Below are 55,580 nucleotides of genomic sequence, written 5' to 3'. Positions count from 1 at the left end.
CTACCTACTCCGTCACCGGCATCGAGATCTACGAGCAGGGCCCCGACCAGTCACGCGTCGTCGTCTCCTACACCGGCGGAGAGGGCCAGGCCGGCCTGGACCTCTCGGTCGCCGGCGTCACCGACTTCCCGCCGGAGGTGACCCTCCCGGGCGGGGTGGACACGGGCCTCGCGTTCCTCACCGGCGCGCAGGCGCCCCTGGGCGGCGGCCTCGAGCCCGGGCAGCTGGTCCGGCCGGAGGGCGACTCGCGGGTCCATGGCGTGAGCGTGGGCCCGCCCGACGCCGCCCTGGGCACCGGCATCTACGTCGGGATGGGCGCCGGAGCCGTCCTGTGGGCGGTGCTGGACCACCCCGGCACGCTCGTCCTCATCGTCACCGACCCGGGCACCGGCCCGACCGCGTAGCGACCGCTCCGGCACGTTTGCCCGGCCGTGCGAGGGCGGCACGCGCGGCGCGGCGCGGCGTGGCGGTCGTGAGGACCGCCATCTGCGCCGAGGACCGCAGACCAGGTAGCGGCCCTCAGCGCAGATGCAGGTCCTCACGGCCGCGAGGCTCGGTGCCCGGGCCGGCGACGGCCGCCGAGCTGGCCAGTAGCGGACCGCCGGGTCACGGATCCGCATCGACGGCCCGGCGGTGCGCGGCGCACCGGCCGCCGACCGCTAGCGTGGAGCGCGTCGGCGCCCGCCCGGGGGCCACGGAGCCGAGGAGGAGCGATGCGCAGATCGGCACGGGTGGTCATGGCTGCCCTCGCAGGCGGGGCGCTGCTGGCCGCGTGCAGCAACGGCGGCGAGGAGCCGGCACCCGCCGAACCGGCGACGTCGTCCCCCACCTCCGGGGAGAGCGCATCTCCCACCCCTTCCGCCACCGGCACGGACGACGACGGCAGCCAGGGCGACGACGGGGCCACGGCAGCGCCGGCGGAGGAGACCGACGAGCCGGCGGACGCCGCCGACTTCGGCACCGAGCCGCAGAACGACCCCGACTGGCCCTCCGGCGGCAGCGGCGACCTGCTCCCCACGGGGGTCCGGGTCGGCAGCCACGAGGGCTACGAGCGCGTCGTCCTCGACTTCGAGGGCACCGGCACCCCCGGCTGGCGCGTCGAGTACGTCGACGAGGCCGTCGAGGACCCCAAGGGGGACGTGGTCGACGTCCAGGGTGACGTCACCCTCCAGGTCATCGCCACGGGGGTGCGCTACCCCGAGGGTGACGACGAGACCGGTCGCGTCGCGCAGGGCTCCTACGACGCGGAGGACGCGGACCTCGTCGAGGAGGTCCGCGTCACCGGCATGTTCGAGGGCCAGAACCAGGCGTTCATCGGCCTGGACGAGAAGGCCCCGTTCCGGGTCTTCACGCTCACCGAGCCGGCCCGGCTCGTGGTGGACGTGCGCACCACGGACGGCTGAGTCACCGAAGGGCCCCGCGGTCGGTGAGTGCCGTGCGGCCTTGGTCAGTCGAGCTTGAAGCCGACCTTCATGCCGACCTGGTAGTGGGCGACCTTGCCCTCCTCGAGGTGGCCACGGACCTCGGTGACCTCGAACCAGTCCAGCCCGTGCAGGGTCTGGCTGGCGCGCGCAAGGCCGTTGCGGATGGCCTCGTCGACGCCGGTCGGCGACGTCCCGACGATCTCCGCGATCTTGTACGTGTTGTCCTCAGCCATGGTCCGCTCCTTCGTGTGGGGTCGTGAGCCGCCAGTCTGGCCCGGACCTGGGCACCGGACAACAGGAACGACGTCGACCCCGCCAGCCCCGCGTGATGGTGCGTGCGTCGACCCCGCCAGCCCCGCGTGATGGTGCGTGCGTCGACCCCGCCAGCCCCGCGCGACAGGTGCGTGCGTCGACCCGCCGGCCCGGCTCGCTCAGGCGCGCTCGTGCTTGAGCGGCCGGGCGAGCAGCGCGGCGGTCATCTCCGCCACCGGCCAGCCCTCGTGCAGCACGGCGACGACCGCCTGCGTGATGGGCATGTCGACACCGTGGGCGTTGGCGAGATCGAGCACCGAGCGGCAGGACTTCACGCCCTCCGCCGTGCCACCGGTCGCGACCAGCGCCTCCTCCAGGCCCATGCCGGCGCCGATGTGGGCGCCGAGCGTGTGGTTGCGCGACAGCGGCGAGGCGCACGTGGCCACGAGGTCACCCATGCCGGCCAGGCCCGCGAACGTGCCCGGCTCGGCGCCGAGCGCGGCCCCCAGGCGCGCCGTCTCCGCCAGGCCGCGGGTGATGATCAGCGCCTTGGTGTTGTCGCCGTACCCGCGGCCCTGCGCCATGCCGACGGCGAGCGCGATGACGTTCTTCAGGGCACCGCCGAGCTCGACGCCGACGACGTCGGTGTGGGTGTACGGCCGGAAGTACGGCGCGGCGCACGCGCGGGCGACGAGCTCGGCGACGTCGTGCCGCGTGGCGGCCACCACCGCGCCGGCCGGCTGGTGCGCCGCGATCTCCTTGGCCAGGTTCGGGCCGGAGACAACCGCAACGCGGCCGGGGTCCACCGCCAGCGCCTGGGCGAGGACCTCGCTCATGCGCTGGTGGGTGCCCAGCTCCACGCCCTTCATGAGGGAGACGACGACCGCGCGCTCGGCCAGCGTTCCCGACAGGGGCGCGAGCACCGCACGCACGGACTGCGAGGGCAGGGCGACGACGACGACGTCCGCGCCGTCGACCGCGGCGGCCAGGTCGGTGGTGGCGGTGATGCCCTGCGGAAGGTTCACCCCGGCCAGGTTGCGCGAGTTGCGGCGGTGGTCGGCGATCTCGCCGACCACCTCGGGGCTGCGGCCCCACATGCGGACCGAGCAGCCGGCGTCGGCCATGATGGCCGCGAAGGTGGTGCCCCACGCCCCGGTGCCGAGGACCGCGGCGCGTACCGCCGGCTCCGCCGTCGTCCATCCGGTGCTCTCACCGGGGGTCCCCTCCCCCGCCGGTCCGTCCTCGGGGCGCCCCGCCGCCATCACGGGCGGCCCCCGGCCCGGCGCGCGGATCTCCGGGCCCGCAGCGGGGCGAGGCGCTCGCGGAGGGCGGCGAGCCGCCGGTCCCGGGCCGCGCGGCGTTCCCGTCGCGCGGCCCGCCTCTCCGCGCGGGCCGCGTCGTGCGCGGCGCGCGGGTCGCCGTCGCGGCGCACGTCGTACGGGCGCGCGGGCGGTCTCTCGCCACGGATCTCGGCGAGCTGGGCCGTGAGCGCGGCCATGATCCGCGTGGTCGCCTCGCGGAGCACCTCCTGGTCGACGGGCCGGCCGTACAGGTCCTCCAGGCCGACGGGAGGCCCCGCGACCACGGTGACCGGCGTGCGCGGGAAGGGGCGGAAGCGTGCGGTGTAGCGGGGCATGATGCGGTGCGCGCCCCACTGGGTCACCGGGATGACGGGCACCCGCGTGCTCAGGGCCAGGCGTGCGGCGCCGGTGCGAGCGGTCATCGGCCACAGGTCGGGGTCCCGGGTGAACGTGCCCTCGGGGAAGATCACGACGCACTCGCCCCGGCGCACCGCCTTCTCCGCCGCGACGAGCGAGTCGCCCGCACGGGCGGTGCCGCGGTAGACCGGGATCTGGTCGGCCGCGGCCAGCAGCCTGCCGAGGACGGGGACCTCGAAGAGCGAGGACTTCGCGAGGAACTTCGGCGCGGCGCCGTGGTCGTAGAGGAAGTGCGCCACGGTCAACGGGTCCATGTTGCTGGCGTGGTTCGCCACGGCGACGAAGCCGCCGACGGCCGGCAGGTGCTCGCCACCGCGCCAGGTCCGCCGGGTCATCAGGGTCATCGCCGGGCGGAGCAGGGAGACGAGGAACCGGTAGACGCCGGACTGCTTTCGTGGCTGCACGTTCGCGATGGTAGTCGCCACGCCCTCGACGGCCCCTCCGACGAGCTCCGTCGCCGAGACGTCGCCGACTCACCCCCGGCTCTTCCCGTGCCTCCCCGTAGGGTGAAGGGACGCGGCCACGACGACGGGAGCCAGCCGTGGAGACGCACGAGCGACGGCTGCCCGGCCTGGTGCTGGTGCCGGTGGTGGTCATGTGTGCGCTGGTCGGGCTGGCGCTCGGAGTCCTGGGCTGGAGCGGCTGGCTGCTCGGGCCGGCCGTGCTGGTGCTGGGTCTCGTCGGCCGCTCGACGGGGCCACGGTGGGCGGACTGGGCGGTCCCGGTCGGCGCCGGACTCATGGTCGGGACCGTGATCTACGTGCTTCTCGGGGCGACGGCGAGCTGACGATCGGGGCAGCACGGCCTGCGATGCAGGACCGAGGCCAGGCAGCTCACCCGGCAGGCACATCTCACCGACAGGTGCAGCTCAGGACCGCTCGACCAGACCGCGCACGTAGGCGGCCTGCCCGAGGTGCTGGAGGTCGTCGCCCACGATGCTGACCAGCCGCACGCCCAGGGTCACGGGCGGGTCCCACGCCTCGTCGACCACCCGCTCGAGATCCTCCTCCGCCAGCGTCGCGAGGAACTCCACGGTGCGCCGGTGGACGTCGCCGAGGTAGCCGAGCAGGTCCTCGGCACCGACGCGCACCTGGGCGACCTCGTCGCTGGACTGGCCGTAACCCGTGGCGGCAGGGTCGAACGGCAGCCCCATGCGCGCGGCCCAGCCGTCCGCAGTCCAGGCCTGCTCCTCCCCGGAGCAGGAGGCCACCTGGGCGTCCTGGCCGCGGGCCAGGTGCCAGATCAGCCAGGCGATGGAGTTCGCCTCGGCGTCGGGCCGGTAGGTCAGGGCCGTCTCGTCCAGCCCGGCGAGGATGCGGGCTGCCTCGTCGGGCACGCGGGAGTAGGACTCGATGAGCAGCTCGGCGACGTTCATGGCGCCAGTGTGCCGTGCGAGTGCCCGACGAGGCGCGGGACCACCCGGGTCAGCTGGCGGCGGTGGAGAGCTCCGCCAGGGTGACCTTGGCGGAGAGCGCCTCAAGCTTGCCCATGAAGTTCTCGTAGCCGCGGTTGATGATGCTGATGCCGCGGACCTGCGAGGTGCCCTCCGCCGCCAGGGCGGCGATGAGGTGGGAGAACCCGCCGCGCAGGTCGGGGACCTCGATGTTCGCCGCGCGCAGCGGCGTCGGGCCGGAGACGACGGCGGAGTGGTAGAAGTTGCGCTGCCCGAACCGGCAGGGCAGCCCGCCGAGGCACTCGCGGTAGATCTGGATGGTGGCGCCCATGCCGCGCAGGGCGTCGGTGAACCCGAACCGGTTCTCGTACACGGTCTCGTGGACGATCGACAGGCCCTTGGCCTGGGTCAGCGCCACGACCAGCGGCTGCTGCCAGTCGGTCATGAAGCCGGGGTGGACGTCGGTCTCGAGGACGATCGAGTTCAGGTCGCTGCCCGGGTGCCAGAACCGGATGCCGTCGTCGCGCACGTCGAACGCGCCGCCGACCTTCCGGTAGGTGTTGAGGAAGGTCATCATCTCCGGCTGGGAGGCACCGCGGACGAAGACGTCGCCGTGGGTGGCCAGAGCGGCCGACGCCCAGGAGCCGGCCTCGATTCGGTCGGCCAGCGCGGTGTGCCGGTAGCCGAGGAGGCGGTCCACGCCCTCGATGCGGATGGTGCGGTCGGTGTCGACCGAGATGATGGCGCCCATCTTCTGCAGGACGGCGATGAGGTCGGTGATCTCGGGCTCGATCGCGGCGTTGCGCAGCTCGGTCAGGCCCTGGGCCCGCACGGCCGTCAGCAGCGTCTGCTCGGTCGCCCCCACCGAGGGGTAGGGCAGCTCGATCTTGGTTCCCCGCAGGCCGCGGGGCGCGGAGATGTGGATGCCCTGCACGCGCTTGTCGACGACGGCGCCGAAGCTGCGCAGGATGTCCAGGTGGTAGTCGATCGGCCGGTCGCCGATGCGGCAGCCGCCCAGGTCGGGGATGAACGCCTCGCCCAGCCGGTGCAGCAGCGGGCCGCAGAAGAGGATCGGGATCCGCGAGGAGCCGGCGTAGGCGTCGATGTCGGCCACGTGCGCGGACTCGACGTCGGTCGGGTCCAGGTGCAGCACGCCGGCCTCACGGTCGTGGTCGACCGTCACGCCGTGCAGGCGCAGCAGGTCGGCGACGACGTCCACGTCCCGGATGACCGGCACGTTCGCGAGCACCGACGGTCCCTCGCCCAGGAGGGAGGCCACCATCGCCTTCGAGACGAAGTTCTTCGCGCCGCGCACGGTGATCTCACCGGTCAGCGGCGTGCCACCCTCGACAGTCAGGAGCCCGCTCATAAACACCTCACCAGCCCCGGGAACTGACGGAGCCCGTTTCGAAGCGGACCCGGGTGGTCCGCCGTCGAAACAGGATACGTGCCGCCCCACGGGCCCGTGGAGGGGGGCCAGGTGTCGGTTCGGACACAGCTGCGCCCCGGGGACCGGAACGGTCCGCGGGGCGCAGTGCCTGGCGTCCTCGAGCCTCAGGCCAGCGGGGCGTCCGCGTGGGCGGGCAGGCCGCCGCCGTCGCCGCCGACGGGGCGCGCAGCCATCACGTGGACGGGCGGCAGGTGCTTGGCGGGCAGCGTGCGCGGGCGCCACGGCTCCCGGGTGGCCTCGAACGCGGTGATGTCCGCCTCGTTCTGCAGCGTCAGCCCGATGTCGTCGAGCCCCTCGAGGAGGCGCCAGCGGGTGTAGTCGTCGATCTCGAAGGTGGCGTGGACGTCGCCGGCGACGACGGTCTTGCCGACCAGGTCGACCGTCACCTCGGTGCCGGGCTCGTTCTCGAGCACCTTCCACAGCATCTCGGCGTCCTCCTGGCTGATGACGCCGGCCACGAGGCCCTGCTTGCCCGCGTTGCCGCGGAAGATGTCGGCGAACTTCGGGGCGAGCACCACGCGGAAGCCGTAGTCCTTCAGCGCCCACACGGCGTGCTCGCGGGAGGAGCCCGTGCCGAAGTCCGGGCCCGCCACGAGGACGGAGCCGGAGGCGTAGGCGGGCCGGTTGAGGACGAAGTCCGGGTCCCCGCGCCAGGCGGCGAACAGCGCGTCCTCGAAGCCGGTGCGGGTCACCCGCTTGAGGTAGACGGCCGGGATGATCTGGTCGGTGTCGACGTTGCTGCGCCGCAGCGGGACGCCGACGCCGGTGTGCTGGGTGAACTTCTCCATGGTTCTTGGCTCCTCAGGCGTTGGCGGGCTCGGCGACGGGCGCGAGGTCGGCCGGGGCGGACAGGGTGCCGCGGATCGCGGTGGCGGCGGCGACCAGCGGGGAGACGAGGTGGGTGCGGCCACCCTTGCCCTGCCGGCCCTCGAAGTTGCGGTTCGACGTCGACGCCGCCCGCTCCCCCGGCTTGAGCTGGTCGGGGTTCATGCCCAGGCACATCGAGCACCCGGCGTTGCGCCACTCGGCCCCGAAGTCGAGGAAGACCTGGTCCAGCCCCTCGGCCTCGGCCTGCAGACGGACCCGGGCGGAGCCGGGGACGACGAGCACGCGGACGTCGTCGTTCTTCTTCCGGCCCTTGATGACCTCCGCGACCGCACGCAGGTCCTCGATACGCCCGTTGGTGCACGAGCCGATGAAGACGGTGTCGACGGCGATGTCGCGCAGCGGCGTGCCGGGCGTCAGCGCCATGTACTCCAGCGCCCGCTCCGCGGCCTTGCGGGCGGACTCGTCGGCGATGTCGACCGGGTCCGGCACGCTGGCCGAGAGCGGCAGGCCCTGGCCCGGGTTGGTGCCCCAGGTGACGAACGGCTCGAGGGAGTCGGCGTCGAGGGTGACCTCGGCGTCGAAGACGGCGTCGTCGTCGCTGCGCAGCGTCCGCCAGTACTCCACGGCGGCGTCCCAGTCGGCACCCTCGGGGGCGTGCGGGCGCCCCTTGATGTACTCGAAGGTCGTCTCGTCCGGGGCGATCATGCCGGCGCGGGCGCCGGCCTCGATCGACATGTTGCAGATGGTCATCCGCGCCTCCATCGAGAGGTTGCGGATCGCCTCGCCGCGGTACTCCAGGACGTAGCCCTGGCCGCCGCCGGTGCCGATCTTGGCGATGATCGCGAGGATGATGTCCTTCGCGGTGGTGCCCTCGCGGAGCTTGCCCTCGACGTTGATGGCCATCGTCCTGAACGGCGCCAGCGGGAGCGTCTGGGTGGCCAGCACGTGCTCGACCTCGGAGGTGCCGATGCCGAACGCGAGCGCGCCGAAGGCGCCGTGCGTCGAGGTGTGGGAGTCGCCGCAGACCACGGTCAGGCCCGGCATCGTCAGGCCCAGCTGCGGCCCCACGACGTGCACGATCCCCTGGTCGGCGTCGCCCAGGGAGTGCAGGCGGACGCCGAACTCCTCGGCGTTGTTGCGCAGCGTCTGGATCTGCGTGCGGCTCGTGGTGTCCGCGATCGGCCGGTCGATGTCCAGCGTCGGGGTGTTGTGGTCCTCCGTCGCGATCGTCAGGTCCGGGCGGCGGACCTGACGGCCGGCGAGGCGGAGCCCCTCGAACGCCTGCGGGCTGGTGACCTCGTGCACCAGGTGCAGGTCGATGTAGAGAAGGTCGGGGGCGCCGTCGGTGCCCTTGCGCACCACGTGCGCGTCCCAGACCTTCTCGGCCAGCGTTCCGCTCATCGCTCTCTCCCTAGGATCGTTTCGGGGCCCTGCGCAGTGTCGCCTGCTTGCATCTCACTCACTGAGATGTCAATATCGACCCATGGACAACTCTAGCGGAGTCGGCGTCCTTGACAAGGCCGCCACGGTTCTCGGTGCGCTAGAGGCCGGGCCAGCCACCCTCGCCCAGCTCGTGAGCGCCACCCATCTCGCACGCCCGACGGCGCACCGCCTCGCCGTCGCGCTCGAGCACCACCGCCTCGTCGCGCGGGACATGCAGGGACGGTTCATCCTCGGCCCGCGCCTCGCGGAGCTCGCCTCCGCGGCCGGCGAGGACCGGCTGCTGGCCGCGGCCGGACCGGTCCTGACGGCGCTGCGCGACCACACGAACGAGAGCGCCCAGCTCTTCCGCCGCCAGGGCGACCAGCGCATCTGCGTGGCCGCCGCGGAGCGGCCCATGGGCCTGCGCGACTCCATCCCGGTGGGTGCGACCCTGAGCATGCTGGCTGGCTCCGCCGCCCAGGTGCTGCTCGCGTGGGAGGAGCCGGACCGCCTCCACCGCGGGCTGCACGGTGCGAACTTCACCGCCACGATGCTCTCGGCGGTGCGCCGCCGCGGGTGGGCGCAGTCCGTGGCCGAGCGCGAGCCCGGCGTGGCCTCCATCTCCGCCCCGGTGCGCGGGCCGTCGGGCCGCGTCCTCGCCGCCGTCTCCGTCTCGGGCCCGATCGAGCGCATGGGCCGCCAGCCCGGGCGGCTGCACGCGGCCGCCGTCGTGGCCGCCGCGAACCGGCTCACCGAGGTGCTCAAGCGCACCGAGGAGGACTGACCCGACGGCGACCGAACGTCCCGGCTCGCACACAGCCCGGCTCCCCGACCACGGGAGCCGGGCTTCGTCGTCACGGCCAGAACTTCCAGGGCGAAGACCGCCACACCGCCGACCGTCGGGGCCGAACGTCCACGTCTGAGCCACCCCGCGCGCCTGAGCCACCCCGCTACTCCGCAACCGGCCCGCGTTTCGGTGCACCCTCGTGCTTTCCGCGCCCGTTGCAGCACGCACCGGACGACTGAGCGCGCACCAAAAAGGATCCGCAGCGCGTTCACGTCGGGCACAGACGCGAAAGGCTCCCACCCGTGCCGGGTGGGAGCCTCCCTGTGGTACCCCCAGCCGGATTCGAACCGGCGCCGCCGCCGTGAGAGGGCGGTGTCCTAGGCCACTAAACGATGGGGGCTTGTTCTGTTGTCGGCCTCCTCGCGGCGACCTCGGAAGACACTACCAGAGGGTTCCCCCGCCGATCGAGTCGAGCGCACCTCGAGCTGCTGTGACCTCCACCACGGGTCGGCGGCCGCCACGGGCGTCGACGTGCCACCCGCCCGGGATAGGTAGGACTACCGATGCGCCCGCCGGCCGCTCACGCGCACGATCGCCTCGTCGACCATCCACGGAGGTGCGTCGACCGTCGACGAGGGAGGAACGATGGCACGCATCGCGTTCGAGGTGGACTCTCCGCTTCCGCCGGAGACCGTCCTCGCCCACCTGACGAACTTCGGGGACCGGCGGCCGCACCTGTGGCCCGCGATCGATCCCCGCACCTACCAGGTTCATGCGCTCGGGGAGGGATGGGCCGACGTCACCGAGGGCAGCGACGTCCTCGGTGGCATCTGGGCGCGCGAGAGATACGACTGGTCCGAGCCCGGCGTCGTCACGGCCACGCTGCAGGACTCGAACTTTTGGCACCCGGGCGGCACGTGGGAACTGCGGGCGACGTCGGGCCCTGGCGGCGGCAGCCGGCTGAGAGTGGTCCGCGACCGCCGTGCCAGACGCCCACGAGCCGCACTTCTCGAGGTGGTCCTGACCGTCGCGGGCCGACGGCTGCTCGCTCGCGAGCTGCGCCGGGCACCGGCACTGGGCCTGGTCGAGGCACCGGACCAACCACAACCTGGCCGACGGCGGCCCTGACCGAGGACGTAGGGGAGAGACCGCCACGGACAGGGAGAAGGCCCCGCACCGAGGTGCGGGGCCTTCAGGATGTACCCCCAGCCGGATTCGAACCGGCGCCGCCGCCGTGAGAGGGCGGTGTCCTAGGCCACTAAACGATGGGGGCTCGACACCCGAAGGTGCCACGGTCTCGCACTGACGCGATGCCGCTCGCTGGGGTACCAGGACTCGAACCTAGACTAACTGAACCAGAATCAGTCGTGCTGCCAATTACACCATACCCCAAGGGGGTATAACCTCCGGTCCGCCGCGGGGCGGGGCGGGGGTCGTACCGTCGAAAAACATTACCCGAGCGCAGGGCACGCTCCAAACCCGCAGGCGCCTTCGTGACGGTTCTCACGGTGGCACGCCGCCCTGGTGGACCGCCGCCTCGGCCCCACGGTGGGTCCGATATGTTCGTGCGGCACACCGACTCTCCTGGGGAACCTCTGATGCCTCGCACCGTCACCCTCCGCCCCGCCCGCGCCCTCGCGATCGCGGCGTCCGGCGCGCTCGCCGTCGCCACGCTCGCGAGCTGCGCCGGCGACAGCGACGACGACGCGACGGCCTCCCCCACGACGGGCCCGGCCACCGCGACGGCCACGGCAGCCGCCGAGCCGGCCACGGTCACCTGGGACCACCCGTCGGTCGAGGGCTACGTCCTCTCGGAGGAGCCGCCCACCGAGACGGTCGTGCAGCTGGAGAACACCGACCTGGCGTGCATCTACCAGCTCACCCACGAGGTCATCCCGGACGCGGGGATCGACGACTCGACCTACACCGACACCGCGATCGACAACGCCACCTCGGCGCTCGGCGAGGTGACCGAGACCGAACGGGAGGACTCCGCGATCCCCTCCGACGCCGGTGCGCTCGCGGCTCGCGAGGTCACCCTGAGCGCGAGGTCAGGATCGCAGGAGCTGGACGTGAAGATGCTTCTGCGGGCCTCCTCCGCCGACCAGGTGCTGGTGGGGATCGTCCACATCTGCCCCACGGGCACGCTCGACGAGGCGGGCTGGGACGCCTTCGTCGCGGGCACCACTCTCCACGGGACCACGGCCACCACCTTCTAACCCGCGGCGCGGGCAGTCTGTCGGCCGGCACGCCGCCCCGGTCAGCTGCCGGACGGCGTGCCGACCCGGCGTCAGCTGCTGGACGGCGCGCCGCCCCGACCGGTATCGGACGGCACGCCGCACGGGCCGGTGTGGCGACCGGCATTCGGTGGTTGGATTCACGGCATGGACCCCGACGACGTCCGGCACGCCGCCCAGTGGTTCGCCACCGAGCTCCGCGCCCGCCCCGACGACGAGTTCGACTACGACCAGAACGCCCGCGGCCTCGACTGGTCCTGCTGGACCACGGCGGAGCACGTCCTGGACGACCTGCTGGCGTACGCCCTGCAGGTGGCCGGGCGGGTCGAGGAGGACTACCTGCCGGTCGTCGGCAACGACGGCCGGTCGGACATCGTCCTGCGGGTGGACCGAGCGTCCGGCGTCACCGGGCTGGCCGCCAGCCTGGAGGCGATGGCGGAGCTGCTCGCCGCCCAGGTGCAGGTGCGCCCGCGCACCGCCCGGGCGTGGCACCCGGACGGAGTCTCGGACCCTGGCGGGTTCGCCGCCATGGGGGTGTGCGAGATCGTCGTCCACGCCTGGGACGTGCTCAGCGCCCTCGACGACGAGGTCGCCGACCTGCCCGAGGACCTGTGCGAGGGCGTGCTCGTCCGCCTCTTCCCGGGCACGCCCGAGGTCGGGACCTTCCAGGACCGCCTGCTCTGGCAGACCGGCCGCGAGGAGCTCGCCGGCTACGGGCGTCTCTCGACGTGGCGCTGGGACCCGACGGTCCGGTGAGCCGGGCGGAGGGCACGCCCTCGGGCATGCCCTCCGGCGTCGTCAGCCCGCGGTGTCTGCCAGCCGCGAGCGCAGGGTCCGCAGCCGGGCCAGGCTGGACTCGCGGCCCAGGAGCTCCATCGACTCGAACAACGGCGGGGAGACCCGGCGGCCGGTGACAGCCGTGCGCAGCGGGCCGAAGGCGAACTTGGGCTTGATGCCCATCCCGTCGACGATCGCGGCGCGCAGCGCGGCCTCCACCGGCTCGGTCGCGAAGTCGGTCAGGGGCTCGAGCGCGGCGACGGCGGCGTCCAGGACGTCGGCCGCCTCGGGCCGCAGCGCCTTGAGCGCGTCCTCCTCGATCACGAGCTCGCCGTCGGAGCGGAACAGGAACCCGAGCATGCCGACGGCCTCGCCGAGCAGGGTCATGCGCTCCTGCACGAGCGGCGCGGCGCGCACCAGCAGCTCCTGCTCGCGCTCGCCCAGCTCGTCGTAGGAGGCGGCGGGCACGAGGCCGGCGGCGTGCAGGTAGGGCACCAGGCGCGCACGGAAGTCCTCCGGTGCGAGCATGCGCACGTGGGTCGCGTTGATCGCCTCGGCCTTCTTGAGGTCGAACCGCGCGGGGTTGGGGTTGACGTCGGCGACGTCGAACGCGGCGACCATCTCCTCCTTGGAGAAGATGTCGTTGTCCGCCGAGATGCCCCACCCCAGCAGCGCGAGGTAGTTGAGCAGGCCCTCCGGGGTGAAGCCGCGCTCGCGGTGGAGGAAGAGGTTGGACTCGGGGTCGCGCTTGGAGAGCTTGCGGTTGCCCTCGCCCATCACGTACGGCAGGTGCCCGAAGACGGGCATGACGTCCGCGACGCCGAGGTCCAGGAGCGCCTGGTAGAGCACCACCTGGCGCGGCGTCGAGGAGAGCAGGTCCTCCCCGCGCAGCACGTGCGTGATCTTCATCAGCGCGTCGTCCACCGGGTTGGTCAGGGTATAGAGCGGGAAGCCGTTGGCGCGGACGATGACGAAGTCCGGGATGGAGCCGGCCTTGAACGTCACGTCGCCGCGCACGACGTCGGAGAAGGTGACGTCCGTGTCGGGCATGCGCACCCGCAGGACGGGCGCGCGCCCCTCAGCACGGAAGGCGGCCTTCTGCTCGTCGGTGAGGTCGCGGTCGAAGCCGTCGTAGCCCAGCTTGGGGTCACGCCCCGCGGCCCGGTGCCGCGCCTCGATCTCCTCCGGCGTGGAGAAGGACTCGTAGGCGTAGCCCGCGTCGAGCAGGTTCTGCGCCACGTCGCGGTAGACGTCCATCCGCTCGGACTGGCGGTACGGGCCGTACGGGCCGCCCACCTCCACGCCCTCGTCCCACTCCAGGCCGAGCCAGCGCAGCGCCTCGAGGATCTGCTGGTAGCTCTCCTCGGAGTCGCGCTCGGGGTCGGTGTCCTCGATGCGGAACACGAAGGTCCCGCCCACGTGACGGGCCTGCGCCCAGTTGAACAAGGCGGTGCGGATCAGCCCCACGTGCGGGGTACCGGTGGGCGAGGGGCAGAAGCGCACCCGGACGGCGGAGCCCGTCGGGGCGGTGGCGAGATTCTCGGTCATGATGGCCCCCAGCGTAGCCGCGCGCCCCGCCGCGGCCCGGCGCCCGCCCACCGGCCCGCCTCGGCGGACGTCGGCGGTGCCGGGTAGCGTCCTCGGGCAGAACCCGACGAGAGGCGACAGCGGTGCAGAACTTCGACGAGATCACCATCGACCAGCTGCGGGCTGCCGGCGGGACCAAGTGGACCCGCTTCCCGGACTGCATCGGCGCGTTCGTCGCCGAGATGGACTTCGGCGTCCCGCCCGTCGTCCGCGACGTCGTGCGGGCCGCGGCGGACGCCGGCGCGCTGGGCTACCTCCCCGTGGCCGAGCGCCGCGCCGCCCGCCAGGCCACCGCCGACTGGCTGCTGCGCACCACCGGCTGGCGGGTGCCGGCCGAGCGCGTGCACCTCCTGCCCGACGTCCTCTCCGTCATGCGCGAGACCATCCGTCACTTCACCGTGCCCGGCTCGGCGGTCATCGTGCCCACGCCGGCCTACATGCCGTTCCTCACCGTGGCGCCGGCTGCGGACCGCGAGGTGATCGAGGTCCCGAGCCTGGTCGACGACGACGGCCGCTACTCACTCGACCTCGCCGGCATCGACGCCGCCTTCGCCGCCGGCGGCGGGCTGCTCGTGCTGTGCAACCCCTGGAACCCGGTGGGGCGCGTGCTCACGCGGGAGGAGCTCCTCGCCGTCGCCGAGGTGGTCGAGCGCCACGGCGGGCGGGTGTTCGCCGACGAGATCCACGCCCCGATCCTGCTCGACGACGTCGAGCACGTCCCGTACGCCTCCCTCGACGAGCGCACCGCCGGACACACCGTCACCGCCGTCGCCGCGTCGAAGGGCTGGAACGTCCCGGGCCTGAAGTGCGGGCAGATGATCCTCTCGAACGACGCCGACGCGGCCGCGTTCGCGCCCTACGCGGACGACGTCTCCGACGCCGTCGGCCTGCTCGGCGCGCGGGCCGCCACCGCCGTCTACACGGACGACGGCGGCTGGCTGGGCGAGGTCGTCGACTATCTGCGGGGCAACCGGGACCTGCTGGCCCAGCTCGTCGCCGAGCACCTGCCCGGCGCCGTGCTCACCCGCACGGAGGGGACGTACATCGCCTGGCTCGACTGCCGGGGCCTGGAGATCGAGGGCTCGGCGGCGGCGTTCTTCCGGCGCGAGGCCCAGGTCGCCCTGACGGATGGGGTCGCGTGCGGGCAGGCGGGCGAGGGGTTCGTGCGCATCATCATGGCGACGCCGCGCCCGATCCTGCGCCGCGCCGTCGAGCAGATGGGCGAGGCGCTGGCGCGGGTCAGGGTCTGACGGTCCCGCGCTCCGCGCGCTCACGGATGCCGCGGAGCATCCGCTCGGTCATCACGAAGCTGACCAGGGAGACCGCCTCGAGCAGCGGACGCACCCAGTGGTGCGCCGTCCGGTAGCGCTCCCGCACGACCAGGCGGGTCCCGCCGTCGCCGTCGGGGCGCAGCACGAACGCCCAGGTGAAGTCGTACGGCGGGGACGCCGTCCCGGGCGCCACGCCGCCGTGCAGCACCAGGTGCTCCCCCGCGCGGACGTCGGCGACGTCGAGGCCGAGCTCCGGCGCCAGCCGCACCTGGTCCCCGACGGCGACGTCCTGCCACGCCGCTACGACGGTCTCCGCGGAGTGGATGTCGCAGCCGGCGAGGTTCTCGAGCGCGTCGTAGGTGTAGAAGCCGCCGCGGCCCTGCCCGAGCTGGGCCAGCCACGGCCAGACCTCCTCCGGCGGGGCGGCGACGTCGCTCGCCCGGGTGGCGACCACGCCGGCGTCGGGCAGGATCTCGTCCCCGGGCAGCGACGCGGCGACCTCCTCAGGGCTGGCTCCCCAGCGCAGCAGGGTCCGGCGCAGGGCGACGGCCGCTGCGGCGGCGACGGTCAGCGCCACCAGCGGCGCGGGCGTGGTGCGGGCTCCCATGACGATCACCTCGCCACCAGCCCAGCAGGCTGACGCCCGCGGCGGAAGTGACCGAGGTCCCGCGGGCGCGGTCCCCGACACGGCGCAGGCGCGGAGCGCGGTGGCCGGGAAGCCGCCGCGGACGCGGGGCCGGGAAGCCGCCGCGGACGCGGGGCCGGCAAGCCGCGGGCGCGGGGCTCAGTCCCGGCGCACCACAGGGTTGGAGAAGGCCCCGATGCCCTCGACCTCGACCTCCACGCGCTGACCGACGTCGATCGGTCCCACCCCGGCGGGGGTGCCGGTGAGGATGACGTCGCCGGGCAGGAGGGTGAAGATCGACGAGACGTAGGCGATCAGCTCGGGGACCTTGTGGACCAGCTGGGAGGTGCGTCCGTCCTGGCGCACCTCGCCGTCGACGCGGGCGCGGACGGCCAGGTCGGTGACGTCGAGGTCCAGGGCGATGTACGGGCCCATCGGGCAGGAGGTGTCGAACCCCTTCGCGCGGGTCCACTGCCCGTCGGTGGCCTGGACGTCGCGGGCGGTGACGTCGTTGGCGGCCGTGTACCCGAAGATCACGTCATTCGCCTTCTCCGGCGGCACGAACTTGCACAGGCGCGAGATGACGACGGCGAGCTCGGCCTCGTGGTGGACGTTCTGGCTGTAGGCCGGCAGCACGATCGGGTCGTCCGGCCCGATGACCGACGTGTTCGGCTTGAGGAACACCAGCGGCTCCGAAGGGACCTCGTTGCCCATCTCGGCGGCGTGGTCGGCGTAGTTGCGGCCGATGCCGATCACCTTCGACCGCGGGATCACCGGGGAGAGCAGCCGGACGTCGTCGAGCGGGACGCGCCTGCCGGTGGTGTCGAGGTCCCCGTAGATGGGGTCGCCCCGCAGGACCACGAGCTCGTCCGTCTCCTCGTCGAGGATGCCGTAATGAGGGTTCTCTCCCGTGGTGAAACGTGCGATGCGCATGGGCCCCACCCTAGTGCCGCCGGACCTCCTACCCTGGTGGGCATGCCCACGCTGACCGCTCCCCCGCGCGCGCTCGCGCCGGCCGAGTGGACCGCGCGGGCGTCGGCGCACGCCGCTCGTGCGGACGCGCTGACCGCCGCCCGGCGCGCGCGGCGCTCCCGGCACGAGAAGCACGCCATCGAGGACTTCCTCTTCGAGTACTACCCCGTCCGGCCGGCCCAGCTGGCCCGCTGGCACCCGGGGGTCGGCGTCGCCCTCCTGCCCGACGACGGCCCGGACGTCCGCGCGGCCCTCGCCGAGCGGGCCGGCTGGCGCTGGCACACCACGCTCGCCGACGACGGTGCGGCCCGGCTCGGGGGTGACGACGGCGCGGCCCGGCTGGGGGCCGACGACGGCACGGCCGTTCCCGGGCAGGACGACGACGACGCCGCCCGCCCCGGGCTGGGCGGCTCCGGACGGGTCGTCCTCGACGCCGCCGCCTTCCTCGGGGACCGGGGCGAGGGGGTGCGGTGGCTGGACGAGCTGCTGCGCCGCACCGCGTCGCGGCCCGCGCACCTGGGGTGTCTGGGGCTGCACGAGTGGGCGATGGTCTACCGGCAGGGCGAGCACCGTCACCCGCTGCCCCTGCGCCTCGGCCAGGCGGGCACGGACGCGGTGCTCGAGGCCCATCCGGTGCGCTGCTCGCACTTCGACGCCTTCCGCTTCTTCACCGAGCCGGCGCGGCCGCTCAACCGCCTCCAGCCCGAGCGCAGCACCCAGCCCGACCTCGAGCAGCCCGGCTGCCTGCACGCGAACATGGACCTGCTCAAGGCGGCGTTGAAGCTCGGGCCGGCCTGCCCCGGCGAGCTGCTGCTCGACTGCTTCGAGCTGGCCCGGGACATCCGGGTGCTCGACATGCGCGCCTCCCCCTACGACGTCACGAGCCTCGGCCACGCCCCGGTGGCCATCGAGACGCCAGCCGGGCGGGCCGAGTACGTCGCCCGGCAGCGGGACTTCGCCGAGCGCGCCGCGCCGCTGCGCGCCAGCCTGCTCGAGGTCACCGGCGCCCTGCTCGCCACCGCCTGACCCTCGCTCGCTCCCTCCCTGGCGCGGTGGGATGTCACGAGCTCGCCGAGGGGCCGGCCCGGCCGTGGACCGGCGCGATTGCGTCAGGCTGAGCCTGATGCTTCGACGCCGGTGAGGTGCCGTGGGGCCCGCGACGGGGTTCTCAGCACGGTCGTGACAGCACGTGCACCCCGGACGGGGACGTGACAGCACGTGCACCCCCGACGGGGACGTGACAGCACGTGCACCCCCGACGGGGACGTGCCATCTCGCGCATGACAGGACCGCCGCATCGTGACCGATTCGCCGCCGACAAGGTCTGGGCGGCGCCGCCTCCCCGGCGTAGCCTCCTGTGCTACCCGGGGGGATCCCCTGATCGGAGAGTGCGATGAAGCGTCTCTTGCGTGTGGTGCTGGTACTTGTCCTCGGTCTCGTGCTCCTCGGCCCGGTGTCCTCCGCGCAGGCCGCCGGCCCGTACTGCGGGATCCGCTGGGGCTCGCTCGCCAAGAGCGTGCCGACGATGTCCATGGACGCCTCGCTGACGAACGTGCGCACCGGCCGGCACGCCTGCTTCGACCGGATGGTGCTGGACGTGCGCGGTGACGTGCGCGGGTACGACGTCCGTTACGTCAGCCAGGTCTACCAGGAGGGCTCGGGCTTCGTGGTGCCGCTGCGCGGCGGGGCCAAGCTCAACGTGGTCGCGCGGGTGCCGGCCTACGACGACGCAGGCCGCGCCACCTACCGCCCGGCGAACCCGCGTGAGCTGCGCAACGTCACGGGCTACCGCACGTTCCGCCAGCTGGCGTGGGCCGGGACGTTCGAGGGGCAGACCACCATCGGGCTGGGCGTGCGCGCCCGGCTGCCGTTCCGGGTGTTCATCCTCGACGGCCCGGGGCACGGCTCGCGCCTCGTGATCGACGTCGCCCACCGCTGGTAGGCCTCGCCCACCGCTGGTAGAAATTCGCCACCGCTCGGTCAACCGTCACCACCGCCGGCAGACCGAGGCAGACACCAGCCGCGGGCGGTGGCCCGGACACCTTCCGGTCACCACCCGCGGCTACCCTGCACGCCGTGACCTCAGCACCCCTCGCCCGCCGCCTGGACCTGCGCGACGCGGTCGTCATCGGCGCCTCGTCGATGATCGGCGCCGGCGTCTTCGCGGTCTTCGCGCCCGCGTCCCAGGCAGCCGGCCCGTGGCTGCTGGCCGGTCTCGCCCTCGCCGTCGTCGTCGCGCTGTGCAACGCCACGTCGACGGCGCAGCTGGCGGCCGCCTACCCGACCTCGGGCGGCACCTACGTCTACGGCCGGGAGCGGCTGGGGCCGTGGTGGGGCTTCTCCGCCGGGTGGTGCTTCGTCATCGGCAAGACCGCCTCGTGCGCCGCCATGGCGACCACGTTCGCCGCCTACACCGTGCCGGGGCCGTGGCAGCGCCCCGTCGCGGCCGCCGCCGTGGTGGCCCTGACCGCGGTGAGCTGGCGCGGGGTCACACGCACGGCCGGCCTGGCCCGGGTGATCCTCGCGGTGGTGCTGGTGGCGATCGGGATCGCGCTGGCCGGGGCGTGGCTCGGCGGCGCCGCGGGCCCGCTGCTCGAGGGCGGCGCCGGCGCCGGCCCGGACGGCGGGGACGGGACGACGACGCCCGGCGCACCCTCCGGCGTCGGCGCCCTCGACGTCCTGCAGTCCGCGGGGCTGATCTTCTTCGCCCTCGCCGGCTACGCCCGCATCGCCACCCTCGGGGAGGAGGTCCGCGAGCCGCGCGCCACCATCCCGCGGGCGATCGTCACCACCCTCCTAGGCGTCGCGGTCCTCTACGCCGTCGTGGCCGTGACCGTGCTGAGCACCCTCGGTCCCGAGGGCCTCGCCCGTTCCGCGGCACCGCTGGCCGACGCCGTCGCGGCCGGCTCCTGGGACTGGGCCGTGCCCGTGGTCCGGGTCGGCGCGGCCGCCGCGTCTCTGGGCGCCCTGCTCGCGCTGCTCGCCGGGGTCGGGCGCACCACCCTGGCGATGGCCCGGAACCACGACCTGCCCGGCACCCTGGCCGCGGTGCACCCGCGGTTCCGGGTCCCGCACCGCGCCGAGGCGGCGGTCGCCGCCGTCGTGGTGGTCGCCGTGCTGGTGGCGGACCTGCGCGAGATGATCGGGTTCAGCTCCGTCGGCGTGCTGCTCTACTACGCCGTCGCGAACGTCTCGGCGTTCACGCAGGGCCCCGACCGCCGGCTCTACCCGCGGTGGATGCAGGTGCTCGGCGTGGTCGGCTGCCTGACGCTGGTCCTCACCCTGCCGGTCGGCTCGCTGGTCGCCGCGCTGGGGGTCCTGGCGGTGGGCCTCGGGTACCGGCTGGTGCGCCGCCCGGGCAGGGCCGCGTCCGGTGGTCCTACGCTCGACGGGTGACCGCACCGCAACCGCACGGCCTCCCCGTGGCGGGCGCCGCCCCCGCCGTCGCCGCCGCACGCCCGCGCGGCCCCCGGCTCGTCGGGATCGACGTCGCCCGCGGGCTGGCCGTCCTGGGCATGTTCGTCGCGCACCTGGGCGACGACGGGCCGGACGGCCGCCACGACCCGGCCTGGTTCGTCGTCGCCGACGGGCGCTCCGCCGCCTTGTTCGCGCTGCTCGCCGGCGTCTCGCTCGCGCTCGCGAACGGACGCCAGGTGCCGCCCGCGGGCCTGACGCTGATCCGTGCACGGCTCGCCACGCTGGTGCGCGCGGGTGTGCTCCTGGTAATCGGCGTCGTGCTGGTTCTCCTCGGCACCCCGGTGCTGGTCATCCTGCCGGCCTACGCGGCGATGTTCGTGCTCGCGCTCCCGTTCCTGGGCGCCGACCGGCGGGTGCTGCTGCTCGGCGCCGTGGCCGCCGCGGTCGTCTCCCCCACGGTGATCTTCCTCCTCACCACACCGCTGCAGGCGGGCGGGCTCAGCGTCGCGGCACGGCTCACCGGCCTGGACGACCCGGTGGAGCTGCCCATGGACGTGTTCGCCACGGGCGCCTACCCGGCGCTGGTGTTCCTCACGTACATCCTGCTGGGCATGATCGTGGGCCGGTCGCACCTCTCGTCCACGCGCGTCCAGCTCGCGCTCCTGGGGTCGGGAACCGTCCTGGCCGCGGCGGCGTGGGGGACCTCCCGGGTGGTGCTGGACGCGCTGGGCGATGACGCCCCGCCGCTCGCCCTGCGCCTGGCCAGCGCGGGCGCGCACGAGTACTCCACGCTCGAGGTGGTCGGGAACTGCGGGACCTCGCTCGCCGTCATCGGGCTGTGCCTCCTGCTCACCGGCCCGGCCTCGGCGGCCGGGCGTGCGGGCGCCGGGGTGCTCTCCCCCGTCGCGGCCACCGGGGCGACCAGCCTGAGCGTGTACTCCTTCCACATCGTGGCGATCTTCCTGCTCGGCAACGACGTCGTCTGGTACCCGGAGTCGAACGCCGTGCTGCTGTGGTTCGTGGCGATCGCCCTCGCCGCGGCCTGGCTGTGGCGGCGGTTCCTCGGCCGCGGGCCCCTCGAGCGGCTGGTGCGCTCCGCCGTCGCCGCGGTGCTCGGGCCGCCCCCGCCGCGCTGAGCCGGAGCCGCCCGACGTCGTCAGCCGCCGAGGGCGCGGCACATCTCGAGCAGCTTGGTCACGGTGGCCCAGTTGCGTGCGGTCCCGCTCCTCGTCACCCCGCGCGAGAGCAGCTCCGCCAGCACCGAGCGACCGAGACCGTCGGGCGTGTGCAGGTAGAGCACGCGGGCGACCATCTCGGCCTCGTCGCGGCTGCCCCGGTCGGCGGCCCGGGCGAGCGCCGTCTCCACGGCCCGCCGGGCGCCGTCGTCGGGCGGCGAGGGGAGGAAGACGGCGTGGACCTTCTTGGGGTCCGGCTCGGCCCGGTAGGGGTTGGCCGCCGCCACCTGCTCCAGCTCGGCGGCGGGGCGGACGAGCACCGCCGGCGCGACGCCGAGCCGCTCCCGCACCGCGTCGGCGAGCTCGCTGCCCAGCTCCTCCTCGTCCGCGCGGTCCGAGGTGAGGACGATGTTGCCGCTGTTGACGTACGTGGCCACGTCGCCGTGCCCGAGGCCGGTTGCGACCTCGCGCAGGTCCGCCATCGCGATCCTGTTGTGCCCGCCGACGTTGATGCCCCGCAGCAGCGCGACGTAGGCGGTCACGGCTGGAGCCGCTCGTGGACCGGGCGCCGCTCCCCCTCGAGCCAGACCTCCGTGGGCAGGTCGCCGGGCAGGTCGGGGTTGCCGACGCCGACGAACGTCGGCTCCACGCCGGCGGCCGCCTGCCGCTCGTAGTCCCGCAGCGCACCCAGGGCCCACCGACCGAGGAGGAACAGGCCCACCAGGTTCACGGTGGCCATGAGCCCCATGGCCACGTCCGCGAGCGCCCAGACGGTGCTCAGCTCCAGCAGCGCGCCGACGGCGACCGCGGCGACCACGAGCAGCCGGATCCCGAGGTTGGTGACCCGCCCGGGCCTGATGAAGTCGGTGTTGACCTCGGCGTAGGTGAAGTTGCCGAGCACGGAGGAGAAGGCGAAGACGAAGATCAGCGCGGTCATCGGGACGGTCGTCCACGTCCCGAGCGACTCGGCGACGGCCGTCTGGGTCAGCACGGCGCCGCGGTCGTCGCCCGTGACGCCGGGGGTGTACACCGCCGGCCCGGCGAGCAGGATCATGAACGCGGTGGCGGAGCAGACGACGATCGTGTCGACGAAGACGCCGAGGGACTGGATGAAGCCCTGCTGCGCGGGGTGCGCGACGGTGGCGGTGGCCGCGGCGTTCGGGGCGGACCCCATGCCGGCCTCGTTGGAGAACAGGCCACGCTTGACGCCGTTGAGCAGCGACGCGAGCATCCCGCCGGCGGTGCCGGCCAGCGCCTCGTCGAGCCCGAACGCGCCCCGCACGATGTCCGCCACGACGCCCGGGATCTCGGGAAGGTTCAGCGCGACGACGACAAGGGCGAGCAGGACGTAGAACAACGCCATGACCGGGGCCATCCACTCCGTCACCCTGGCCACGGACCGGATGCCACCGAGGATCACCGGGGCCGCGAGGGCGACGAGGAACAGGGCGGTCGCCCACGTCGGCCAGCCGTGCGCGCCCTCCAGCGTCCCGGCGATCGTGTTGGCCTGCACCATGTTGAAGGCCAGCCCGAACGCGAAGATCAGGCAGACCGCGAACACGATGCCCCACCGGCGCGAGCCCAGGCCGCGCTGGATGTAGAAGGCCGGGCCGCCGCGGAACGTGCCGTCGTGCCACCGGACCTTGTACATCTGGGCGAGCGTCGCCTCCATGAACGCCGTGGCCATGCCGAGGAGGGCGACCACCCACATCCAGAAGATGGCGCCGGGACCCCCGAGGGTCAGGGCGATCGCGACGCCGGCGATGTTGCCGGTCCCCACCCGCGAGGCCAGCCCGATCGCGAACGCCTGGAAGGAGGAGATGCCGCCCTCGGCGCCCTGCCGCGAGCCGAGCACCGACCGCACCATCCGGCCGAAGTGACGCACCTGCAGGGCACGCGAGCGCACCGTGAAGTAGATGCCCGCCCCGACCAGCAGGAAGATCAGCACATAGGTGTACAGGACGTCGTTGACGGCGCCGACCACAGCATCCATCGGGTTCTCCTCGGCTCGGCGGCGCCCTGCCCGCCCTCGGGCCGGACGCGCACGGTCTGGACCGGGGAAAGGTACCCGCCGCCGCCGACGGGCGCAGGTCGGGCGGCCGACGGCCCACCGCGGTCGGGCGGTACGCGCCGCGGGCGCCCGAGCCGCTCGGCTGCGCCGGACCCGCTCAGGCGTGCGGGAGGGTCACCGGCGCATCGCGCCGGACGGACGCGCCCACACGTCGCCGGGCAGCTCGCCCGGCGCGTCGGCGAGGTCCGCGGCGACGAAGACCGGCTCCCACGCGCCGGCCCCGCCCGGTGCCGCGGAGACCTGGCGTGCCCCGGCCACCTGACGTGCCGCGGTCACCTGGCGTTCGTAGTCGCGCAGAGCAGCCACCACCCACCCGGTGAGCCGCACGAGCGCGACGAGGTTGACCACGGTGATCAGGGCCATCGCCGTGTCCATCAGCGCCCACACCGTCTGCAGGGCGAGGAGCGAGCCGATGCCGGTGGTGGCCACGACCGTCCCGCGCAGCACGCGGTAGGCGCCCGCCCCGGCGCGGAGGAACTGCAGGTTGACCTCGGCGTAGGCGAAGGCCCCCAGGATGGAGGAGAAGCCGAAGAAGAAGATCATCACGGTCATCGGCCAGGCCATCCAGTCCCCGAGCTGGGACGTGACCGCCGTCGTCGTCAGGCTGCCCGCCGCGTCGACGCCGGTGGCTCCCGGGACGTACACGGAGGCGCCGCCGGCCAGGATGATGAAGGCCGTCGAGGTGCAGATGAACATCGTGTCGACGAACACGCCGAGCGACTGGATCAGCCCCTGCTGCACCGGGTGCGCGACGGTGGCGGTCGCCGCGGCGTTGGGCCCGGTGCCCATGCCCGCCTCGTTGGAGAACAGACCGCGTCGCACCCCGTTGAGGATCGCGGCCACGACGCCGCCGCCCACGCCGGCGAGCCCCGCGCGCAGCCCGAACGCCCCGGCGAAGATGTCGGCGAAGAACTGCGGGACCGCCTCGAGGTTGAGGGCGACCACCGCGACCGCCGTCGCGACGTAGGCCAGCGCCATCAGCGGGGTCATCACCTCGGCCACCCGCGCCACGAGCTTGACGCCGCCGAAGACGACCAGGGCGGTGATCACCACGAGGACGAGCGCGCTCAGCCACGTCCCGACGCCGTGGGAGGACTCGACGGTCACGGCGATGGTGTTGGCCTGCACCATCGGCATGGCCACGACCATGGACAGGACGAGCAGCCACGCGAAGACGGTGCCCCAGCGCCGCGAGCCGAGCCCCCGGCTGATGTAGTACGCCGGGCCGCCGCGGAAGGTGCCGTCGAGGGCGCGGACCTTGAACAGCTGGGCGAGGGTCGCCTCGGCGAAGGAGGTCGCCATCCCGACGAGGGAGACCATCCACATCCAGAAGATCGCGCCCGGCCCGCCCAGGATCAGGGCGAGGGCGACACCGGTGATGTTCCCGATGCCGATCCGCGTGGCCATGCCGATCGCGAACGCCTGGAAGGAGGAGATCCCGCCGTGGGCGCCGCGCCGCGAGCGCACGACGTAGCCGAGCATCTGCCCGAACAGCCGCACCTGCACCGCCCTTGTGCGCCAGGTCATCCACACCCCGACGGCGACGAGGAGTCCGACGAGGACGTAGAGGTACATCGCGTCGTTGACGACGGTGATCAGCTCGGTCATCTCAGGTTCCGTTCGCGGTGGCGCGACGGGCACAGGTGCGTGACCGCCGCGCAGCATCCTCACACGCGCAGCCTCCCCGGTGAACCGGCGGGCCGAACGTCGGGCGGGCGCTGGCGGCCGCCGCCGGGCCGCACTGCCGTCCGCGGCAGTGAGAGGATCGGGGGATGCTGCCCGCCGCGACCCTCAACCTCGCCCTCGACGACCTCGAGGACGCCGGCGCCACCAGCGACCCCGACGCCATCTACGCGGCCTACGAGCAGTGGGCAGCCGCCACCGGCATCACGCTCTACCCCCACCAGGAGGAGGCGGTGATGGAGCTGGTCTCCGGCTCCCACGTCATCCTCGCCACCCCCACCGGGTCGGGGAAGTCGCTCGTCGCCGTCGGCGCCCTGTTCACCGCGCTGGCGACCGGCCGGACCGGCTACTACACCGCCCCGCTCAAGGCGCTGGTGTCCGAGAAGTTCTTCGACCTCGTCGACCTGTTCGGCTCGGCGAACGTCGGCATGGTCACCGGCGACTCCGCGATCAACCCCGACGCCCCCATCATCTGCTGCACCGCCGAGATCCTCGCCAACCAGGCGCTGCGCAACGGTGGCGCGGGCGCCGACGCCGACGCCGTCGTGTGCATGGACGAGTTCCACTTCTACGCCGACCCCCAGCGCGGCTGGGCCTGGCAGGTCCCCCTCCTGGAGCTGCCCCGCGCCCAGTTCCTGCTGATGAGCGCCACCCTCGGGGACGTCTCGTTCTTCGTCGAGGACCTGAACCGCCGCACCGGCCGCGACGTCGCGGTGATCGACGACGCCGAGCGGCCCGTCCCGCTGACCTTCACCTACTCCGTCGAGCCGATCCAGGATCTCCTCCTCGAGCTGGTCTCCACCCACCGCTCCCCCGTGTACGTGGTGCACTTCGCGCAGAAGGACGCGGTGGAACGGGCGCAGTCGCTCACGTCGGTGCAGGTGGCCACGCGCGAGCAGCGCGACCGCATCGCCGACGCGCTCGGCGACTTCCGGTTCGGGCCGGGTTTCGGCCAGGTCCTCTCCCGCCTGCTGCGGCACGGGATCGGCGTGCACCACGCCGGGATGCTGCCGCGCTACCGGCGCCTGGTCGAGCGCCTGACCCAGGGCGGGCTGCTCGGGGTGATCTGCGGCACCGACACCCTGGGCGTGGGCATCAACGTCCCCATCCGCACCGTCGTCATCACGTCGCTGACGAAGTTCGACGGCGAGCGGATGCGCCACCTCAGCGCCCGCGAGTTCCACCAGATCGCCGGGCGCGCCGGCCGCGCGGGGTTCGACACCACTGGCGAGGTGATCGTGCAGGCTCCCGAGCACGTCATCGAGAACGCCAAGGCGCTGGCGAAGGCGGGCGACGACGAGCGCAAGCGCCGCAAGATCGTGCGGAAGAAGGCCCCGGCCGGCGCGGTGAACTGGACCGACAAGACCTTCGAGCGGCTGCGCGACGCGGACCCGGAGCCGCTGACCAGCCAGTTCCACGTCTCGCACACGATGGTGCTCTCCGTGCTCGCGCGCGAGGGCGACCCCGTCGCGGCGATGTACCGCCTGGTCACCGACAACCATGAGCCGGAGCGGGACCGCAACCCGCACCTGCGCCGGGCTATCGAGATCTACCGCTCGCTGCGCGCCGGCGGCGTGGTCGAGCACGCGGACGCCGCGTGGCGCCGTGCCCACCCGGGCGAGCCGTACGTGCGGCTGACGGTCGACCTGCCGCGCGACTTCGCCCTCAACGCCCCGCTCTCCCCCTTCGCCCTGGCGGCCATCGACCTGCTCGACGCCGAGCACCCGGACTTCGCCCTCGACGTCGTCTCCGTCATCGAGGCCACGCAGGAGGACCCGCGGCCGGTGCTCTACGCCCAGCAGCGCGCCCTGCGCGGGGAGGCCGTGGGGGCGATGAAGGCCGAGGGGATCGAGTACGAGGAGCGCATGGCGCTGCTGGAGGACGTCACCTGGCCCCGCCCGCTGGCCGACATGCTGCAGGCGGCGCTGGCGACCTACCGGCAGACGAACCCGTGGGTCTCCGACTACGAGCTCCAGCCGAAGTCGGTGGTGCGCGAGATGGTCGAGCAGTCCATGACCTTCTCCGAGCTGGTCTCGCGCTACCAGCTGGCCCGCTCCGAGGGGGTCGTGCTGCGCTACCTCACGGACACGTACCGGGCGATGCGGCAGGTGGTCCCCGCCTCCGCCCGGACGGAGGAGGTCGTGGCGATCATCGACTGGCTGGGTGACCTGGTTCGCTCGGTGGACTCCTCGCTCCTGGACGAGTGGGAGGCGCTGGCCGCGGGGGCGGCGGCGTCGGTGGGGGCCATGGTCGTCCCCGAGGAGGAGCCGGCGGGCGAGCGCCGCTTCGGCGAGGGGCCCGAGGGCGAGCTGCCGGTCACCCGCAACCGGCACGCCTTCCGCGTGGCGGTGCGCAACGTTCTCTTCCGCCGGGTGGACCTCCTCGCTCGCGAGGCGTACGAGGCCCTGGGGCAGCTGGACGGCGACGCCGGCTGGGACGCCGGCCGCTGGGAGGCGGCCATGGCGCCGTACTGGGCCGAGTACGACTGGCTCGGCACGGGGCCCGAGGCCCGCGCCGCCGGTCTCGTCCACGTGGTCGAGAACCCCACCGACGCGGACCTGCCCGACCCCGACGGCCTGCCCGACGGCGCCGAGGTCGTCCTGCCGGTGCGGGCCTGGCTGGTGCGCCAGACGTTCGAGGACCCGGCCGGCGACCACGACTGGGGCCTGACCGCGCTCGTCGACCTCGACGCCTCCGACGCCGCGGACGGCGCGGTGGTGAGGGTGCTGACGGTCGGCCCGAGGTGACGGCGCGGCGGAGGACCCCGGCGGGCACCCCGGCACTGCGGGTGCTGGCCGAGGCGGGCGTGGCCCACGAGGTGCTGGCCTACGAGCACGACCCGCGCGCCGGGGAGTACGGCAAGGAGGCCGCCGAGGCCCTCGGGGTGGACCCCGCCCGGGTGCTCAAGACGCTCGTGGCCGCCGTGGACGGGACCCTCACGGTCGCCGTCGTCCCGGTGGCGGGCCGGCTGGACCTCAAGGCCCTGGCGACGGCGGTCGGCGGGAAGCGCGCCGACCTCGCCGAGCCGGGGGCGGCCGAGCGGGCCACGGGGTACGTCGTCGGCGGCATCTCCCCGCTCGGGCAGCGCACGCGGCTGCGGACCGTGGTGGACTCCTCCGCCCTCGACCACCCGAGCGTCCTGGTCAGCGCCGGGCGCCGCGGGCTCGACGTCGCGCTGGCCCCGACCGACCTCGTCGCCCTCACCGGCGCCGTGGTCGCCCCGGTGGGCCGGGCGTGAGCGGGGACAGTGCTGCCGGGACCGGCCCGGCCGCCGCGTCGGACGCCCGTGGCGCCGGCGGGCCGCGGGTGCCGGACCCCGACGTCGCCCTGCGCCTCGAGCCGTTCGCCGGGCCGACCGCCGGCGGGCTCGTCGACATCTCGCTCACCGGCGTCGACCTGACCGGCGCGGACCTGACCGGCACCGTGCTCGACGAGGTGCAGGTCGAGGCTTCCTCCCTCGACCGGCTGCGCGGGGCGGGCGGGAGATGGCGGCACACGGTGCTCGTGGACTGCCGCCTCGACGGCGCAGACCTGGCCAACCTCCGTGCCGAGGACGTCTCGCTGGTGCGCTGTGCGCTGCGCGAGGCGCGCCTGACCGGTGCGCAGCTGCCGGGGGCACGGCTGCGGGCGGTGCGGCTCGAGGGCGTCCGCGCCTCGCTGACCAGCTGGCGCGGGGCCACGTTCCAGCACGTGGTGCTGCGGGGCTGCGACCTCACCGAGGCGGACCTGACCGGGGCCGCCCTGACGGACGTGCTGCTCGAGGACTGCGACCTCACCGGCGCGCAGCTGTCGAAGCTGCGCTGCGAGCGGGTGCACCTGAGGGGCTGCCGGCTCCGTGGGGTCGGGGGCGTGGACGGGCTGCGCGGCGCCAGCGTGAGCGAGGCCGACGCGTACGAGCTCCTGCCGGCCCTGGCCCGGGCAGCCGGGGTGCGGATCTCCGAGAGCGGGCCCTGGGGGCGGTAGGCGCGCGACCGGTGGGGAGGCGCGCGACCGCGGGGCGGTCCGGACCGACCGACCGCGGGGCGGTCCGGACCGACCGACCGGCGGCCGGGACCGGCAGCCGGATCTGGGTGGCCGGGAGCCTCCGCCGTCGGCCCTGCGTGTCAGCCGGCGCCCAGGGCGACACCGAGCAGCGCCGCGGCGAGGCCGAGCACGAGCATCCCCCCGGTGTGCGCCGCCGCCTGGGCGAGGCGCCGCTGGCACAGGAGGCGCACGCCCTCGACGCTCGCCGTGCTGAACGTCGAGTAGCCGCCGAGGAAGCCGACGCCGAGCACCGTCCCGGCGTCACCGAGCCCGGGACGGCTCAGGACGAGGCCGGTGAGCAGCCCCAGCAGGAAGCAGGATGTGACGTTGACCAGCGCCGTGCCGAGGGGGACCGAGAGCCGGTTGTGGCGGGCGACGAGGGTGTCGAGCACGAACCGGGCGGCGGCACCGAGCCCGCCGGCGAGGGCGGTCAGCAGGGCGATCATGCACCCGCCCGACGCGGCTCACGGGACCGGGACCGCGCCGCCGCGACCGCGACGCCGACCCCCGCGGCGACGAGCCCGGCGACCACGCTGACCACCGCGTACAGCACCCCGACGGCCGCATGACCTCCCTGCAGGAGCCGCTCGACCTCGAGGACGAACGTGCTGTAGGTGGTGAAGCCGCCCAGGAGCCCCGTGCCGCACCCCACGCGGACGGCGCGGCGCCAGCCGATGTCGTCCCCGCCGCGCAGCAGCGACTCGAGCAGCACCCCGAGGAGCAGCGACCCCACGACGTTGATGAGGAACGTGGTCCACGGCCACCCACCGGCCTGCGCCGGCAGCGCGGCCTCCAGCTGTGCGCGGGCGGCGGTGCCGAGCGTCCCGCCGAGGGCCACCAGCGCGGCGAGCCGGGGCAACGACGAGCGGCCGGCCGGCGGACGGCTCACCGCCACGGTGCCCCGATGTCCTTCCAGTCCACCACGCTGAGCGGGACGGTCAGCACGGGCCGGTGCTGGTGGTGGGCCAGGTGCACCGCGACGGACCCCTCCAGGAACTCGCGCATCCGGGCTGCCCCGCCCGGCGCGCGCGTCCCGACGACGATCACCGCCGCGTCCACCGCCCGGGCGAGATGGGTCAGCGCCCGGTCCGGGCGGCCGGCGAGGTACCTCAGATGCCACGGCACCCCCGCGTCGGCGAGCGCCGCGGTGAGCTGCTCACGCAGCTCGGCGTCGATGTCCCGCCACCGGTCGTCCGCCGTGTCGGGGTCGATCGGCGCATGCCGCACACTGCCGTCGTCGAGCTCCTCGACCACGTAGCGCGAGGTGTCCGCGTAGGCGAGGTAGAGCGCCGGGGCACCGACCGCCCGGGCCCACGACGCGGCCGTCAGGACGACCAGGTCGGGCTGCCCGGGGACGACCCCGACGACGCCCGGGTGCCCCGCCATGTCCACCATGCGCGACACGGCCGGCTGCGGCACCTGCCTCACCGTCGGTCCTCCTCTCGGGCTCTCCCGCCGGACCACCAGGGGTGCACGTGCGGCTACTGCTTCGCGGCCTTGGCGGCGGCCTTCGCGGCCTTCTTGTTCTCGCGCACCCGGGTGAGGGAGTCGGCGTCGACGATGTCGGCGACGGACCGGAACGACCCCTCCTCGCCGTAGGCGCCGGCGGCCTCCCGCCAGCCCGGCGCGGTCAGCCCGTACTGCTTGCCGAGCAGCGCGAGGAAGATCTTGGCCTTCTGCTCGCCGAACCCGGGCAGGGCCCGGAGCCGGCGGAGCACCTCCTTGCCGTCCGGGTCGCCGCGGGTCCACAGGGCGGCGGCGTCGCCGTCGTACTCCTCGACGAGGGCAGCGCTGAGCGCCTGGATGCGCCCGGCCATCGATCCGGGGTAGCGGTGCACGGCCGGGGGCTGCCGGCACACCTCGGTCAGCTCGTCCGGGTTCATCGTCGCCAGACGGCGCACGTCGAGCCCGCCGAGCCGGTCGGCCAGCTTGCTGGGGCCCGCGAACGCGGTCTCCATCGCCACCTGCTGGTCGAGCAGCATCCCGACCAGGAGGGCGAACGGGTCCGTCGAGAGGAGCGCGTCCGCGGCGTCGTCACCGGTGATGTGCAGGTCGTGGCTCATGCCCGAAGTCTGCCAGGCCGCTCCGCCGTGCGGCGGCACGGCGTACGGGACCAAGGTCCCCTGCCCGCGCCGCGGCCGCGGGCGAGGGTCTGACCGTGAGCACCCCGCCCCTCCGCGCCCGACCGGCCCCGACCGTGCGGACGCAGCGGCACGACCCCGCCCAGCGTCCGCTGATCGTCATCTGGGAGGCCACCCGGGCGTGCGCCCTGGCGTGCCGGCACTGCCGTGCCGAGGCCGCTCCCGGTCGCCACCCCAGCGAGCTGAGCACCGACGAGGCCACCGCACTGATGGAGCAGGTGGTCGCCTTCGGCCGGCCGTACCCGATCTTCGTCATCACCGGGGGCGACTGCTTCGAGCGGGATGACCTCGCGGAGATCGTGCGGCGAGGACGCGCGCTGGGCCTCGCCGTCGCCGTCTCGCCGTCCGGGACCGCGAAGCTCACCAGAGACTCCCTCGCCGACCTCCACGACGCGGGGGTCAACGCGCTATCGCTGTCGCTGGACGGTGCCGACGCCGCGACGCACGACGGTTTCCGCCGGGTGCCGCACACGTTCGACCGGACGATCGCAGGCTGGCGCGCCGCCCGGGAGCTCGGGATGAAGGTCCAGATCAACACGACCGTCGCCCGCCACGACGTCCACCAGCTCGCCGACATCGCCGCCCTCGTGCGGCAGGAGGGGGCGCTGACGTGGAGCGGCTTCCTCCTCGTGCCCACCGGGCGCGGCGCCGACCTCGGATCGCTCACCGCGCGGGAGGTCGAGGACGTCCTGAACTTCTTCTACGACATCGGCCACGCCGTGCCCGTGAAGACCACCGAGGGGCACCACTTCCGCCGGGTGGCGCTCCAGCGCGCGGCTCTCGCGCGGCGCGGCGTCGGCCACGAGGAGGCCATGGACCTCGGGCCGCTCTACCGGTCGCTGCGGGTGCGCGGTGCCCGTCTCGGCCTGCTCGACGCCACCGACCGGGAGCGCCGCGCGCCGATCAACGTCTCCTCCGCGAACGGCTTCGTCTTCGTCTCCCACCTCGGCACGGTCCACCCGAGCGGGTTCCTGCCGGTGGCGGCGGGCAACGTGCGCGTCGCGCCGCTCACCGAGATCTACCGCTCGTCCCCGCTCTTCACCGCCCTGCGAGACCCGGACCGGCTCACCGGGCGGTGCGGCGCCTGCGAGTACCGCCGCATCTGCGGCGGCTCCCGCTCCCGGGCGTACGGCGTCACCGGAGACATGTTCGCGGAGGAGCCGTGGTGCGCGTACGTGCCCGGCACCTTCCCCTACCCCGAGGAGGCCGGCGCCCTCCTGCCGCGGTGAGCCGACCGACGTCGCAGCCCTACCGGCCGTTCACGCGATGCGGGCCCGTGCGGGCTCCTCGCCGGAGCTGCCTCCGGCGTCGTCCGGGCGGATCTGCCGGCCGGTGCGCTCGCCCGGGGCCTGCCCCCCGGCGTGGCCGCCATGGGTCGGCCCGCCGACGGCGTTCCCCAGCTGGCCGACGGCGCCGCTGCGTGCCGGGTGCTCCACGACGCCGAGCTCGTCGAGCAGGAAGAGGAACGCCTCGGCGTACGGGTTGCCCTCGATCCGCGTGGCCACCTCGGCCCAGTCCACCTGCTCCCGGAGCGCGCGGGCCACGGGGAGCAGGTCGGAGAAATTGCAGCGCTGCTCGGTCAGCACGCGCATCTTCTCCGAGAGGATGTCGGTGGCCTGCATGACCGGCATGGGCACGCCGAAGACGTCGAAGGAGTCGGCCCGGTCGAAGATCTCGTCCGGGACGGGCTCGCCGTCAAGCCGGAAGATGATGTCGACCAGGGCCTCGCCCTTGTAGGCCTTGAAGAGCCAGTTCTCCACCGGGTCCACGACGCGCAGCTCCGTCTCCGACAGCGCCTCCCAGGCGGTCGAGCGGTCCTGCTCGCGGATGACGAAGTCGGCGTCGTGCTCGGACTGCGGTGCACCGTGCACCCACGCGGCGAACCCGCCGGCGAGCGCGAACGGGATGCCGGCACCGGAGAGGGCGGCCCCGACGATGCGCATGCCCTCGTGCAGATCTTGGCGGTCGCTGTCGTCCATGCGTTCGGGTTTACACGACGGCGCGCGCCCTCGCATCAGGACGGGCAGAATCGGCCCCGATGCGTATCGCGACCTTCAACATCCTCCACGGCCGGTCGCTCACGGACGACCGCGTCGACCTCGACCGCTTCGCCGACGCCGTGCGGACCCTCGACGCCGACGTGCTCGCCCTGCAGGAGGTCGACCGCGACCAGCCTCGCTCCCACGGCGCCGACCTCACCGCCGTCGCCGCCGAGGCCATGGGCGCCGTCGACCACCGGTTCGTCGCCACGATGCATGGCCTGCCGGACCTGTGGACCGCGGCCACCGGCGAGGAGCAGCCGGAGTCGTCCGCCTACGGCATCGCCCTGCTCAGCCGGTACCCGGTGGCGAGGTGGAAGGTCCTCGCGCTGCCGAGCCCCCACCAGCGGGTGCCGGTGACGTTCCCGGGCCGCACGCGCCCCGTGCTGGTCAAGGACGAGGCGCGCACGGCGCTCGCCGCGCTGGTGGTCACCCCGGAGGGGCCCGTCGCCGTGGTGGGCACGCACCTGACGTTCGTGCCCGACTGGAACGTCGCCCAGCTGCGCCACATCGTCAAGGCGACGCGAGACATGACGCGCCCCTTCGTCCTCATGGGCGACCTCAACCTCGCCGGCGGGGAGCCCTCGCGGCACAGCGGCCTGCGGCCCCTGGTGACCGCCGCGACGTTCCCGCTCACCGAGCCCGCCGAGCAGCTGGACCACATCCTGGTCGACGGCGACGTCCGCACCACCGAGCCCGGCCGCTCCCACAACCTGGGCATGTCCGACCACCGCGCCCTCTCCGTCGGCATCGAGATCGGGCGCACGGAGACCCCCTCGGACGCCAGACCGCGGGCCGGCACCCGCACGCCCGCCCGGGTGGAGGCCCGGGCGGCGAGCCGGTCCACCTGACGCGTCGGGCCGGTGAGCCGGTCCACCCGACGGCGTCGGGCCGGTGAGCCGGTCCACCCGACGGCCTCGGGCCGGTGAGGCACAGGTCTGCCGTCCGGCGGGATCCACCTCACGCCCGGGCGGCCCCCACGTCGGCACGGCGCGCGCCTGGGTAGGGTCGGACCCCGTGGAGCACCAGATCGCGGAGAACCTCGCCGTCGTGCGACGCCGGATCGCCGACGCCGCCCGGGTCGTCGGTCGCGACCCGTCCGAGGTCCGCCTGCTGCTCGCGGTGAAGACCCAGCCGGTGGCGGCGATCCGGGCGGCCCTGGACGCCGGCGCGGACCTGCTCGGCCACAACCGGGCCCAGGAGCTCGTGGCCACCGGGCCCGCGCTCGCCGAGGCCGGCGTCCCTCCGCACGAGATGCACTTCATCGGGCACCTGCAGTCCAACAAGGTGAACCAGGTGCTCCGGTGGGCCACGTGCGTCCAGACCGTCGACACCCTACGGCTGGCGGAGCGGCTCGACGCCGCGGCCGCACGCCGTGGCGCGGCGGAGGGCGACGGCGCGCCGCTCGACGTCATGGTGCAGGTGAACACCTCCGGGGAGGCCACCAAGGCCGGCGTCGAGCCCGACCGAGCCACGGAGCTCGCCATCGCCGTCGCCGCCCTGCCGCACCTGCGGCTGCGCGGCTTCATGACGATCGGCGCCAACTCCCCCGACGTCGACGTCGTGCGCGACTCCTACGAGACGTTGGCCGCGGTGCGCGCCCGGGTGCTGGCCGCCGGCGCGCCCGGCACCGGCGAGGCGACCGAGCTGAGCATGGGGATGAGCGGGGACCTGGAGCTCGCCGTCGCCGCCGGGGCGACGATGGTGCGCGTGGGCACGGCCGTGTTCGGGGCCCGCCCGCCGGCCTGATCCTCACGGCACCCGGTAGGTCCACTCCTCGGTGAGGAACTTCGTCTCCATGAGCTCCTCGGCGCGGGCGATCTCCTCGGGCCGGTAGTCCGACAGCCGCGTGTCGTACCGGCCGCGGAAGTACGCGATGAACGCGTCCACGATGTCCGCCCGGGTCATGCCCGTCTGCGAGCGCATGGGGTCCACCCGCTTGTTGGCGCTGCGGATGCCCTTGTCGGAGAGCTTCTCCCGGCCGATGCGCAGGACGTCGAGCATCTTGTCCGCGTCGATGTCGTAGCTCATCGTCACGTGGTGCAGCACCACCCCGGAGGCGAAGCGCTTCTGCGCCGCGCCGCCGATCTTGCCCTGCTCCGACGCGATGTCGTTCAGGGGCACGTACCGGGCCCTGACGCCCACCTCGGCCAGCGCACCGAGCACCCAGTCGTCGAGGAAGGCGTAGGACTGCTCGAAGCTCAGGCCCTCGACCAGGGACTCCGGGACGACCAGCGAGTACGTGATGCAGTTGCCGGGCTCCATGAACATGGCGCCGCCGCCGGAGATGCGGCGCACCACGGTCATGCCGTGGCGCTCGAGCGCCTCGGTGTCGACCTCGTTGCGCACGGACTGGAAGGAGCCGATGACGACGAGGGGGGCGTTCCACTCCCAGATGCGCATGGTCGGCCCGCGCCGGCCCGCGGCCACCTCCTCGGGGATCACCTGGTCGAGCGCGACGTTCAGCGCCGGGTGCACCGGCTCGCCGTGGATGACCTCGAAGGTGTGGTCCCGCCAGCTCGTCGCGTGACCCAGCGCCCGGCGCACCGCGATCCCGACGGACTCGGGGGTGAAACCGACGAGGCTCACGTTGTGGTCGACGGCCTCCTCGACGGCCCGCGCCAGCTGGGCCGCCGAGGCCGTCTCCGGCATGCCGTTCAGCGCGGCGTTGATGTCCTCCAGCGCGTCGTCCGGCTCGAGGAAGAAGTCCCCGGAGAGCCGGGCCCGGGCGAGGCGCCCGTCCTCGACGTCGACGTCGACCGCGACCAGCTTGCCGCCGGGAACCTTGTACTCACCGTGCATGGTTCCACCCTAGATCCCGCGCCGCGCCGGACCGGCGTGCGGTCCGTCACGCACGACCGCGGAGCCTCCCGCACCACGGCGGAGCCTCCCCGGCCGGAGCCGCGGGGCCCGGCCGGGCGGCACCCGCCCGCCGCCTACCGCGGCTCGACGCCGTGGTGGAGCAGGCCCCACACCACGGACTCGGTCAGCGCCTCCCAGCTGGCCTCGATGATGTTGGTGCCGACACCGACCGTGGACCAGCTCTGCACGCCGTCGGAGGTCTCGATGAGCACCCGGATGATGGCGTCGGTGCCCTGCTGGCTGTCGAGGATGCGCACCTTGTAGTCGATCAGCTCGAAGTCCTCGATCTCCGGGTAGGTCCCGACGAGCGCGGCGCGCAGCGCGTGGTCGAGGGCGTTGACGGGGCCGTTGCCCTCGCCGGTGCTGATCATCCGGCCGTGCCCGGTGCGCAGCTTGACCGTGGCCTCGGAGTCGATCTGCCCGTCGCCGGGGCGGTGCTCGACGAAGGTGCGCCAGCTCTCGACGTCGAAGAAGCGGGGCGCGCGTCCGCCGTCGATCTCGGCGCGCAGCAGCAGCTCGAAGGAGGCGTCCGCGGCGTCGTAGGTGTAGCCGGCCGCCTCGGCCTCCTTCACGCGGGTGGTCACGCGGGTCAGCAGCTCGGACTGGCCCGTCAGGTCGAAGCCGAGCTCGCGGCCCTTGAGCTCGATGGAGGCCCGCCCGGCCATCTCCGAGACGAGCATGCGCATGTCGTTACCCACGGCGACGGGGTCGATGTGCTGGTAGAGGTCCGGGTCCACCCGGATCGCGGAGGCGTGCAGGCCCGCCTTGTGCGCGAACGCCGACGCGCCGACGTACGGCTGGCGCCCGTAGGGGCTGATGTTGGTGATCTCGGAGATCGCGTGCGCGATGCGGCTGGCCTCGCTCAGCCCGTCACCCGCGAGCCCCTCGGTCCCCCGCTTGAGGGCGAGGTTGGCCACGCAGGTGAGCAGGTCGGCGTTGCCGGTGCGCTCCCCGTAGCCGTTCACGGTGCCCTGGAGGTGCCCCGCGCCGGCCGCGACGGCCGCGAGAGTGTTGGCGACGGCGCAGCCCGAGTCGTTGTGGGCGTGCATCCCGAGCCGCCCCGACGTGGCGGCGCGGACCTCGGAGACCACCTCGCTCACCTGCTCCGGCAGCATGCCGCCGTTGGTGTCGCACAGCACCACCGTCTCCGCGCCGGCCTCGAAGGCGGTGCGCACGCAGCTGAGGGCGTACTCCTTGTCGTAGCGGTAGCCGTCGAAGAAGTGCTCGGCGTCCAGGACCACCTCGCGGCCGAGACCCACCAGGTAGCGCACCGTCGCCGCGATCATCCGCAGGTTCTCCTGCCCGTCGGTGCGCAGCGCCCGCTCGACGTGGCGGATGTCCGACTTGGCCACGAGCGTGACCACCGGCGCCTCGGACTCGACCAGGGCCTGGACCTGCGCGTCCTCGTGCGGCTGGGCTCCGGGCTTGCAGGTGGACCCGAACGCGGCCAGGCGCGCGTGGCGCAGGTCGAGCTCCTTCGCCGCGCGGGCGAAGAACTCGGTGTCCTTCGGGATGGCCCCCGGCCAGCCGCCCTCGATGTAGCCCACACCCAGCTCGTCGAGCAGCGCCGCGATGGCGAGCTTGTCCGCCACGGAGAGGTTCATCCCCTCCTGCTGGGCGCCGTCGCGCAGCGTGGTGTCGTAGACCTGGACGCTGGCCGCCGGCGCGCCCGCCGGTCGCTGGACGCCAGGGGCGGTGACGGCGGTGGGCCCGGTGGTGCTGGTCATGCGGTGCTCCTCGCGAGGGGCCGTGCGGGCACGGCCGTGGTCCGACGTGCCCCTGCTCCCGGCGTGGGTGGTGCCGGTACCGGTGCCGCCCAGGACCTTCCTGACCGGCGGTGTCGCCGGAGGAGGTGGCCCCGGCAACAAAAAACCTCCCGGGGTACGGGAGGTTGCGCATCGGGCGGGTGGGCCGGATGCGCTAGCCGATAATGAGCTGGGACTGCGTCACGCCTCACAGTGTGCCACACCGGCCGGAGCGCGGACCACGCGCTCAGGATGCGGACCGCCGGCCCCGTGGGCGGGGCCGGCGGCGCTCGCGGGATGCGTCAGGCGAGCCGGTACATCCAGTCGTGCGTGTCCGGGCGGACGCCGTACTGGATGTCGGTCAGCTCCGCGTAGAGGCCGCTCGTGACGGCGCCGGGACGGCCGTCGGCCACGGTGACGTCGAAGCCGCTGCCCGCGAGCCGGCCGATCGGCGTGATCACCGCGGCGGTGCCGCAGGCGAACATCTCCGAGACCTCGCCCGAGCGGATCTGCTCGAGGAGCTCGGCGAGGTTGATCGTCTCCTCGCTGACCTTGCGCCCGGACTCGCGCAGCAGCTGCAGGATGGACCCGCGGGTGCCGCCCTCGAGGATGGTCCCCGTCAGCGACGGGGTGCGCACGGTGCCGTCGGCGCCGACGGCGAAGACGTTCATGCCGCCGAGCTCCTCGAGGTGCGTGCCCGTGGCGGCGTCGAGGAAGCAGACCTGCTCGAAGCCCTTCTCGTAGGCCTCCTGCTGCGGGAGCAGCGAGGCGGCGTAGTTGCCGCCGGTCTTGGCCGCGCCCATGCCGCCCGGCCCGACGCGGTGGTAGTCCTCGGCGACCCAGATGGCGACCGGCTCGAAGCCGTGGGCGAAGTACGGGCCCACGGGCGAGGCGATGAGGAGGTACTCGACCTGGTGGGCGGAGCGCACGCCGAGGAAGGGCTCGGTCGCGATCGCGAACGGGCGCAGGTACAGGCTCGAGCCGGGGACCGACGGGACCCAGCGGGCGTCGGCCGCGACGAGCGCGGCGAGGGAGGCGACGAAGTCCTCCTCGGGCAGCTCCGGCATGGCCAGGCGCCGCGCGGAGGCGTTGAAGCGGGCGGCGTTGAAGCCGGGCCGGAAGGTCCACACGGACCCGTCGGCGTGCCGGTACGCCTTGAGACCCTCGAAGATCTCCTGGCCGTAGTGCAGGACGGCGGCGGCGGGCGAGAGCGTGAGCGGGCCGAACGCCTCCACGCGGTGGCCGTGCCACCCCTCGCGCGGAGTCCAGGTGGCGCGGGCCATGTGGTCGGTGAAGGAGACCCCGAAGCTGAGGTTGTCCATCACGGCGCTGTAGGCGTCCTCGCCCGCCGGGGCGGCGTTGGCGGTGAGGGGGAAACGGGTGGCGAGGTCGGCCGCGGCCGGCAGTTCGGCCGCGGTGGGCCCGGTCAGCGTGGAGAGCTGGTCGGACGAGGTGCTCATGGGGGACAACCCTTCTCGGGTGCGGGTGCTGTGGACGACGGTATCGCCGACGGCCCGTCGGCGGGAGGGCCGACGGGCTCGTGACGGGGCCGCGCGGGGCGGCGGGACGCTGCTCTCGGTCAGCCCGATACTCGGGCGCCGGCGGCTACGCGCGCAGCGAGGGCGTCGCCCACCGCGCCCGTGGAGCGCGGCGTGCCGTCACGCTCGGCGATGTCGGCGGCGACGGCGTCGGACACCCGGCGCGCCTCCTCGGTCAGGCCGAGGTGCTCGAGCATGAGCGAGACCGAGAGCACCGTGGCGGTGGGGTCGGCCTTGGCCTGGCCGGCGATGTCCGGGGCGGAGCCGTGCACCGGCTCGAACATCGACGGGGTCGTGCGCTCGGGGTTGACGTTGCCCGAGGCGGCCAGCCCGATGCCGCCGGTGATGGCGGCCGCGAGGTCCGTGAGGATGTCGCCGAACAGGTTGTCGGTGACGATGACGTCGAACCGGGACGGGTCGGTCACCATGTAGATGGTCGCGGCGTCGACGTGCGCGTAGTCGACGCTGACCTCCGGGTACTCCGCCCCGACGGTCTCGACCGTACGCCGCCACAGGTGCCCGGCGTGCACGAGGACGTTGTGCTTGTGCACGAGCGTCAGCTTCTTGCGCGGCCGGGCCTGGGCGCGGGCGAACGCGTCCCGGACCACGCGCTCGACGCCGAACGCGGTGTTGACGGAGACCTCGTTCGCGACCTCGTGCGGGGTGCCGACGCGGATCGCGCCGCCGTTGCCGACGTAGGGACCCTCGGTGCCCTCGCGGACGACGACGAAGTCCACCTCTCCCGGGTCGGCCAGCGGGGTGGGCACGCCCGGGTACAGGCGCGAGGGGCGAAGGTTGACGTAGTGGTCCAGGGCGAACCGGAGCTTCAGGAGCAGGCCCCGCTCGAGAACGCCGGAGGGGACGGACGGGTCGCCGATCGCACCGAGCAGGATGGCGTCGTGCTCGCGGATCGCCGCGAGGTCCTCGTCGGTGAGGGTCTCCCCGGTGCGGTGCCAGCGCTGGGCGCCGAGGTCGAAGTCGGTACGCTCGACCGTCACGCCGGAGCCGGCGAGGACGGTGTCGAGGACCTTGAGCCCCTCGGCGACCACCTCGGGACCGATCCCGTCGCCCGCCACCACTGCCAGCCTGATCGTGCGCGTCATGGGGCCGAACCTACTCGGTCCGTCCACTGAACGGGACCCAGATCTCACGATGTGAGCACCGGGAACGTCCCCCTGGCCCCCCCGCTCAGGCGGCGGCGCGCTCTTGGGCCGCAAGGACGAGCGCCCAGATCCCGCCCAGCAGCGCCACCCCTGCAGCGACGCCGTACGCCGCTGCGATGCCGCTCGACCGCGCGACCAGGCCGAGCACGATCGGGCCGCCCCCGAGCCCCAGGTCGAGGAACGCGCTCGCCGTGCCGGAGGCGGCGCCGCGCTCGCCCGCGCCGGCCCTCGCGAAGATCGCCGCGAAGAGGGCGGGCGTGCTGAACGCGATGCCGAGCCCCATGACGCCCGCGCCGACCACCGCGCCGGCCGGGGCGGCCCACGCCGCCGAGACGGCGAGCCCCGCGGCCATCGTCAGGATCGCGCAGGCGCCGAGCGGCAGCGGCGGCACGCGGTCGGGCACCCGCGCGAAGCCGACCCGGACGGCCACGACCACGGCGCCGTACGTCAGCAGCGGCAGGCTCGTGGTGGCCAGGTGCACCTCGGCCGCACGGAGCGCGGCGAACGCGAAGAACCCGCCCATGGCCACGGTGGAGGCCAGGAAGGCAAGGCCCACCGGGAGCGACGCCCGGTGGATGAGGTGACCGCCGCCCTGCTCTGGCGGGCCGGGCGGGCGCGTCTCGCCGATCCCGAGCACCAGCGCCGCGGCACCGCCGGCCAGCACCGCCGCCGCCGACCAGGCGACGGCGAACCCCGCCGTCCGCACCAGGAGCTCGCCCAGCGGCGGCCCGGCGGTGAGCCCGAGGTAGAGGCCGAGAGAGTTGTAGCTCAGGGCCTCCCCCATCCGGCTCTGCGGCGCCAGGTCCACGAGCGCCGCGACGGCCGCGACGAAGAAGGCCGCCTCGGCCGCACCGAGCAGGAGGCGCAGCGCGACGACGCCGCCGAGGGAGGCCGCCTGGGCGGTCAGCGCCATGGCGACGGCGCAGAGGACCGCGCCGGCGACCATGACGGGCCGCCGCCCCCGGGTGTCGGCCAGGCGTCCCGCGACGGGCCGCAGGACGAGCGCGACGACGGCGAAGGCGCCGAAGGCCAGGCCGGCGCCGGCGGCGTCCGAGCCGACCGGGCCGGTGATGTAGACCGGGAGGGTGTAGACGGCGACGCCGGTGGCGCTGAAGTAGGCCAGCTCGGCGAGAGCGAGCACGACGAACGGCCGGGTGAACAGCCGGTCACGGGTGACGGGTGTCAGGCCGGTGGTGGTCATGCGGCCAGGATCGGCCGAGGCCGGGCGCCGCACATGGGTAGACCTACGCAGTATCAGCCGCGCTCGAGAAGCCCGTGCTCCATGGCGAACAGCGCGGCCGCCGCCCGCGTGCTCGCGCCGATGCGCACGTAGAGGTCCTGCACGTGGTGCTCGGCGGTCCGCGGGGAGATGACGAGCAGATCCGCGATCTCGCGGTTGGTCCGGCCCTGCGCCACCAGGCGCAGCACCTCGACCTGACGCCCGGTGAGGCCGGCGACCCCCGTCACGCGGGCGGCGCGGCGCCTCCCGGCGGCCTGCAGGACCGCCGCCACGGCGTCCGGGTCCAGCTTGCCCGACCGGGCCTGCGCCGCGAGGTGGTCGGCCGCGTCCCCCGGCTCGCCGCCGCCCTCGGCGCGCGAGCGGTACGCGTCCGCGGCGGCGAGGACCCGTGCCTCGACGGACAGGTCCGCGGCGCGCAGCCCGCGGTGGTAGCCGCTGCCGTCGCACCGTTCGTGGTGCGCGGCGGCGATCGAGGCGACGCCGGCGAGCGCCGGGGCGCGCGCCAGGATGCGCTCGGTGTAGTACGGGTGCAGACGCGCGAGGTCGCGCTCGGCCCGGGTGAGCGGGCCCTCCTTGTTCCAGATGCGGCTCGAGACGGCGATGCGGCCGAGGTCGTGGAGGTGCCCGGCGAGCCGCAGCCGGCCGGCGTCGGCCGGCCGCAGGTGACCCGCCGCGTCGGCGGCCAGGGCGGCCACCGCGGCGGAGTGGCCCTGCAGCCGCGGGCTCTTGAGGTCCACCAGGTCACCGAAGGTCCGCGCGACCTCCGCGAGCGCGCTGCCGTCGACCCGGCGGACCGGGTCCGGCTCCAGAGCGAGGACGAGGTCGAGGGGATCGGGCCCCTCGCCGTCGTCCGGCCCCGCTCCCCCGCGCGCCTCGCCCGGCCCCGCCCGCACCGCATTCGTGAGCAGCTCGGCCGTGCACGCCTCGACCAGGCGGGGGTCGAGCTGCGTCCCGGCGCGCCGCCGCAGCTCGGCGAGAGCCGTCTGCGGGTCCGCGAGCAGGGCCAGCAGGACGGCGGTCCCCGCGACGTGCACGACCCGGGTCGCGAGCGGGATCTCCTCCCCGCCGACGGCCGGGTACCCCTTCCCGTCCCACAGTGCGGTGACGTGGGCGAGGGCCCGCACGACGCCGTCGCCCAGGCCGAGGCGCCGGGCGGCGTCGCCGGCGACCTCGCACGTCGCCCTCGGCGGCTCGTCGTCGCGTGCGGCCCGCAGCGCCGAGAGCAGGGTCCGTGCCCGGCCCCTCCCGGAGCCGGCGGCCACGCCCGGGACGAAGGTGCGCACGACGTCGGCCGGGCGGGTCAGGTCCGCGACGAAGCTGTAGCGGACGACGGAGATGTCGTCGCCGAAGAGGCGCGCCCCCTCCACCGAGGCGGCGGTGCAGCCGAGGTGCTCGAGGAGCGAGGCGTACAGGACCGTCCGGACGTCCTCGTCCGGGCAGCCGACGGCGCGGGCGAGCCGGACCGCCACCACGCAGCGGACGAGGGACTCGTCCAGCGGTGCGCCGGTCCCCAGGTCCAGCGCGCCCGAGAGCCCGCCGAGGATCCCCAGGAGGCGGATCACGCCGTCACGATGACAGGCGACGGCGCCCGCCGCAACGGTCCGGCGGGCGCGCGGCTGCGCCTCAGACGCCGCGACGGTGAGGACCCGGTCCGGGTCCTCACCGTCGCAAGGGGCTCGTCAGCGGCCGACGTGGCCCTCGACGTAGTCGGTGTCGCGGGTGTCGGTCCACGCGAACAGCTTGCGCAGCTCGCGGCCGGTGGCCTCGATCGGGTGGTTCTCACCCTTGGCGCGCAGCTCCTTGAACTCCGGCGCGCCGGCGTCCTGGTCCTTGATGAAGCGCTCGGCGAAGGCGCCGGACTGGACGTCCGCGAGCACCTTCTTCATGTTCTCCTTCACCTCGGGCGTGATGACACGCGGGCCGGAGACGTAGTCGCCGTACTCGGCGGTGTCGGAGACGGACCAGCGCTGCTTGGAGATGCCGCCCTCCCAGATGAGGTCGACGATCAGCTTCATCTCGTGGAGCACCTCGAAGTAGGCGATCTCGGGCTGGTAGCCCGCCTCGGTGAGGACCTCGAAGCCGTTCTGGATCAGCGCCGAGACACCGCCGCACAGCACGGCCTGCTCGCCGAAGAGGTCGGTCTCGGTCTCCTCCGTGAACGTGGTCCTGATCCCGGCGGCGCGCAGGCCGCCGATCGCCTTGGCGTAGCTCAGCGCCACCTCCCACGCGTGGCCCGAGGCGTCCTGCTCGACGGCGACGATCACCGGCACGCCGCGGCCGGCCTCGTACTCGCGGCGGACGGTGTGGCCCGGGCCCTTGGGGGCGACCATGGCGACGTCGTGCCCGGCGGAGGGCTTGATGTAGCCGAAGCGGATGTTGAAGCCGTGCGCGAAGAAGATCGCGGCGTCGTCCTTGAGGTTGGGCTCGATGTCGTTGGCGTACAGGCCGCGCTGGGCCTGGTCCGGCGCGAGGATCATGACCACGTCCGCCTCCTTGACGGCGTCGGCCACGGTGGCGACCTTCAGGCCCTGCTCCTCGGCCTTGGCGCGGGAGGAGGAGCCCTCGCGCAGGCCGACCACGACGTCGACGCCGGAGTCGCGCAGGTTCAGCGCGTGCGCGTGCCCCTGGCTGCCGTAGCCGATGATGGCGACCTTCTTGGACTGGATGACGGACAGGTCGGCGTCGTCGTCGTAGAAAAGCTCGGCCACGGTGTTCTCCTTCGGTTGGGGTCTTGCGGTGTTCGTCAGGGCTGGGTGGTGCGGGTCCGGCGCCCGGCGGGCGGGCGCCGGGACGGCGCACCGCCGGCCCGTGCCGGGGTGCGCCGTCGTGATCAGGCGGGGCGGACGCTGCGCTCGACTGCCCGGTCCGTCATCGACCGCGAGCCGCGGGCGATGGCGACGGCGCCGGACTGGACGATCTCGCGCACGCCGTGCGGCTCGAGGGCCGTGAGGAGGGCACGGATCTTGTTCTCCGAGCCGGTGGCCTCGATGGTCACGGCGTCCGGGGCGACGTCGACGACGTGGGCGCGGAAGAGCTCCACGACCTGGAGGACGGCGGTCCGGGAGGCGTCGTCGGCCCGCACCTTGACCAGCAGGAGCTCGCGCTGGACGGAGGAGTCGGGCTCGAGCTCGACGATCTTCAGCACGTTGACCAGCTTGTTGAGCTGCTTGGTCACCTGCTCGAGCGGCAGGTCGGCGGCGTCCACGACCACGGTGATCCGGGAGATCTCCGGGTGCTCGGTCGGCCCCACGGCCAGGGAGTGGATGTTGAAAGCACGGCGGGCGAAGAGGGCGGACACGCGGGTGAGAACGCCCGGCTTGTTCTCCACCAGCACGGACAGGGTGTGCCTGGTGCTCATCTGCTGCTCCTCACTCGTCGCGGTCCCACGCCGGGGTGATCCCGTGCGCGTACTGGATGTCGTCGTTGCTCACGCCGGCCGCCACCATCGGCCAGACCATCGCGTCACGGCTGACCACGAAGTCGATGACGACGGGCTGGTCGTCGATCTCCATGGCGCGCTTGATCGTGGCGTCGACGTCCGCGGTCGAGGTGCACCGCAGCCCGACGCAGCCGTACGCCTCGGCGAGCTTGACGAAGTCCGGGATGTGCTTGGTCTCGTGACCGGTGTGCAGGTCCGTGTGGGAGTAGCGGCCCTCGTAGAAGAGGGTCTGCCACTGGCGCACCATGCCGAGGGAGGAGTTGTTGATCAGGGCGACCTTGATCGGGATCTCCTCCAGGGCGCAGGTGGCCAGCTCCTGGTTGGTCATCTGGAAGCACCCGTCGCCGTCGATGGCCCACACGGTGGCGTCCGGGCGGCCGACCTTGGCGCCCATGGCGGCCGGGATCGCGTAGCCCATGGTGCCCAGGCCGCCGGAGTTCAGCCACGTGCGGGGGTGCTCGTAGCTGATGAACTGCGCGGCCCACATCTGGTGCTGGCCGACGCCGGAGACGTAGACGCTCTCGGGGCCGGAGATCTCCCCCAGCCGCGAGATGACGTGCTGCGGTGCCATGAGGCCGTCCTCGGTGGGGGCCCACCCGAGCGGGTAGGTGTGGCGCAGCTCGTCTAGCTGCTTCCACCACTTCTCCAGGTCCGGCAGCCCGTGCTGGGCGTGGGCCGCCCGCAGCTCGACGGTCAGGTCCGCGACGACCTCCTTCAGGTCGCCGACGATCGGCACGTCGGCCGTGCGGTTCTTGGAGATCTCGGCAGGGTCGATGTCCGCGTGGACGATCGTCGCCCTCGGTGCGAAGCTGTCGAGCCGGCCGGTCACGCGGTCGTCGAAGCGGGCGCCCAGCGCGACGATGAGGTCGGCCTGCTGGAGCGCGGCCACCGCGGGCACCGTGCCGTGCATCCCGGGCATGCCCAGGTTCTGCGGGTGGGAGTCGGGGACCACGCCGCGGGCCATGAGCGTGGTGACGACGGCGGCGCCCGAGAGGTTCACCAGCTCGGCGAGCTCGCGGGCCGCGTTCGCGCGGATCGCGCCGCCCCCGACGTAGAGGACGGGCTTGCGGGCCGTGGCGAGCAGGCGGGCGGCCTCGCGCACCTGGCGGGCGTGGGGCCTGGTGACCGGGTGGTAGCCGGGCAGGTCCATCTCCGGCGGCCAGACGAACTGGGACACCGCCTGCTGGGCGGACTTCGCGATGTCGACGAGCACGGGACCGGGCCGCCCGGTGGAGGCGATGTGGAACGCCTCGGCGATCCGGGCCGGGATCTGGTCGGCGTCCGTCACGAGGAAGGAGTGCTTCGTGACGGGCATCGTGGCGCCCACGATGTCCGCCTCCTGGAAGGCGTCGGTGCCGATCATGGACGCGCCGACCTGCCCGGTGATCGCCACCAGCGGGACGGAGTCCATGTGCGCGTCGGCCAGCGGGGTGATGAGGTTCGTCGCGCCCGGGCCGGAGGTCGCCATGCACACGCCCACGCGGCCGGTGGCGGCGGCGTAGCCGGTCGCGGCGTGCCCGGCGCCCTGCTCGTGCCGCACGAGGATGTGGCGGAGCTTGGTGGAGTCGTACAGCGGGTCGTAGGTGGGCAGGATGGCCCCGCCCGGCATGCCGAAGATCGTGTCGACGCCCTGCTCCTCGAGCGCGCGGACGATGTTCCGCGCGCCCGTCGAGCGCTCGGTGATCGTCGCCCGTGGCGCTACCGTCGGCGCCGCCCGGACAGCAGGGGCCGCCGGCGCGGCGGGGCGAGGGGGCGCCGGGTGCGGTGCCTTGGCCATCTTGTGCCTCCTGGGTCGGGTGGTGCGGTCTTGGTCAGCGGTGCCGGGCATGAAAAAACCCCTCGTCCCGGTCGGGGATGTCGAGGGGGTGCGCGCAGCAGGTCCTGTCAGAGGGCTGCGGCGCGCTGGCTAAGTACTACGGTCCGGAACTGCATGGACCTCACCATAGCCCGACGTGCGGCGCACGTCACCCTCGGCGACCCGTGTCTCACATCGTGGAGAACGGATCCGCTCCGTGGACGGGCGGAGATCACGGTGCACCGGACACTCAGCGCCGGCCGATCAGCGATGCACAGGACCCCGGAGTCCGGCCGGGCGGCGGTCAGTCCCGCCCCTGCCACGTGCGGACGCAGGCCTCGTTGCCCTCGGCGTCCGAGAGCACCCACCACGACGGCGCGTAGACGTCGCTGACGAGGTGCCCGCCCGCGTGGAGCGCCGCCCGCACCCGGGCCTCGGCCTCGTCGTGCGGCACATGGATGTCGACGTGGATGCGCCCCCGGCCGGGGCGCGGCAGCTCCATCTGCTGGAACCACACACTCGGCGCTCGCGCGTCGGGGTCCTCGAGGTCGACGGCGCCCGCCTCGTCCTGGCCCGGGCCGACCTGCGTGCGGTAACCCAGGACCGCCTTCCAGAACGGCATCACGGCCGGGATGTCCAGCGCGTCGACGGCGATCTCCACCGCGCGCGGACGGCCGGGCTCGGCCGGCATCCCGAGCTCCGCCGCCGCGGCACCGATCCGCCCGGCGAGGGAGACGTCCCGCTCGGTGAGCCCGTGCGCGGCGTGTGTGGTGAGCACGACGTGCACGCGGTAGTAGCGCAGGTCGACGTCCGGGTGGTGGTTCAGCTCCTCGGCCACCTCGCCGATGCGCCGGACCAGCTCGATGCCGCGGGTCATCGACCCCGACCGGAACGTCGCGTGCAGCCGGCCCGCCAGCACACGCCAGTCCTGCAGGCCCGGGCGCGACTGGACGTCCTCGTCCTTGAGCACCTTCATGTGTGCAGCGTGGCACGCGTGAGATGGGCAGTCGAGGGGCACCGTCCGGGTGACCCAGCCGACACCGCACCCGTGACGTCTGGCCCGGCACCACCGGACGAACCGCCCGATACCGTCGTACCGACGCCGGTTCACGACCGCCGCGTCGCCAGCACGCAAGCCCAGGGAGCCAACCCCATGCTCGAGACGCTCGCGGCCCAGCCGCTCGTCCTGCTCTTCCTCGTCGTCGGTGTCGGCGCTCTGGTCGGCCGCGTGAGCGTCCGCGGGGTCTCCCTGGGGGCCGCGGCCGTGCTGTTCACCGCCATCGGTCTCGGCGCGTGGGGGGCGAGCCACGGCGTCGCGCTCGCCATCCCCCCGGTGATCGGCTCCCTCGGCCTGGCCCTCTTCGCCTTCGTCACCGGCATCTCCTCGGGCCCGAACTTCTTCCACTCGCTGCGCACCGCCTGGCCGCTGATGCTCGCCGTCGCCCTCGCCCTGGTGGCGGGCGCGGGGACCGCCGTCGGGCTCGGGAACGCGCTCGGGCTCGGGCGCGAGACCGTGGCGGGAACCTTCGCCGGCGCGCTGACGAACACCCCTGCCCTCGCGGCCGCGGGCGGGACCCCGGAGGCGACCGTCGGGTACTCCGTGGCCTACCTCTTCGGCGTCCTCGGCATGCTCGTGATCTCCTCCCTCGCGCTGCGCTACCGGGAGAAGGACACGGACGCCCCCTCCCCCGTCGTCGACCGGACGGTACGGGTGGACCGCGACGACCGTCCGACCGTCGCGGAGATCCAGCACCGGCACGGCGACGAGCTGCGGTTCTCTCGCATCCGGCACACGGAGGAGGGCCCGGCGGAGCCCGTCGGCGCCGGCGACGTGCTCGCGCGCGGCGACGTCGTCACCGTCGTCGGGCCGGCCCCGGTGGTCGAGGCGGCGGTCACGGAGCTCGGGCACCTCTCCTCGCACGACCTCGTCGCCGACCGCAGCCGGCTCGACAACCGACGGATCACGATCTCGACCCTCGCGCACGCCGGGCGGACCGTCGCGCAGCTGGGTCTGGAGGAGAAGTTCCAGGCGACCGTGGTGCGGGTGCGTCGTGGCGACGTCGACCAGGTGGCCGTGCCCGGGATGGCCCTGCAGCTCGGCGACCGGGTCCGCGTGGTCGCGCCCCGCGAACGGATCGGCGAGGTGACGGCGTACCTCGGCGACTCCGCCCGCGGGCTGTCGGACATCAACCCGGCGGCACTCGGTCTCGGGCTCGTCGCGGGCCTGCTGCTGGGCGAGCTGCCGGTCCCGGTCCCGGGCGGTGACTCCTTCACGATCGGTGCGGCCGCCGGGACGCTGCTCGTCGGGCTGGTCATGGGGCGGGTGGGCCGGGTCGGGCCGGTGGTGACGTCGCTGCCCCAGACGGCGACGGCGGTGCTCTCAGAGATCGGCCTGCTGGTCTTCCTCGCCTACGCCGGCGCGAACGCGGGCGGGCAGATCCTCAACGCGTTCGCCTCCGGCTCCGTCGTGACCATCCTGGTGCTCGGCGCGGCCGTCACGGCGGTGGTGGGGGTCGGCCTCTACGCGGTGATGCGCTGGGGCTTCCGCACCGGCGGGACCCGCCTGTCCGGGATCGTCGCGGGCGCGCAGACGCAGCCGGCCCTGCTGGCCTTCGCCAACGGCCGCACCGGCCACGACCCGCGGGTCGCCCTGGGCTACGCCCTCGTCTACCCGACGGCGATGGTCGTCAAGATCCTGCTGGCCCAGGTGCTCGGCGGAGCGTGAGGCCCGCACGCAGGGGGCGACGGGACCGGACGGTCACGCGCCCCCTGCGCGCGTGACGGCCCTCCCGCACTGGAGGCGGTGCGCCCCTGCATGCCCGGCCTCACCTCCTGCCGGGCGTCCGGCAAGCTCCGCCGTCAGCCCGCCGGTCGCTCGAACGTCACGAGGAGACCCTCGACGCCGCCCGGGCCCACGCGCCCCTTGACGTCCGTGGAGGTGATGGCCTTGAGCTGCCACCCCTGACGGGCGTGGTCGTTGAGCACCTTCTCGAGCTTGTCGGCCGAGATCTTCCCGCCGATCATCCCCTCGCGGAGCTGGACCACCTTGTACACGTAGCTCATGCGTTCTCCTTCCGTCGCTCTCCCCCGGTGGAACGAACGGCCGGGGCCGAGGTTCCCGCGCCGGCACCGGGCCGGGCCAGCACGGGCCGGTTGCCTGCCGCGGACGTGTCGTCGAGGTCCCAGACGGTCACGGCGCCCGGCAGGGCGTCCGGCGCGTCGCTCGCCGCGACGATGACACCGGGGTACTCGAGCCAGAGCCGGTCGATCACCTCGCCGCCACCCTGCCCCAGCCTGGTGTCCACCCGGTCCAGGACCACCAGGGCCGGCTCCCCGTAGACCGCGCGCGCCAGCAGCACCCGCATCCGCTCGCTCACGGTCAACGGCTCCCCGCCACGGCGCAGGACGGTCCGCTCGCCGCGATCGAGAGCTGCGACCCGGCCCGTCAGCCCCACCGCCTCGAGGACCTCGGGCACCGACGCCGTGCTCTCCGGGTCGCGGTAGCGCACCGCCCGCGCGACCGTCCCGCGCTCGAGGACGTCCGTGCTGGCCACGGCCCCGACGAGCAGGCGGCGCTGCGTGGCCGGCAGCTCCTGGAGCACATAGCCCGACACCCGGACCCAGGCGCCCGGCGCGTGCCGGACCCCGGCGACCACGCTCAGGGTCTCGGCCTCACGGCCGGCGTCCGCGCTGCGCACCAGGATCCGCGAGCCGGGCAGGGCGACGAGCTCGGGGACCGGGGCGCCGCCCACGACCAGGTCGCCGACGTGGACCACGCCGTCCTGGCTCCGGGTCCGCGCCGTCACCGGCGGGTGACCGCCGTACTGTCGCCGCAGACGGAGCTCGTGGGCACGGTGGGCCGCGCCCTCGGCGAGCACCGGCGCGAGGACGCGGCGCGCGGCCAGGAACGCCTGGCGGTACTCCACCACCCTGCCGAGGTCGCTCACCGGGCCGGCGACCAGCCCGACGATCGTCAGCGCCCCGGCGACGGCGGCCCCGGACGTCTCGAACCACGCGCCGACGGCGGCCACGGCGGCGAGCGCGAGCGCCGAGGCGAGAGCCGCGGCCCCGCGAAGGGCCCCCGCCACCCGCGACCGCTCCACCGCCGCCTCGGCGACGGCTGCGCTGAACCGGTCGAGCTGGCGCAGCTCCCGTCGCTCCCCGCCGGCCGCCCGGATCGTCCGGGCGGCCGTGACGGTCTCGGACACCGCCGTCGCGAGGCGGCCCCGCCGACGGCGCAGCTCGCGCGAGCGCCGGAAGGCCGGCCCGGCGAGCGCGGCCAGCACGGCGCCCAGCACGAGCATGGGCGCCGCGACCGCGACGGCGAGGAGCGGGTCGAGGACCGCGAGGGCCACCGTGGCGCCGAGGATCGTCGGGACGCCGACCGCCAGCGGCGTGATGCCGAGGGCCACCCAGTTACGGACGGCCGAGAGGTCGTTAGTCGTCCGGGCGACCGTGATGCCCAGCCCCGGGCCCCGGCGGGTGGTCAGCGCCGACCCGAGCAGACCCCGCCGCAGCTCGCGCACGTAGTCCTGGCTGAGCTGCTCGGCCCGAACCTTCTCCTGCGCGCGCAGCACCCCGACCCCGACCGCGGCCACGAGGAGCACCACGGTCGTCATGAGCCGTTCCCGGTCACCGACCGCCGCCAGCAGGGCGGAGAGCGCCAGGGCCGTCGTCACCGCGCACACCGCCTGCCCCACCCCCGTGGCCACCAGGCCGAGCAGCTGACGGCGCCGACGGCCGTGCCACAGCGGCGGGAACCCTTCTCCCCGGCCCGCCGTCATCGCGGCAGCAGCGCGGTGGCGGCCCCCGGCTCCGTCAGACCGAAGGTCGGCACCACGGGGACGTCGACGGCCGCCGTCGCCTCGCGCGTGGCGAGGGGGGAGGAGGTCAGGACGCCGCTGACGGCGGCGACGTCGATCCCGGCCGCCTCGAGGAGTCCGACGCCCGCCGTCGCACCGAGGGCGTCGCCCGCGGCGAAGACGACCCGGTCCACGACCGCGCGGAACAGCGGGTCATGGAGGAGACGCCCCGTCTCTGCCTGGTAGACGCCGTCGGCGATCTCGACGACGACGACGTCGGGCCCCGTGGCGGCCAGGGCGTCGACGAGCGAGGCGAGGAGCGAGCGCACCCGGCCGTGGTCGAGACGGAAGGTGGAGGGCAGGCCGAAGTCGGTGAAGTCCAGGACGGCGGACGCTCCGGCGTCGGTGAAGAGACGCGGGTCGCCGCCGGCACCCGTGCCGGTCACCTTGCCCGCGGCCACGGTGCGGCCGGCCGAGACCAGCCCGCGCACGAGGCACGCGAGCGCCGTGGACTTGCCGGAGTTCATGGACGTGCCGAGGACGGCGACGACGGTGGGCCGGCCGGCCGGGAAGCGCCCGCGTGGTGCGCCCGGGACGTCGGCGAGCAGCTGCTGGGGCGCGAGCCGGCCGAGGGTGACGACCCCGTCGCCGTCGGTGAGGAGCCCCAGCGGCTCGAGGATCGTGGCGTCCTCCATGCGGGCGTGCTGCCCCGTGACCACGCCGGTCAGGCCGCCGGCCGCCACGAGGTGCGTGTGCCGAAGATCGTCGGGGACCTCGGCCTCGAACTGGTCGGGCGCGTAACGGTGCCCGTAGGCCACCAGGATCTCGTCACCGACGAAGAGGGTCTGCCGCCGGCTCCCCGGGCCCTCGAGCCGCTTGTGCTGACCGAGACGGACCACCCGTGCGAGGACCACGTCGCCGGCCGAGGGCCGGACGTCCCCGCCGGTCAGCAGACCGTAGCCCTGCGCGTCGTCCGTCAGCCGCTGGGCGAGGAACCGGGTCGTGTAGGCGGTCTTCGCCCGCCGGAGCCGGACGGCGGGGACCTCCTCACGTCCGGCGCCCGGCGGAACGGCTGCCGGCGCCGACGGCGCCGGCGCCGGTGACAGGCCCGGCTCGCCGCCGGTGAGCGGGGTCCCCGGGATCGGGTGGGACGAGGTGGTGACAGTCATGGTGGTTCCCTCCGTGCCGACGTCGACAGCTCTGCCCGGCTGCGGTTTGCTGCCGGTGCTGTCCGGAACGACGTTAGGAAGCACGGGTGAGGGGCAGATGATGACGTCATGAGAGGACCCTCATCGCCCGCACACCTGCCGTTCACCTACCGCGGGCGATGACCGACCGACGGCCCGTTCCCTCGGTGAGGGAACGGGCCGTCGGTCGGGTCCGCGCGCCTGCTCGCGGGCCGGGCTCCACACGCGCGGAGGAGGTCCGCACGCGCGGAGGAGGTCCGCACGCGCGGTCGGGGTCTACTCGAGGATCGCGCCGCGGGACGCGGACTGCACCAGCTTGGTGTACTTGCCCAGCACGCCGCGGGTGAACTTGGGCGGGAGCGGCTCCCACCCGGCACCACGCCGGGCGAGCTCCTCCTCGTCGACGAGGAGGTCGAGCCGGCCCGCCGCCACGTCCAGGCGGATCCGGTCGCCGTCCTGGACGAAGGCGATGGGTCCGCCGTCGACGGCCTCGGGGGCGATGTGCCCCACGCAGAGCCCGGTCGTGCCGCCCGAGAACCGGCCGTCGGTCATGAGCAGCACGTCCTTGCCGAGACCCGCGCCCTTGATGGCGCCGGTGATGGCGAGCATCTCTCGCATGCCGGGACCGCCCTTGGGGCCCTCATAGCGGATCACGACGACGTCGCCGTGGGTGATCGTGCCGTCCTCGAGCGCGTCCATGGCGGCCCGCTCGCGGTCGAACACCCGCGCGGTCCCCTCGAACACGTCGGACTCGAACCCGGCCGACTTCACGACGGCGCCCTCCGGCGCGAGGCTGCCGTGCAGGATCGTGATGCCGCCCGTCTCCGCGACCGGCTCCGACGCGGGGCGCAGCACCCGCCCGTCCGGCGCCGGGGGGTCGAGCTTCTCGAGGTTCTCGGCGACCGTCTTGCCCGTCACCGTCATGCAGTCGCCGTGGAGCAGCCCGGCCTCGAGGAGCTGCTTCATGACCACCTGGATGCCGCCCACGCGGTCCACGTCGTTCATGACGTACTTGCCGTACGGCTTGAGATCCGCGATGTGGGGCACCTTCGCGCCGATGCGCGAGAAGTCCTCGAGCGTGAGGTCGACATCCGCCTCGTGCGCGATGGCGAGGAGGTGCAGCACCGCGTTGGTGGACCCGCCGAAGGCCTGCACGACGGCGATCGCGTTCTCGAACGCGTCCTTCGTCATGATGTCGCGGGAGGTGATGCCCTGCCGCAGCAGCTCGACGACGGCCTCGCCGGCGCGGCGCGCGTCGGCGTCGCGGCGCCGGTCCGCCGACGGCGGGGACGCCGAACCGGGCACCGACATGCCGATCGCCTCGGCGACGGTGGCCATGGTGTTCGCGGTGTAGTAGCCGCCGCAGGCGCCCTCGCCCGGGCAGATCGCCCGCTCGATGCGGTCCAGGTCCTCCCGGCTCATGAGGCCGCGCGAGCACGCACCGACTGCCTCGAAGGCGTCGATGATGGTGACGTCCTTCTCGGTGCCGTCGGAGAGCTTCACCCAGCCCGGCATGATCGTGCCGGCGTAGATGAAGACGCTCGCCAGGTCCAGCCGGGCCGCGGCCATGAGCATCCCCGGGAGCGACTTGTCGCAGCCGGCGAGGAGGACGGAGCCGTCAAGCCGCTCCGCCATCATCACGGTCTCGACCGAGTCCGCGATCACGTCGCGCGAGACGAGTGAGAAGTGCATCCCCTCGTGCCCCATGGAGATGCCGTCAGAGACCGAGATCGTCCCGAACTGCAGCGGGTAGCCACCGCCGGCGTGAACGCCCTCCTTGGCGGCCTGCGCGAGCCGGTCGAGCGAGAGGTTGCAGGGCGTGATCTCGTTCCAGGAACTGGCGATGCCGATCTGCGGTTTGGCGAAGTCCTCGTCGCCCATGCCGACGGCGCGGAGCATCCCGCGGGAGGCGGTCGCTTCGATGCCGTCGGTGACCGTGCGGCTGCGGGGCTTGATGTCCGGGCCGGACATGGCGTCAGTGCTCATGCGCCCGAGTCTAGGACGCGACCGATCCAGGCCATGTCACGGGGCCGAAGTGCGGACGAAAGCAGATCCGGCGTACCCGAGCAGAGCGCCGGCCCGGCAGATCCGAGTACATCGCTCGATCGACAATCCTTGAGCACACCGAAGAACCTGAGCACAGCCCAGGGACCTCAGCACGCCCAAGAACCTCAGCACGCCCGAGAACCTCAGCACGCCCGAGAACCTCAGCGGGCCCGAGAACCTCAGCGGGCCCGAGAACCTCAGCGCGCCGAAATCCTGAGCGCACACCAGACAATCCGATGCCCCACACATCCAGATTCCCCGGTCGCGCGCAATGCCGCGGCCGACCGCAGCCGGTGGGCAGATGCAGGAATGGCCCCCACCTGGTGGTGGGGGCCATTCCTTTCAATGGGTGTTCGGCGGTGTCCTACTCTCCCACACAGTCTCCCGTGCAGTACCATCGGCGCTGAGGGGCTTAGCTTCCGGGTTCGGAATGGGACCGGGCGTTTCCCCCTCGCTATGACCGCCGTAACT

The 55,580-nt window shown here is 73.9% G+C and carries 51 protein-coding genes, 3 tRNA genes and 1 rRNA gene (1 of these 55 running past the window's edge); 19 read left to right on the top strand and 36 right to left on the bottom strand.

What is annotated here, in order from left to right; translation table 11 throughout:
- Both ABD774_RS08625 and ABD774_RS08620 read left to right on the top strand, forming a co-directional pair.
- Window positions 1–404 carry the 3' portion of an RAD23 family protein gene (locus ABD774_RS08625; protein WP_345039900.1) on the top strand. The gene continues 340 nt to the left of window position 1, outside the view, so the window shows 404 of its 744 coding nt (coding positions 341–744); the start codon falls outside the window, past its left edge; the stop codon is at window positions 402–404.
- A gap of 309 nt (window positions 405–713) precedes the next feature.
- On the top strand, window positions 714–1,403 hold the full coding sequence (locus ABD774_RS08620) for an AMIN-like domain-containing (lipo)protein (RefSeq protein WP_345039898.1): 690 nt from the start codon (window positions 714–716) through the stop codon (window positions 1,401–1,403).
- 44 nt (window positions 1,404–1,447) lie between these two features.
- Here the strand turns inward: ABD774_RS08620 and ABD774_RS08615 are convergent, their stop codons facing one another.
- The 3 genes from ABD774_RS08615 to ABD774_RS08605 form a co-directional block, all read right to left on the bottom strand.
- On the bottom strand, window positions 1,448–1,657 hold the full coding sequence (locus tag ABD774_RS08615) for a dodecin (protein ID WP_345039896.1): 210 nt from the start codon (window positions 1,655–1,657) through the stop codon (window positions 1,448–1,450).
- Window positions 1,658–1,855: 198 nt separating this feature from the next.
- Window positions 1,856–2,938, bottom strand: coding sequence for an NAD(P)H-dependent glycerol-3-phosphate dehydrogenase (locus ABD774_RS08610; protein WP_345039893.1), 1,083 nt, complete (start codon window positions 2,936–2,938; stop codon window positions 1,856–1,858).
- A complete protein-coding gene (locus ABD774_RS08605) occupies window positions 2,938–3,798 on the bottom strand; it encodes a lysophospholipid acyltransferase family protein (protein WP_345039891.1) in 861 nt (286 codons plus the stop codon). Before ABD774_RS08605 ends, ABD774_RS08610 begins: the two co-directional genes overlap by 1 nt.
- 137 nt (window positions 3,799–3,935) lie before the next feature.
- Here ABD774_RS08605 and ABD774_RS08600 point away from each other — a divergent pair, with 137 nt between their 5' ends.
- Entirely contained in the window at window positions 3,936–4,181 is a 246-nt protein-coding gene (locus ABD774_RS08600; RefSeq protein ID WP_345039889.1) for a hypothetical protein, read from the top strand.
- Between the two features lie 81 nt (window positions 4,182–4,262).
- Here the strand turns inward: ABD774_RS08600 and ABD774_RS08595 are convergent, their stop codons facing one another.
- The 4 genes from ABD774_RS08595 to leuC form a co-directional block, all read right to left on the bottom strand.
- A complete protein-coding gene (locus tag ABD774_RS08595; RefSeq protein ID WP_345039886.1) occupies window positions 4,263–4,769 on the bottom strand; it encodes a mycothiol transferase in 507 nt (168 codons plus the stop codon).
- Between the two features lie 49 nt (window positions 4,770–4,818).
- Window positions 4,819–6,156, bottom strand: coding sequence for a UDP-N-acetylglucosamine 1-carboxyvinyltransferase (gene murA, locus ABD774_RS08590; protein ID WP_345039884.1), 1,338 nt, complete (start codon window positions 6,154–6,156; stop codon window positions 4,819–4,821).
- A gap of 185 nt (window positions 6,157–6,341) precedes the next feature.
- A complete protein-coding gene (gene leuD / locus ABD774_RS08585; RefSeq protein WP_345039881.1) occupies window positions 6,342–7,025 on the bottom strand; it encodes a 3-isopropylmalate dehydratase small subunit in 684 nt (227 codons plus the stop codon).
- A gap of 13 nt (window positions 7,026–7,038) precedes the next feature.
- Entirely contained in the window at window positions 7,039–8,466 is a 1,428-nt protein-coding gene (gene leuC / locus ABD774_RS08580) for a 3-isopropylmalate dehydratase large subunit (protein WP_345039879.1), read from the bottom strand.
- An 82-nt stretch (window positions 8,467–8,548) separates the two neighbouring features.
- On the opposite strand from leuC, the gene ABD774_RS08575 reads away from it, so the two are divergent.
- Entirely contained in the window at window positions 8,549–9,271 is a 723-nt protein-coding gene (locus ABD774_RS08575) for an IclR family transcriptional regulator (RefSeq protein ID WP_248258706.1), read from the top strand.
- A 327-nt stretch (window positions 9,272–9,598) separates the two neighbouring features.
- On the opposite strand, the gene ABD774_RS08570 is transcribed toward ABD774_RS08575, so the two are convergent.
- A tRNA-Glu gene (locus ABD774_RS08570) sits at window positions 9,599–9,674 on the bottom strand.
- A gap of 245 nt (window positions 9,675–9,919) precedes the next feature.
- On the opposite strand from ABD774_RS08570, the gene ABD774_RS08565 reads away from it, so the two are divergent.
- Window positions 9,920–10,402, top strand: coding sequence for an SRPBCC family protein (locus ABD774_RS08565; RefSeq protein WP_345039875.1), 483 nt, complete (start codon window positions 9,920–9,922; stop codon window positions 10,400–10,402).
- A 72-nt stretch (window positions 10,403–10,474) separates the two neighbouring features.
- Here ABD774_RS08565 and ABD774_RS08560 read toward each other — a convergent pair.
- Together ABD774_RS08560 and ABD774_RS08555 are read right to left on the bottom strand one after the other, a co-directional pair.
- Window positions 10,475–10,547: transfer RNA gene (locus ABD774_RS08560), tRNA-Glu, on the bottom strand.
- Between the two features lie 47 nt (window positions 10,548–10,594).
- Window positions 10,595–10,666 (bottom strand) — tRNA-Gln (locus ABD774_RS08555).
- A 206-nt stretch (window positions 10,667–10,872) separates the two neighbouring features.
- Here ABD774_RS08555 and ABD774_RS08550 point away from each other — a divergent pair.
- Together ABD774_RS08550 and ABD774_RS08545 are read left to right on the top strand one after the other, a co-directional pair.
- Complete coding sequence (locus ABD774_RS08550; protein ID WP_345039873.1) at window positions 10,873–11,493, top strand: hypothetical protein; 621 nt, start codon at window positions 10,873–10,875, stop codon at window positions 11,491–11,493.
- A gap of 165 nt (window positions 11,494–11,658) precedes the next feature.
- Window positions 11,659–12,267 (top strand): DinB family protein, encoded by a 609-nt coding sequence (locus ABD774_RS08545; RefSeq protein WP_345039871.1) that lies wholly within the window; start codon window positions 11,659–11,661, stop codon window positions 12,265–12,267.
- Between the two features lie 42 nt (window positions 12,268–12,309).
- On the opposite strand, the gene gltX is transcribed toward ABD774_RS08545, so the two are convergent.
- Window positions 12,310–13,836, bottom strand: coding sequence for a glutamate--tRNA ligase (gltX, locus tag ABD774_RS08540; RefSeq protein ID WP_345039869.1), 1,527 nt, complete (start codon window positions 13,834–13,836; stop codon window positions 12,310–12,312).
- 122 nt (window positions 13,837–13,958) lie between these two features.
- Between gltX and ABD774_RS08535 the strand changes: the two genes are divergently transcribed.
- Complete coding sequence (locus ABD774_RS08535; protein ID WP_345039866.1) at window positions 13,959–15,125, top strand: MalY/PatB family protein; 1,167 nt, start codon at window positions 13,959–13,961, stop codon at window positions 15,123–15,125.
- Here ABD774_RS08535 and ABD774_RS08530 read toward each other — a convergent pair.
- Window positions 15,115–15,753 carry an SRPBCC family protein gene (locus ABD774_RS08530; RefSeq protein WP_345039864.1) on the bottom strand — a complete coding sequence of 213 codons (639 nt, stop codon included), beginning with the start codon at window positions 15,751–15,753 and terminating at the stop codon, window positions 15,115–15,117. The two genes, ABD774_RS08535 and ABD774_RS08530, sit on opposite strands and share 11 nt — an antisense overlap.
- Before the next feature lie 177 nt (window positions 15,754–15,930).
- Window positions 15,931–16,704, bottom strand: coding sequence for a fumarylacetoacetate hydrolase family protein (locus ABD774_RS08525; RefSeq protein ID WP_345039862.1), 774 nt, complete (start codon window positions 16,702–16,704; stop codon window positions 15,931–15,933).
- Between the two features lie 42 nt (window positions 16,705–16,746).
- On the opposite strand from ABD774_RS08525, the gene ABD774_RS08520 reads away from it, so the two are divergent.
- The 4 genes from ABD774_RS08520 to ABD774_RS08505 all read left to right on the top strand — a co-directional run bounded on the left by ABD774_RS08520 (window position 16,747) and on the right by ABD774_RS08505 (window position 21,296).
- Window positions 16,747–17,769, top strand: coding sequence for a 3-methyladenine DNA glycosylase (locus tag ABD774_RS08520; protein ID WP_345039860.1), 1,023 nt, complete (start codon window positions 16,747–16,749; stop codon window positions 17,767–17,769).
- A 367-nt stretch (window positions 17,770–18,136) separates the two neighbouring features.
- Window positions 18,137–18,685 (top strand): AMIN-like domain-containing (lipo)protein, encoded by a 549-nt coding sequence (locus tag ABD774_RS08515; RefSeq protein WP_345039857.1) that lies wholly within the window; start codon window positions 18,137–18,139, stop codon window positions 18,683–18,685.
- A 134-nt stretch (window positions 18,686–18,819) separates the two neighbouring features.
- A complete protein-coding gene (locus ABD774_RS08510; RefSeq protein ID WP_345039855.1) occupies window positions 18,820–20,139 on the top strand; it encodes an APC family permease in 1,320 nt (439 codons plus the stop codon).
- Window positions 20,136–21,296: a heparan-alpha-glucosaminide N-acetyltransferase domain-containing protein gene (locus ABD774_RS08505; protein ID WP_345039852.1), complete on the top strand. Its 1,161-nt coding sequence runs from the start codon at window positions 20,136–20,138 to the stop codon at window positions 21,294–21,296. The genes ABD774_RS08510 and ABD774_RS08505 overlap by 4 nt, the downstream gene beginning before the upstream one ends.
- Window positions 21,297–21,316: 20 nt before the next feature.
- Here ABD774_RS08505 and ABD774_RS08500 read toward each other — a convergent pair whose 3' ends face one another.
- From ABD774_RS08500 to ABD774_RS08490, 3 genes are all read right to left on the bottom strand, one after another.
- Window positions 21,317–21,877 (bottom strand): DUF1697 domain-containing protein, encoded by a 561-nt coding sequence (locus ABD774_RS08500; RefSeq protein WP_345039850.1) that lies wholly within the window; start codon window positions 21,875–21,877, stop codon window positions 21,317–21,319.
- On the bottom strand, window positions 21,874–23,328 hold the full coding sequence (locus tag ABD774_RS08495) for an alanine/glycine:cation symporter family protein (RefSeq protein WP_345039848.1): 1,455 nt from the start codon (window positions 23,326–23,328) through the stop codon (window positions 21,874–21,876). Before ABD774_RS08495 ends, ABD774_RS08500 begins: the two co-directional genes overlap by 4 nt.
- Window positions 23,329–23,520: 192 nt before the next feature.
- Complete coding sequence (locus tag ABD774_RS08490) at window positions 23,521–25,014, bottom strand: alanine/glycine:cation symporter family protein (protein WP_345039847.1); 1,494 nt, start codon at window positions 25,012–25,014, stop codon at window positions 23,521–23,523.
- A gap of 164 nt (window positions 25,015–25,178) precedes the next feature.
- On the opposite strand from ABD774_RS08490, the gene ABD774_RS08485 reads away from it, so the two are divergent.
- The 3 genes from ABD774_RS08485 to ABD774_RS08475 are packed head-to-tail and all read left to right on the top strand — an operon-like array spanning window position 25,179 to window position 29,052.
- Window positions 25,179–27,836, top strand: coding sequence for a DEAD/DEAH box helicase (locus ABD774_RS08485; RefSeq protein WP_345039844.1), 2,658 nt, complete (start codon window positions 25,179–25,181; stop codon window positions 27,834–27,836).
- Window positions 27,833–28,327 carry a Cys-tRNA(Pro) deacylase gene (ybaK, locus tag ABD774_RS08480; protein ID WP_345039842.1) on the top strand — a complete coding sequence of 165 codons (495 nt, stop codon included), beginning with the start codon at window positions 27,833–27,835 and terminating at the stop codon, window positions 28,325–28,327. The genes ABD774_RS08485 and ybaK overlap by 4 nt, the downstream gene beginning before the upstream one ends.
- On the top strand, window positions 28,324–29,052 hold the full coding sequence (locus ABD774_RS08475; RefSeq protein ID WP_345039840.1) for a pentapeptide repeat-containing protein: 729 nt from the start codon (window positions 28,324–28,326) through the stop codon (window positions 29,050–29,052). The genes ybaK and ABD774_RS08475 overlap by 4 nt, the downstream gene beginning before the upstream one ends.
- Window positions 29,053–29,192: 140 nt before the next feature.
- Here ABD774_RS08475 and ABD774_RS08470 read toward each other — a convergent pair whose 3' ends face one another.
- The 4 genes from ABD774_RS08470 to ABD774_RS08455 are packed head-to-tail and all read right to left on the bottom strand — an operon-like array spanning window position 29,193 to window position 31,175.
- Window positions 29,193–29,558 carry a fluoride efflux transporter FluC gene (locus ABD774_RS08470; protein ID WP_345039838.1) on the bottom strand — a complete coding sequence of 122 codons (366 nt, stop codon included), beginning with the start codon at window positions 29,556–29,558 and terminating at the stop codon, window positions 29,193–29,195.
- Window positions 29,555–30,001, bottom strand: coding sequence for a FluC/FEX family fluoride channel (locus ABD774_RS08465; protein WP_345039837.1), 447 nt, complete (start codon window positions 29,999–30,001; stop codon window positions 29,555–29,557). Before ABD774_RS08465 ends, ABD774_RS08470 begins: the two co-directional genes overlap by 4 nt.
- Window positions 29,998–30,540: a universal stress protein gene (locus ABD774_RS08460; RefSeq protein WP_345039835.1), complete on the bottom strand. Its 543-nt coding sequence runs from the start codon at window positions 30,538–30,540 to the stop codon at window positions 29,998–30,000. Before ABD774_RS08460 ends, ABD774_RS08465 begins: the two co-directional genes overlap by 4 nt.
- A 53-nt stretch (window positions 30,541–30,593) precedes the next feature.
- Window positions 30,594–31,175 carry an HhH-GPD-type base excision DNA repair protein gene (locus tag ABD774_RS08455; protein ID WP_345039832.1) on the bottom strand — a complete coding sequence of 194 codons (582 nt, stop codon included), beginning with the start codon at window positions 31,173–31,175 and terminating at the stop codon, window positions 30,594–30,596.
- A 95-nt stretch (window positions 31,176–31,270) separates the two neighbouring features.
- Here ABD774_RS08455 and ABD774_RS08450 point away from each other — a divergent pair, with 95 nt between their 5' ends.
- The gene (locus tag ABD774_RS08450; protein WP_345039830.1) at window positions 31,271–32,482 is read left to right on the top strand and encodes a TIGR04053 family radical SAM/SPASM domain-containing protein; all 1,212 of its coding nucleotides are present in this window, start codon (window positions 31,271–31,273) and stop codon (window positions 32,480–32,482) included.
- Window positions 32,483–32,512: 30 nt separating this feature from the next.
- Here ABD774_RS08450 and ABD774_RS08445 read toward each other — a convergent pair whose 3' ends face one another.
- The gene (locus tag ABD774_RS08445; protein WP_345039828.1) at window positions 32,513–33,232 is read right to left on the bottom strand and encodes a hypothetical protein; all 720 of its coding nucleotides are present in this window, start codon (window positions 33,230–33,232) and stop codon (window positions 32,513–32,515) included.
- Between the two features lie 59 nt (window positions 33,233–33,291).
- Between ABD774_RS08445 and ABD774_RS08440 the strand changes: the two genes are divergently transcribed.
- Window positions 33,292–34,143 (top strand): endonuclease/exonuclease/phosphatase family protein, encoded by an 852-nt coding sequence (locus ABD774_RS08440; protein WP_345039825.1) that lies wholly within the window; start codon window positions 33,292–33,294, stop codon window positions 34,141–34,143.
- A 166-nt stretch (window positions 34,144–34,309) separates the two neighbouring features.
- Complete coding sequence (locus ABD774_RS08435; RefSeq protein ID WP_345039823.1) at window positions 34,310–35,041, top strand: YggS family pyridoxal phosphate-dependent enzyme; 732 nt, start codon at window positions 34,310–34,312, stop codon at window positions 35,039–35,041.
- 3 nt (window positions 35,042–35,044) lie between these two features.
- On the opposite strand, the gene lplAB is transcribed toward ABD774_RS08435, so the two are convergent.
- From lplAB to ABD774_RS08385, 10 genes are all read right to left on the bottom strand, one after another.
- On the bottom strand, window positions 35,045–36,094 hold the full coding sequence (gene lplAB, locus ABD774_RS08430) for a lipoate-protein ligase LplAB (RefSeq protein WP_345039821.1): 1,050 nt from the start codon (window positions 36,092–36,094) through the stop codon (window positions 35,045–35,047).
- A gap of 134 nt (window positions 36,095–36,228) precedes the next feature.
- Window positions 36,229–37,881 carry a citramalate synthase gene (gene cimA, locus ABD774_RS08425; RefSeq protein WP_345039818.1) on the bottom strand — a complete coding sequence of 551 codons (1,653 nt, stop codon included), beginning with the start codon at window positions 37,879–37,881 and terminating at the stop codon, window positions 36,229–36,231.
- A 320-nt stretch (window positions 37,882–38,201) separates the two neighbouring features.
- Window positions 38,202–39,359 (bottom strand): branched-chain amino acid aminotransferase, encoded by a 1,158-nt coding sequence (locus ABD774_RS08420; RefSeq protein WP_345039816.1) that lies wholly within the window; start codon window positions 39,357–39,359, stop codon window positions 38,202–38,204.
- Window positions 39,360–39,478: 119 nt separating this feature from the next.
- Window positions 39,479–40,540, bottom strand: coding sequence for a 3-isopropylmalate dehydrogenase (locus tag ABD774_RS08415; protein WP_345039814.1), 1,062 nt, complete (start codon window positions 40,538–40,540; stop codon window positions 39,479–39,481).
- A gap of 85 nt (window positions 40,541–40,625) precedes the next feature.
- Window positions 40,626–41,801, bottom strand: a complete 1,176-nt coding sequence (locus tag ABD774_RS08410; protein WP_345039812.1) for an MFS transporter — start codon at window positions 41,799–41,801, stop codon at window positions 40,626–40,628.
- 53 nt (window positions 41,802–41,854) lie between these two features.
- Window positions 41,855–43,402, bottom strand: coding sequence for an HD domain-containing phosphohydrolase (locus ABD774_RS08405; RefSeq protein WP_345039809.1), 1,548 nt, complete (start codon window positions 43,400–43,402; stop codon window positions 41,855–41,857).
- A 117-nt stretch (window positions 43,403–43,519) separates the two neighbouring features.
- Window positions 43,520–44,548 carry a ketol-acid reductoisomerase gene (gene ilvC, locus ABD774_RS08400; protein WP_345039807.1) on the bottom strand — a complete coding sequence of 343 codons (1,029 nt, stop codon included), beginning with the start codon at window positions 44,546–44,548 and terminating at the stop codon, window positions 43,520–43,522.
- 122 nt (window positions 44,549–44,670) lie between these two features.
- Window positions 44,671–45,198, bottom strand: a complete 528-nt coding sequence (gene ilvN, locus ABD774_RS08395; RefSeq protein ID WP_345039805.1) for an acetolactate synthase small subunit — start codon at window positions 45,196–45,198, stop codon at window positions 44,671–44,673.
- Window positions 45,199–45,208: 10 nt separating this feature from the next.
- On the bottom strand, window positions 45,209–47,056 hold the full coding sequence (locus tag ABD774_RS08390; RefSeq protein ID WP_345039802.1) for an acetolactate synthase large subunit: 1,848 nt from the start codon (window positions 47,054–47,056) through the stop codon (window positions 45,209–45,211).
- A 322-nt stretch (window positions 47,057–47,378) separates the two neighbouring features.
- Entirely contained in the window at window positions 47,379–48,050 is a 672-nt protein-coding gene (locus ABD774_RS08385) for a 4a-hydroxytetrahydrobiopterin dehydratase (RefSeq protein WP_345039800.1), read from the bottom strand.
- Window positions 48,051–48,227: 177 nt separating this feature from the next.
- Between ABD774_RS08385 and ABD774_RS08380 the strand changes: the two genes are divergently transcribed.
- Window positions 48,228–49,799 (top strand): aspartate:alanine exchanger family transporter, encoded by a 1,572-nt coding sequence (locus ABD774_RS08380; RefSeq protein ID WP_345039798.1) that lies wholly within the window; start codon window positions 48,228–48,230, stop codon window positions 49,797–49,799.
- Window positions 49,800–49,933: 134 nt separating this feature from the next.
- On the opposite strand, the gene ABD774_RS08375 is transcribed toward ABD774_RS08380, so the two are convergent.
- The 5 genes from ABD774_RS08375 to rrf all read right to left on the bottom strand — a co-directional run bounded on the left by ABD774_RS08375 (window position 49,934) and on the right by rrf (window position 55,577).
- Entirely contained in the window at window positions 49,934–50,137 is a 204-nt protein-coding gene (locus ABD774_RS08375; protein WP_345039795.1) for a DUF4177 domain-containing protein, read from the bottom strand.
- Complete coding sequence (locus ABD774_RS08370; RefSeq protein WP_345039793.1) at window positions 50,134–51,858, bottom strand: ABC transporter transmembrane domain-containing protein; 1,725 nt, start codon at window positions 51,856–51,858, stop codon at window positions 50,134–50,136. Before ABD774_RS08370 ends, ABD774_RS08375 begins: the two co-directional genes overlap by 4 nt.
- On the bottom strand, window positions 51,855–53,045 hold the full coding sequence (locus ABD774_RS08365) for a DUF1611 domain-containing protein (protein ID WP_345039791.1): 1,191 nt from the start codon (window positions 53,043–53,045) through the stop codon (window positions 51,855–51,857). The genes ABD774_RS08370 and ABD774_RS08365 overlap by 4 nt, the downstream gene beginning before the upstream one ends.
- A 294-nt stretch (window positions 53,046–53,339) precedes the next feature.
- Window positions 53,340–55,049 carry a dihydroxy-acid dehydratase gene (gene ilvD / locus ABD774_RS08360; protein WP_345039787.1) on the bottom strand — a complete coding sequence of 570 codons (1,710 nt, stop codon included), beginning with the start codon at window positions 55,047–55,049 and terminating at the stop codon, window positions 53,340–53,342.
- 411 nt (window positions 55,050–55,460) lie between these two features.
- Window positions 55,461–55,577: ribosomal RNA gene (gene rrf, locus ABD774_RS08355) — 5S ribosomal RNA — on the bottom strand.
- Window positions 55,578–55,580 lie beyond the last annotated feature (3 nt).

The organism is Georgenia daeguensis, from assembly GCF_039537705.1.
In the GTDB taxonomy this organism is placed as follows: Bacteria; Actinomycetota; Actinomycetes; order Actinomycetales; family Actinomycetaceae; genus Georgenia; species Georgenia daeguensis.
The sequence above is the reverse complement of the archived record's forward strand: the minus strand, read 5'-3'. Positions and strand labels throughout refer to the sequence as shown.

Excerpts from the sequence above, each read along its gene's own strand:
- ABD774_RS08620 (WP_345039898.1), top strand. The coding sequence starts at position 714 with ATGCGCAGATCGGCACGGGTGGTCATGGCTGCCCTCGCAGGCGGGGCG.
- ABD774_RS08615 (WP_345039896.1), bottom strand. The coding sequence starts at position 1,657 with ATGGCTGAGGACAACACGTACAAGATCGCGGAGATCGTCGGGACGTCG.
- ABD774_RS08610 (WP_345039893.1), bottom strand. The coding sequence starts at position 2,938 with ATGGCGGCGGGGCGCCCCGAGGACGGACCGGCGGGGGAGGGGACCCCC.
- ABD774_RS08595 (WP_345039886.1), bottom strand. The coding sequence starts at position 4,769 with ATGAACGTCGCCGAGCTGCTCATCGAGTCCTACTCCCGCGTGCCCGAC.
- murA (WP_345039884.1), bottom strand. The coding sequence starts at position 6,156 with ATGAGCGGGCTCCTGACTGTCGAGGGTGGCACGCCGCTGACCGGTGAG.
- leuD (WP_345039881.1), bottom strand. The coding sequence starts at position 7,025 with ATGGAGAAGTTCACCCAGCACACCGGCGTCGGCGTCCCGCTGCGGCGC.
- leuC (WP_345039879.1), bottom strand. The coding sequence starts at position 8,466 with ATGAGCGGAACGCTGGCCGAGAAGGTCTGGGACGCGCACGTGGTGCGC.
- ABD774_RS08575 (WP_248258706.1), top strand. The coding sequence starts at position 8,549 with ATGGACAACTCTAGCGGAGTCGGCGTCCTTGACAAGGCCGCCACGGTT.
- ABD774_RS08565 (WP_345039875.1), top strand. The coding sequence starts at position 9,920 with ATGGCACGCATCGCGTTCGAGGTGGACTCTCCGCTTCCGCCGGAGACC.
- ABD774_RS08550 (WP_345039873.1), top strand. The coding sequence starts at position 10,873 with ATGCCTCGCACCGTCACCCTCCGCCCCGCCCGCGCCCTCGCGATCGCG.
- ABD774_RS08545 (WP_345039871.1), top strand. The coding sequence starts at position 11,659 with ATGGACCCCGACGACGTCCGGCACGCCGCCCAGTGGTTCGCCACCGAG.
- gltX (WP_345039869.1), bottom strand. The coding sequence starts at position 13,836 with ATGACCGAGAATCTCGCCACCGCCCCGACGGGCTCCGCCGTCCGGGTG.
- ABD774_RS08530 (WP_345039864.1), bottom strand. The coding sequence starts at position 15,753 with ATGGGAGCCCGCACCACGCCCGCGCCGCTGGTGGCGCTGACCGTCGCC.
- ABD774_RS08525 (WP_345039862.1), bottom strand. The coding sequence starts at position 16,704 with ATGCGCATCGCACGTTTCACCACGGGAGAGAACCCTCATTACGGCATC.
- ABD774_RS08520 (WP_345039860.1), top strand. The coding sequence starts at position 16,747 with ATGCCCACGCTGACCGCTCCCCCGCGCGCGCTCGCGCCGGCCGAGTGG.
- ABD774_RS08515 (WP_345039857.1), top strand. The coding sequence starts at position 18,137 with ATGAAGCGTCTCTTGCGTGTGGTGCTGGTACTTGTCCTCGGTCTCGTG.
- ABD774_RS08495 (WP_345039848.1), bottom strand. The coding sequence starts at position 23,328 with ATGGATGCTGTGGTCGGCGCCGTCAACGACGTCCTGTACACCTATGTG.
- ABD774_RS08490 (WP_345039847.1), bottom strand. The coding sequence starts at position 25,014 with ATGACCGAGCTGATCACCGTCGTCAACGACGCGATGTACCTCTACGTC.
- ABD774_RS08485 (WP_345039844.1), top strand. The coding sequence starts at position 25,179 with ATGCTGCCCGCCGCGACCCTCAACCTCGCCCTCGACGACCTCGAGGAC.
- ABD774_RS08470 (WP_345039838.1), bottom strand. The coding sequence starts at position 29,558 with ATGATCGCCCTGCTGACCGCCCTCGCCGGCGGGCTCGGTGCCGCCGCC.
- ABD774_RS08455 (WP_345039832.1), bottom strand. The coding sequence starts at position 31,175 with ATGAGCCACGACCTGCACATCACCGGTGACGACGCCGCGGACGCGCTC.
- ABD774_RS08445 (WP_345039828.1), bottom strand. The coding sequence starts at position 33,232 with ATGGACGACAGCGACCGCCAAGATCTGCACGAGGGCATGCGCATCGTC.
- ABD774_RS08440 (WP_345039825.1), top strand. The coding sequence starts at position 33,292 with ATGCGTATCGCGACCTTCAACATCCTCCACGGCCGGTCGCTCACGGAC.
- lplAB (WP_345039821.1), bottom strand. The coding sequence starts at position 36,094 with ATGCACGGTGAGTACAAGGTTCCCGGCGGCAAGCTGGTCGCGGTCGAC.
- cimA (WP_345039818.1), bottom strand. The coding sequence starts at position 37,881 with ATGACCAGCACCACCGGGCCCACCGCCGTCACCGCCCCTGGCGTCCAG.
- ABD774_RS08420 (WP_345039816.1), bottom strand. The coding sequence starts at position 39,359 with ATGAGCACCTCGTCCGACCAGCTCTCCACGCTGACCGGGCCCACCGCG.
- ABD774_RS08415 (WP_345039814.1), bottom strand. The coding sequence starts at position 40,540 with ATGACGCGCACGATCAGGCTGGCAGTGGTGGCGGGCGACGGGATCGGT.
- ABD774_RS08410 (WP_345039812.1), bottom strand. The coding sequence starts at position 41,801 with ATGACCACCACCGGCCTGACACCCGTCACCCGTGACCGGCTGTTCACC.
- ilvN (WP_345039805.1), bottom strand. The coding sequence starts at position 45,198 with ATGAGCACCAGGCACACCCTGTCCGTGCTGGTGGAGAACAAGCCGGGC.
- ABD774_RS08390 (WP_345039802.1), bottom strand. The coding sequence starts at position 47,056 with ATGGCCAAGGCACCGCACCCGGCGCCCCCTCGCCCCGCCGCGCCGGCG.
- ABD774_RS08385 (WP_345039800.1), bottom strand. The coding sequence starts at position 48,050 with ATGAAGGTGCTCAAGGACGAGGACGTCCAGTCGCGCCCGGGCCTGCAG.
- ABD774_RS08380 (WP_345039798.1), top strand. The coding sequence starts at position 48,228 with ATGCTCGAGACGCTCGCGGCCCAGCCGCTCGTCCTGCTCTTCCTCGTC.
- ABD774_RS08375 (WP_345039795.1), bottom strand. The coding sequence starts at position 50,137 with ATGAGCTACGTGTACAAGGTGGTCCAGCTCCGCGAGGGGATGATCGGC.
- ABD774_RS08370 (WP_345039793.1), bottom strand. The coding sequence starts at position 51,858 with ATGACGGCGGGCCGGGGAGAAGGGTTCCCGCCGCTGTGGCACGGCCGT.
- ABD774_RS08365 (WP_345039791.1), bottom strand. The coding sequence starts at position 53,045 with ATGACTGTCACCACCTCGTCCCACCCGATCCCGGGGACCCCGCTCACC.
- ilvD (WP_345039787.1), bottom strand. The coding sequence starts at position 55,049 with ATGAGCACTGACGCCATGTCCGGCCCGGACATCAAGCCCCGCAGCCGC.